This is a genomic window from Thalassotalea fusca (genome assembly GCF_053485835.1).
Genome location: NZ_JBQRUN010000013.1, coordinates 57,672 through 105,428, shown reverse-complemented (window position 1 = coordinate 105,428; position 47,757 = coordinate 57,672). Strand labels below are relative to the sequence as shown.

Genomic DNA, 47,757 nt, shown 5'->3' with positions numbered 1-47,757 from the left:
TTGGCATTTATACTGTGTTATCGCCTTACTGGAGGAGAATAACTACACGACGAAGGCTCTGCCTAGTCTAAATGCCAAACTGTCAGCTGCAAAAATGAACAGCAAAGGTCAACACGCTCTAATACCATAAAAAAATACAGAATGACTATATCGGTGTTTATTTGACTATGCTGGTAACACACTTGTAAACAAAACGAATAGAATTGATTAAAAAAAATGTCGACAAATTGCAGTTAACACTAGCAGTTTTGCACAAATTAGCTGAGAATAGGCCAGTATAAAAACAACAATCTTAGCGATCATTGAGGCTGAATTGTGAAATATCATGATTCCATAGAACAAGCAGATAAAAAATCGGCGCAGGCAATGAAACAATTGCAGCAATGGCACCTAGCTGCCACCCCGATTAACTATGCTGTGAGCTATGAGTATGTCAACAATAAGAATGCTAAACTTAAGAAGCTCATTGAGCAGCATTTAGCCTTGGGCAAGCGTCTTGATAACTTCTTATTTGAAGACATCTACCAACAGGTGATTCTCAAGCAAAATAGTTTTCGAGACGGTATTGTCAATGATATTGATCAACTGATTACGACCTCTAGCGAAAGCAATAAACACAGTCAATCATCGTTAAATTCGTTTGTTCAAACATTAGAGCGCGAAGCACCCGCCATTGCTTCAGCAGATCAAAAGCTCATTAGCAGAGCGGTTCAGGCCTTACAAAAGGCATCTCGTGTATTCAAAATTCAGCAACTGCAGATCAGTGAGCAACTCAAGCAATCGGTAGATAAAGCTAACGCTTTAAAAGCAGAACTCGATGTGCTCAAGAAGGAAATCTATCTTGATCCACTCACAGGGCTTTACAATCGCAAAGCCCTTGCCAAGCACGTTGAAGCTTGGATTGCTGAAGATCCGAGCAAGCAAATAGCCGCTATCGTTGTAAATGTTGATCAGCTTGGTGAAATTAACCAGCACTTTGGTGGATTAATTAGCGATGTACTGTTAAGCAAGATTGCGCAAAAAGTAAAAAGTTACGTGGGTGACAGTGGCTTACCGGTGCGGGCAGGTAATGAAGAATTTCTGATTTTATTACCTGACGTAGAACGTTCCATCGCAATGGAAATTGCTGAAAAAATAAGGCAAGGCGTAGAAAAACTCAGATTTGTCAGCAGTAAATCTGGCGTTAGGTTGCCTCAGATGACGGTATCACTTGGGGTCAACGACTTCACTCTATCGCAAAACTTTAAGCTGATCCTCAATAATACCCGCGCATTGGTGACTGAACTACAAAAGTCTGCGCATAACCAGGTGATGGTCGCAGGTTAGCGAAGAAAAACTGCTGCTTGTTCTAACTGGTTTTCATTAAATACCCTGATTCCATGTTGACGCAGTAACTGCGTGGTAACACCTTCACCAGATACAGTTCGATCTGAAAAGCTACCATCATAAACTTGCGAACTACCACAAGATGGGCTGGACTCTTTCAATATGGCCACTGAAATCTCATGCTGTTGACATAATTTAAGTGCTAACTGCGCACCAAGATTAAAAGCGCTAGTCACGTCCTCACCGCTGCAATCAATAACACGTGCTTCTATGATTTCTGCGGGCGGTCTTGGAATGGGCAATCCACCAGCAACTTCTGGGCATATTGCAACGATGCGTCCTTCACTTTGCCACTGACACAACAACGAGTGTTTGATTGCTTTATGATGACCGTCATAGCGCACCGCATCGCCCAGCAAACAACTACTCACCAAGATTTTTTTCATTTTCACTTTGAATCGCTAACCGCATTTGTAAGGCACAAATTATAATATGGTCGTTAATAATCGCCAGAGCTAATTAAAGCGTTTGGTTAATGCTGATATCAGGGTCAGCAACAATAGTGCAATCTCGCCCTTTCTCTTTGGCTCTGTACATTGCTTTATCCGCCAGCGCTATTAAGTCTTTCATATTGTTGCCATGGTTAGGGTAAATAGCAGCACCTATCGATATCGTAACCTGCTCATGGCAGGCTTCCTGATTGACAATGTCCAATCTAGCGACCCTAATTCGCAGTTTTTCAGCGAGCTTATATGCATCGGGAAGATTAGTATCTGGACAAACAATGCAAAACTCCTCACCACCATATCGACAAGCGATGTCTTCTAGACGAATGTTACTGCGAAGTAGTTCAGCTACCGATTTGAGAATTTCGTCTCCAACTTCATGACCATAGTTATCATTAAATCGCTTGAAATGATCGAGATCTAGCATTAACACAGCTAAATGTGTTTGATGCCGTTCCGCTCGGTTTAAAGATTGTTCAAATGATTCATACATGAATCGCCGGTTATACAAGTCAGTCAAAGGGTCACGTATTGCTTGATCTCGCAATTTACATTTCAGCTGCAAATTATGTAACGCCATACTTATTTGTTTTGCTAACTCAACAACCATATGGAGTAATGTTTCTTGATGACTTTCCTCAGGATTATACAATTGCAACCAGCCCAACTGTTTTTCCTGAAATGATAACCTGACGCTTATTAGGCGATTGTCTCGACTGTGTACTACATCGCGACTTGATTCTTTTAGTGATGAATTAAGCACGACGACATCTTCAGGCCAGTCTTTACCCCATTTAACCAAATTAACTTCTGCCTCACCTTCCTCTACTTGCATAACAACCGCACCACATAACTGCGGTAACAGTTTAGGCATAATCGAATAAAATACTTTGTTGGCATCATCAAATGTCACTGCACTGTTGAGCATACTTATCAGCGTCTGACACAAAGTGTGTTGCCTCGTATGTTCAATTAATTGTTTGTTTTGTTGCGCTCTTTGTTGCTCGCTATAAACATTGGATATGCGATTAGCGACGATGAAAATAACAACAATTGCCAATGCAGACATACCAATAATGATAAGTATCATTGAACGCATATTTTCAAATAAACTATCTTTGGTTCGGTCATGAATTGCCAGACGAGCAAACAATTGTTGTTCAGGTGAATAGCTCGCTACGTAGATCATTGATTGCTGCAGCGAGTCGCTATAACGTCGTGCTATGCTTGTCTTGTTTTTTTTCGCTTCAGCTACTTCCGGACGTGTGCCATGATTATCCAGTTGTGTAGTATCTTGTTCATTAAAAGCCGAATCCGCGTAAACAATGCCATAATTACTTATAAAACTAACACGCATATTATGCTGTTTAGCAATTTTATCGGCTAACTCGTCCAGTTGTTTCACATAATCAGGCTGTTGCTTTGCATTTAGATATGATGACGCTGTTAGCGCCAATTGTGACACAGTAGCCAAGCGATGTTCGAAGCGTTGATCTAGTACATCTTCCAGATAAAACTTCACAGCGACTAAGCTGGAAATGATCACCATGACCATCACAGCAGAAGAGAGTATGATAATTCTAGTTTGAACGTTCATTTACAACCATATAGCGCCAATTTTAATTGTGAAAATTTTCCTTAAACGTCTGCAATTGGTTTAACGAATTTGCCAATACCAGCGTAGCTAATAAATTGCTATATTAAAACGAAAACCAGTTTTTGATCTTTTTGATACCATCACCCAGTGCAGTGAATTTCCCCTTGCTTCAAGATATTTTGCTCCTGCCAATTGTGACTATGACTAACAGACACGGTCTGCCTCTGAGAACAAGCCCATTAGAATCAATTATAGGTCATCCGATAAAAAAACTGTGCTTTTTTTAACCACTCACAGTAATCAGGGTTTTAGATGAGGTGCAAGATTAGGTGTTGGCGAGGCTGTGGTTGATATAAAGATAGAGATCGGTCAAGTCTACTGCACTATCCGGTACCTCTACCGTGAAAGCCTCAATCCACACCGACTGGCTGTAGCTTTCAAAGTTCAATACATACTCTCGTGATTGCCATTCGAATCGCTCACTAACACGATCTGCACCTAAGATGTGCTCACGCGACACACATTGTGTAAAACGGGTGAAAAACCAATTAATCATGCCTGAAATTTCTTCATCTTGCCATTGCCGAACAGGTGTAAAAACAATGGCGCTTCTTTGGTTTTCTAATGATATTTTGATATTCAACAATAAAGTCTCTTAGTCGATTGATGTATATTGCAAAACGCATTTTCACAAAAATTCATTCATGGGTGTTTGAGCATACTTTACAATTTAGCTGAAAATACCCAAGTATTTTGTGGCATAAGTATAATTTACGCTCCTAATCGTACGGCTATCCGTTTGATGTTGTGTGAAAATATCTGGTTGCGTACGCGCTATATAATACAAAAAAAGCAACGACAGCTAAGATCTTTTTACATATAATCACATGTAGAGCATGTTAACCTTTGCTGTTCTTTTTTCAGCTAATTGGCTAACATTTACACTATGTGTGCCCGCAACGGTTTGTTTGAGTAATATTTGTACTTCAAAGTTCAACATGCTCTAGGGCTAATTCAAAATTCTAATCGTTAAGAGAGATATTATTATGAAAAAACTTACTTTAGCTATCGCAGCTACTGTATTGCTATCTTCTCCAGCATTTGCAGGTGATGTAGCAGCAGGTAAAGCTAAAGCGGCTACTTGTGCAGCTTGTCACGGTGCAGAGGGGGTTTCTGCAGTGCCAATGTACCCTAACTTAGCGGGTCAAAAAGAAGCATACATCGCTAAGCAACTAAAAGATTTCAAAGCGGGTACACGTAAAGACCCAGTAATGTCAGCGATGGCAATGCCATTATCAGACGAAGACATTGCAAACTTATCGGCATACTACGCTAGCTTAAAATAAGCTTTTTCAGATTATGAATTGAAAGCACCTACAAAGGTGCTTTTTTATAATCGTATGGTTTTCCATCACGCCTGATGCTCTTTAATCAATTCGATAAAACTCGTCCCGTAGCGCATTAATTTGGTGTCACCCACACCTGAGATGTTGAGAAATTCCTGAGCACTTTGCGGTTTAAGCGTTGCCATTTCAGAGAGCGATGCATCATTAAACACAATATACGGTGCAATATCTTCCGCGTCTGCAATAGTTTTCCTAAGCTCTCGTAATTTGGCAAAAAGTTTTCGATCATATCGCGCAGTTTGCTTATTGCTTTGCCAATAGCTCGCTTGCTGAAGCCTTGGACGCGCTAGCATGATAGGTTGGTTTGATTTCAAAAACTCAGCCGCAGCTTGTGTTAACTTGAGTACAGATTGTTGGGTAATGTCCTGTTGCAGTAACCCCAGATGTATCAATTGTCGAATAATGGCGTACCAATAACTAGTCGACTTTCCTTTGCCGATGCCAAACGTCGACGTTTGATCATGTCTATACTTCAAGACTTTAGCGCTCGATTCCCCTTGCAGTACTTGGATTACATGTTCAATAGTACCTATTTGCTGGATACGATAAACACACGACAATACTTTTTGTACGGCTTCGGTACCATCAAATTGGCTCGGTGGATCTAAGCAAATGTCGCAATTGCCGCACGCTTTTTGGGTATACTCAGCAAAATAATTGAGTACCAATTGACGTCGGCAAGTTTGTGCTTCAACGAAGCCTTGAATTGCGTGAAATCGCTGGCTTTCTACGGCTGCTCGCGCTGGGTCATCATTATCCAAAATTCGCTTGGCAATTTTTTCTACGTCTTTTTCATCATAAAGAAACAAGGCCTCAGCATCCAAGCCATCCCGACCTGCACGACCTATTTCCTGATAGTAAGCTTCTATCGTTCTTGGTGGTTCGTAATGGATTACATAACGAATATTCGATTTATTAATCCCCAACCCAAAGGCAACTGTCGCGACAACAACTTGAATGTTGTCTCTAGCAAACCCATCTTGAATGGTGTTGCGGATATCAATTTCCATACCTGCATGATACGCAGCGCAATTTATGCCCGCCTCTGCCAAGTATTTACTGAGATTTTCAACCTGCCATCGGCTACTACAATATACAACACCCGACTCTTCTTTTCGTTTGGCGATGTAACGAGCGACTTGCTGCGCACCTTTATATTTTTCTGCCAATGTGAACCTAATATTGGGTCGATCAAAGCTATCAATCGAAATATAGGGTGCTTGCAGTTGTAGTTGATTGAGAATATCACTGCGCGTGGCAACATCGGCCGTCGCCGTTAACGCCATAATTGGTATGGTTGGAAAATATTGCTTTAGACAACCAAGTTGCGTGTAAGCAGGTCTAAAGTCATGTCCCCACTGTGAAATACAGTGTGCTTCATCGATAGCAAAAAACGATAGTGGTAGCTGACTTATCCCTTCTAAAAAATAGTGATTCTTCAAGCGTTCTGGTGCTACATAGAGGAGCTTTATTTCTCCTTGTCCAACACGCTTAAATATTTGATTTATTTCGGACTGTGTCAAGCTAGAGTTGACAAAAGCAGCACTGATCCCCTGTTGCACTAAGGCATCTACTTGATCTTTCATTAAGGCAATCAGTGGTGAAACAACTATAGTCACCCCCGGCAGCATGGTTGCGGGCAATTGATAACAAAGCGACTTGCCGCCGCCAGTTGGCATCAACACCAAGGCATCTTTCCCTTGTAGCACATGCTGAATAACTTCAACCTGACCAGGACGAAAGGTTGAGTAGCCAAAGTGATGTTTAAGGGCATTTTCCAATGCTTCTGTGGTGTACTGCGTAGACAAGGAGGAGTTCAGTCAATCATTATTATCAAGTGGCGCTATTCTACCTGACTATTCGCCTTGGTTAGATAACTTTTTTCAATTAAGTTGACGATTTGAGATAGCGTTTGAATTTTAGCGGTTAACACTGTTCAGGAAATACGAACCGTATACATTTGATGGATACAATGCTTTACAGTTCTAATTGATTATTGACCATTATGAATATTACTAATCACGCTTGAATAAAACACCAACCACATAGCCATGTTACAATTGCGGCCGTTCTTTTTCCTTTTCACGCTCTAATATGAATACTTCAAATGTAAGAGTAGGCGTACTTTTCGCTATAGCTGCCTATTTTTTGTGGGGATTTGCCCCTATTTATTTCAAATTGATTGATTCGGTAAGTGCCGATGAAATTATGGTGCACCGCGTAATATGGTCAACATTGTTACTGGCTGTGATTGTCTTAGTATTTGGCAAATATCATGAATTTACCAAAGCGTTAACGAACAAGCATGCGGCGCAACGATTGTTCTTAACAGCGGCAATTTTGGGAACCAATTGGTTTTTGTTTATTTGGGCGGTAAATAATGATCACTTACTAGATGCGAGCTTAGGATACTACATTAATCCACTATTTAGTGTGGCGTTAGGCGTCATATTTCTACATGAGCGTTTAAGCAAATGGCAATTATGCGCAGTACTGCTTGCAGTGATTGGCGTGTTAATCCAGTTAATTATGCTCGGCACTTTACCGGTGATTTCGCTCGCACTAGCCGGTACTTTTGGCATCTATGGCTTATTACGCAAAAAGCTGCCGATTAACTCACTCGTAGGCTTACTCATTGAGTCTTTATTCATGTTGCCTATCGCACTGATTTATTGGGCAATGTTTGTTTCAAGTGATACTAGCAATTTATTCGCTAATAGCATTTCGCTCAACCTGTTACTTGCTTGTGCAGGCATTGTAACCACAGCACCGCTGCTGTGCTTCACGGCTGCTGCCAAACGCTTAACTTTGTCTTCACTAGGATTTTTCCAGTACATAGGCCCAAGCATCATGTTTGTGCTAGCGACTTTTTATTATCAGGAGCCGTATCAAGAAGAAAAGTTAATCACCTTTGGTTTTATTTGGATGGCGTTGATTATTTATAGCTTAGACTCGGTACGCCAGCATAACCTTAAGCGCAAAGAACAGAAGGCAAATGCTTAGAAATTTAAATGACTAAATTTTGAAAGGTAGCATCACGGTGAAGCACGAACCTTGATCCACTTCACTAGTCACCTTGATGTTACCCTTTAGTTTTTGGCTAACAATATTGTAAACAATGTTCATCCCTAAACCTGTGCCACCTGAATTTCTTTTAGTGGTAAAAAAAGGCTCAAAGATATTCTGTAAAACCTCACTTGTCATACCCACACCATCGTCCTGGTATTTAATGACAACATGTTCGTCATGCTGAGCAATGTCGACCGAAATATTGCCAGATGTGCGCCCATCAAAGCCATGTTTTAGTGAATTAGTCACTAAATTCGTCACCACTTGTGCAAGAGCCCCCGGCATAGTGGTTACCTCAACCTTTTCAATACCGGAGTATTGATACGCGACACGATGACGTTTCATTTCTGCAGATAGGGTTTGCATTACTTCATTGACATAACTCACCACATCGATCGTGCGAATCTCACCCACCACCTGATCTGCAGCGACTTGCTTGAAGTTATTCAGCAACTCGATAACGCGTTCAAGCGAAGAAGTATTCAGACTTGCTGCTTCTTCCATTGATTGGAAATAGCGACGCATGCTAGATTTTGTCAGATTATTTTCTTCGAAATCCTGCCTAATCGCTCGTGTACTCTCCAAAGCTGAGCTGGTAGAAGTGACCGCTATGCCCAACGGTGTATTAATTTCGTGCGCAACACCAGCGGTTAACTTTCCTAATGACGCCATTTTTTCAGATTGAATTAGCTGATCCTGTGTCGTCTTGAGATTGCGTAACGTATTATTAAGCTGCGCATTAGTACGCTTATTCTTAACGAATAGTAACACCAACAGCACCAGAAAAAACAACGCTAAGCTGATCAGCACAGCCATTACCCGTAAGTAATAACGCTGTTGTTCGATCAACTCTTTGCGCTCAGCAAGTTCTTCATTTTTTTGTGTGATTTGTACACCCTGCTCGCTAATTTGTACGCGTTGTTGCCCAAGTTGTTTGTTTTGCTGATCGAGTATCAATTTGTTCTCGGCGATTTGTTTCGCCATGTCGCTATACTCTTGTTCTTTTAATCGCACTTCTTCTTGTTGGAGCGCAAGCTGTTCTTTTGCTGAATCAAGCTGTTGAGCGACACGTGTTAATTGGGCTTCCTTATCACTAAAAGCTGATTTTTGGCTGTCAATGTCTTCCTGTAAACGCAGCAATTCTGTTTGCCGAAGCGCCGCTTGTTTAGTACTTCGCTGAAGATTACGGTCAAGTTGTTGTAGGTGTTTTGATGTTTCGTCCAGCAATACTTGTTGTTTCGCTATTTCTTTGTTCAAGCCAGCTTCTCGCTGTCTCATGCGTTGCATTGCCAATTCCGTTTCGCGATAGAGTTGTGCTACATCCAACTCTGTGCCACCTAATAGCAATAATTCAGGCGACACTGTTAAATTTTCAAAAATGATATTCGATTTATTTACTTCAAATGAAATAGCGGAAGTTGATTGATTAAAGACTAAATTAATCATCACATTATGTTTATCAACGCTATTATCAGTCACCAGCAAGGTTTCGGTTTGTCTTAGTTGAGCGGCAAGTTCGGCGAGATCTATGGTAGATAGTGAAGGAACAAAAACTAAGTCAGCGTGTCTTGCTTCTTCCGGAGAGTTTACTGAAATAAAGCGAATAGGTTTGTTTTTGACTTGGCGGTTGCTAAAAGTTGGTACCATCAATCGATAGAGACGTAAGTCACGATAAATCGCGATAGTAAACTCGTCTTTTTGTGCCTCATCTGGCCACACCACATGCTTGATGAAATTGTAAAGATATGCCGCCTTAATTTGATCTTCACTTAACTGTTGCGCTGATATTACCATTGAAAAACAATACAAGGCCATACAAATGAGCAATCTCATTGGAGTGTTCTTTGTATGCTTCATTAACATGTACTAACGCCTTAATTCCTTCAACTTGCTGAGACACTTTACTTTCTTTCAAGAAAGAAAGCACGAATAATTGACCAATTCACTTCGCTAAGTTACCCTCCATTCACACATAAGAATAAAAAAATTAACATTTATGCCAACTTTTGGCTCAATTGGCAAATGCATAGTTGCCACTTTATATTTGAGTTTAATCGCCAATACGCAAGCGAACAATTCTTCCAGCGATTTTTTACAGCTTTCGCTCGCTGAGTTAGTCGATACAAAAGTATCAGTGGCCTCATTAACACAGGAAAAAATCTCACAAACGCCTGTACCTATTTCTGTTATTACCTCACGTATGATCACACAAAGTGGCGCAACTTCGTTAAAGCAGTTGCTAGTCACTTATGTACCAGGGTTTACCAATGTAACCGATCAAAACGAGATTAATATTGCTGCTCGCGGTATTTTTACTTCCGCCCAACAAAAGATTCTTATTTTACTTAATGGCCATCGTTTAAATAGCCGCAGTTACTCAATGGCAGCGCCAGATCACAGCATTTCACTCGACAAAATCAAACAAATTGAAATACTTAGAGGGCCTGCATCTGCACTATATGGCAACGTTTCGCTGACGGCTACCATCAACATTATTCTAAAGAAACCTGACGAATTCTCTGGTATTAAAATCAGCGCTCTGACAGGGAATTATGGTCAACGAGGTATAAGTGTACTCTCCGGAGCAAACACAGAATACGGTCAAGCATTAGTATGGTTAAACAGTTACCACGCCGATGGCGAGAAAATTAACCTTGCCCCTCAAGACACCTATGCAAAGTCTCCGCAAGCAGAAAATCAGGCTATTCTGAACGGCATAAGAGACAAGTCTCCGTACGATATAGGCTTCCAGTTCACGTCTCCTAACGTAAAAATGCTCTTTAATGCACGTCGCGCTCATTCAATCGAACCATACACGGCAGGTGGTTTAAGTGGAGAGCCCTATCAATACGAACAATTCGACAAAATTGGTGGTTATGGACCAGGATTAGGCTACGAGACATTGCACTTTAATGTCGCCAGAGAAGATCAATTTAATGATTGGCAAACTCATACCGCGCTTTATTGGGATAAGATGGCGTTAAAATCGGGGCTTGTTATTGATCCTGTAGCTCCAGTGTTTGGCGGCCCGACTTGGCAAGATAACAACGTAGGTTTGCTCTCAACACTACGTTATTCAACAGCTGACCGCCAAATCCTGTTCGGGACACAATTAGAATATTACAAAGTATATGGCGCCAAATTTCCGATTGGCGTCAATAGCCAGTCAGTTAATAGCAGCATTGATGATATGTTACCTAGTGGGAGTGAATCGACCTATTCGTTGTTTACGCAGATAAACCAAAAATTGAGTGAGCATTGGCACGCTAATCTGGGATTTAGATACGATTACAAGAATCGTAGGCAAACCAACAACATTAATGAACTCAGTCCAAGACTTGGTGTGGTTTATAACAAAAACAACGCCAGTGTTAAGCTCTCTTACTCAGAATCATTTGTTGATGCGACTTACTGGAATCGCTTTTCCACTTTACCGTCATTTAAAGGCGCTACAGATTTAAAGCCCGAACGATTGCGCTCATTACAACTGTCTCCTTCCTGGACTTTCCCCGAGTGGCACATGCAACTCACTACGAACATCTTTTATGACCAATCTATTGACGTTATATACCGAAACAATGCTGCCAGCAATGACAACTATAGTAATGCAGGTAAGCTTTATACGTGGGGAATTGAACAGGAATTTAGTTTTGTTAAGGATGACTGGCAAATCCGTGCTAACGCCACCTATCGCGCAGCGGTGCAAAGTGAGCTTATTGCCACAGACAACCACTACATCAATAATGTGCCATTAGTAACAGCAAATTTGATTGTCGATAAAAAGCTTTCCACCAATCATGCGTTGCACGTCGCGGTTAGGTACATAGGTCGCCAGTTTTCACCTATAGTCATCCAGCAAGATGGCCAGCACGTCGAAGACCCATTTCCGAACCAAGGCGTCAACTACAATGCCCCTACGCATTATGTGAGCGACGCTGTCGTCGTCAATACCAATTGGCAATGGCATGTGACACCTAAGCTATCAGTTAACTTTCAAGTGGAAAATGTCTTCGATGAAAAGTACTACCAGGGCGGTAGTACTTTGCACCCTTATCAACAAACAGGTCGTTGGTTTTACTTACGTGCGAGCTATCGTTTCTAAAAAACGACGTTAGCCTCACTCGTCTTCTTGACCCGCTATAATTGCTTGATTACGCCCATTCTCTTTCGCGTAATACAATGCGCTGTCGGCATCACTGAGGTTTTTAGCGAGATCATCGCAACACTCAAATTTAATACCAATACTTACGGTAAACGAGATATGTTGATCTCCAAAAGCGATTTGCGTGACTGCAAGTTCACGGCGAAAATCATCTAAGCGATTATAAAGTTGATCTTCATCTTTACCCGCCAACAAAATGGCAAACTCTTCTCCGCCTAAGCGCCCTAACATTGCATTGCCAAAGTGTTTTCGCATGTATAGCGCAACTACTTTCAAAATATGATCGCCCGCTTCATGGCCATAATTATCATTTATCTTTTTGAAATGATCGATATCAAGCATCGCGAGGCCAAAAGGAATATTGTTCGACAGATACTGATGAATACGAGCTTCAGATTCTCTAAAAAACGCACGGCGGTTGGGGAGCTCAGTAAGGTAATCTGTGTTCGCTGCCTTTTGGATTTGTTCAATGTTCTTCAAACTTTCGATATTTTGTGTCATTCGGCAATAAAATTCTTCTGGGCAGAACGGCTTGCGCAAGAAGTCATCTGCACCATTCTTAATAAATCGAGCAGAATGAACACCATTGTTTGCACCAGAAATGCCAATGATCGCGAGTTTTTCACGACTATATAGCTTTCGAATTTCATTGGTAAGTACTATACCGTCCATCTCCGGCATTTCGAGATCAGTAATCACCATGCGAATATCGTTATTCTCTTTCAGTACTTCTAGCGCACGCACACCGTTTTCAGCAACGTATACTTTAAAGTTTCTACGCTTAAGCAGTTCTACCACGTGGTTACGTGCAGATAACGAATCATCTACCACTAACACACCATTTTCATAGTTGGTCATTTGCCATTGCATGATGCGCCTTAGGTACATAAACGCTTGGCTATTTTCTTTCGGTATGTAATCAATAACGGGCTGCGCAAGTATCTTCTGTCGCGTGTTTTCATCCATTTTACCCGTCATAACAACGGCTTGAATACCACGTGAAAGTACGCACTCAATTGCCTCCCCATGCGGTGCATCAGGTAGGGCATAATCAACTGTCGCCATAAAATATTGGGTATCACCTTGTAGCAACCTTTCTACTTCAGCGAGGCTAGTTGCCACCGTTACTTCAAAATTCAATGACTCGGCCATCTGAGAGATAACTTTCGCAATGGCTTTACTATCTTCTACTACCAACAACTTTTGTGACATACTACAACCTTAAAGTTAAAGCGCTTGTAAATTAGCATAGGCGACTACCAGCCATTTGCTACCTGCTTGGGCAAAATTAACTTGCACGCGACTCTGCGCACCATTGCCCTCATAATTCAATACTACACCTTCACCAAACTTTTGATGAAACACAGATTGCCCAAGTGAAAACCCTGAATTTTCAAAAGTTTGTGTAGTGAGCGTTGACGAAAAACGACCACTGGTGGCGGGCCTAGACACTTGATTTTGCATGCGTATTGCTTCAACGCACTCTGTGGGAAGCTCTCTTAAGAAGCGACTTGGATTATGATATTTCTCTTGTCCATACAATCGACGACTTTCTGCATGACACAAATAGAGCTTTTCCTTAGCGCGTGTCATGCCGACATAGCACAAACGACGCTCTTCCTCGAGCCGCCCTATTTCTTCAACCGATTGTTGTGATGGGAACATCCCTTCTTCTAAACCTGCAATAAATACTAATGGAAATTCTAAACCTTTCGCAGAGTGCATCGTCATTAGCTGTACTGCGGGTTCATACTCATCGGCCTGACTTTCACCAGACTCCAGAGCAGCATGCGTTAAAAAGCCCGTCAATGGCGTTTGTTCATCTTCGAGTTCAGGGTCGAGTTCAAAGGTTTGACATGCCGTAACCAGTTCGTTTAAGTTCTCGATTCTCGCTTGCGCCTTTTCCCCTTTCTCCGCCTGATACATAGCCTTTAAACCGCTATGCTGGATCACATGGTTGGCTTGTTGATCAAGATTAAGGTGACTTGAGTCATCTTCGAGTTGATCAATCAGGTTGACAAAGTGCTGTATCACTTTCGCGCTACGTCCTTTTAGCTCTTGATTTTGCAACATGATTGTACAGGCTTGCCACAATGTGGTTTCCATGCTTCTGGCCGCATCACGAACAAGGCTGATGGTCTGATTACCAATTCCACGAGTAGGCGTATTAATAACTCGCTCAAACGCTGCGTCATCATCTCGATTATTGATTAATCGTAAATAAGCCAATGCATCTTTAATTTCTTGACGTTCGAAGAACCGAAGACCGCCATAAATGCGATACGGTAACTGTGCTTGAATTAATGCTTCTTCCAGAATACGAGACTGTGCATTACTGCGATACAATATGGCAACATCATCTAACGAACCATTGTCTTCTCGCCATTGCTTGATTCGTCCACTAACGAACCGAGCTTCGTCGATTTCGTTGAAAGCCGTATATATCGCAATTTTGTCGCCAGCATCACCATCGGTCCATAGATCTTTACCTAAACGATTCTGATTATTAGCGATCAGTTGGTTAGCCGCTTTAAGAATATTGCCCGTTGAACGATAGTTTTGTTCCAAGCGAATAGTACTCGTATTGTCAAAGGTCTTGAGAAATCGTTCAATGTTTTCAATTCGAGCACCACGCCAACCATAAATTGATTGATCATCGTCCCCGACTATCATCACTTTGCTACGCGCTTGCCCAAGCATTTGCAACCAAGCGTATTGAATAGAGTTGGTATCTTGGAATTCATCCACCAGAATATGCTTAAAACGTGCTTGGTAATGCTCTAACAATAATGGACGGTTTAGCCAAAGTTCGTGGGCGCGAAGTAATAACTCAGCAAAATCAACCAAACCCGCTAAGTCGCATGCCTGTTGGTAAGCCTGATAAATGCGAACAAAGGTTTCTTCTGTGGCATCGTCATGTGTTTCAATGTGGCGAGGTCGCAAGCCTTCATCTTTTTTACCATTGATATACCACTGAGATTGTTTCGCCGGCCAACGTTTCTCGTCTAAATCGAGTGTTCGGGTTATTCGCTTAACTAACCTTAATTGATCATCAGAATCGAGTACCTGAAAGCTCTGCGGCAAATTTGCTTCATGGTAGTGCATCCGCAACAAACGATGTGCCAAGCCATGAAACGTACCAATCCACATACCGGGTACATTACCACCAACAATTTGCTCTACCCGTGCACGCATTTCGGCTGCCGCTTTGTTCGTGAACGTCACCGCTAAAATACTGTGCGGTGAGGCTTGCTCAACTCTCATCAGCCAAGCGATACGTTGTACCAATACGCGTGTTTTGCCACTGCCTGCCCCTGCGAGCACTAACATATTGCTAAGCGGTGCTGCGACTGCATCACGCTGTCGGTCATTCAAACCATCAAGAAGTTCTGAAACATCCATAAAAATTCACTTTTTATCTTTGTAACTCGTTGACTAAATGCCAGCGAATACCGCCAACTCAGTTACATCATTTAATTCAATATCGGGGAGTACGCATATTGGCTTACCAACATCATACGTTGACACCCAAGCACTTTGACACCCTGCTGCCATTGCACCATATATGTCACTATGGCCACAATCGCCAACATGTAAAATGTGATGCGTCGCTACGCCTAATGCACAACTGGCGTTTTCAAACATATCTGGGCGTGGTTTTTGTGCCTGGGTCAAATTGGCGTGATAAGTATGAGAAAAATACTGATTTATGCCTATTTTGCGTGTATCTACATTGCCATTGCTTATCGCGACCAATGGCCATTTTTCTGCCAGTTTTTTAAGTAAGTGGTGCACTGGCTCTGCAACGGTAAAATCACATCGATGATGCATGAAGTACTGATAAGCATCATCAGCAAGTGATTTAGCCTTTTCACTTGTTAATCCTAGATCAACAAGCCCTGAAAAATAGGTTTGCCGACGTAATTCACCCACATCATGCTGCAGCGCTGTTTGTGCACGTAACACACGTGAACGAATCTTAAACCAGAACACATAATTTAAAGGCTGCTTTACGCTGAATGGTTCATTGACATGTTCAGCGAAATATTTTGTCATCGCGCTTTCAGTGGCATGCATGATGGGACGATTACTATATAACGTATCGTCCAAATCAAAACTTATCGCTCTAAATGGGCGCAATCGACGGTTAAATCGCATTATTACCAGCTTACTTGACTAAATACTTGGCCAAAAGTTTAGCAACTAATTTTTTGAACTGCCCAAGTAATAAGGTATCCATGCGAGGATCGAAGTGTTCAGCATCGTGGCTGCGAATCGCCAAAAAGCCTAACACTTCACTTTGATGCTCCAATTTGATCATCACTACTGAACCTTCAATTTCTTGGTCGAATAGCATGTTTTGCTCGCTTTGCTGAATACGACCAAAGTAATAATCGTGTTCATGAAGGCGCGTCGCTAAAACTTCTTTAGCATCGCTTTGAATAATGCACGAGTGCGATAATTCATTATTATCGACTAGATAAAGTTTCAGATCGGCTAACGACAACAACTCGGTAGTTGCACGATACAAGCAATCAAGTAGCTCTTGGGCTGACTGGCAATCTAGCAGGCGTAAGTACAAATCACTGTACAAACCAAATAGCTGTTCGTTTTGATTAGCGATTGCCATTAACTGCGTAATTTCTTCTTCTAATCCATGAATTTTTTGGCGCAACAACTGTTGTTGGCGCTCAATCAACGATACCGTACCTCTTTGGTGATCATTGATTCGCAAATCTAATACTAACTCTGGATGCAGATTAAAAAATTCCGGATTATCTTCAAGGTAACTCACAATAATATCAGGTGATAACATGATCTCTTCAGTTTGCCCTGCTTCCGATAATTCTTGGGTCATTTCTTTGCTCATATATTTAGTTGTCCATCAAACACGTGTGTAGCTGGGCCTGTCATTTTGACGGGATTCCCTTTGCCCTTCCAGAAAATCGATAACTGACCACCTGGCAACTCTACTGTCACTTGTTTTGCTAATTTATTCTGTAATTGTCCGACGACCACGGCTGCACATGCGCCACTGCCGCAGGCTAGTGTTTCCCCTACACCTCGCTCATAAACACGAAGCTTAATTCGATCAGGGGCAATAACTTCCATAAAACCGATATTAGCACCTTTAGGAAAACGTTCATGTGCAGATAACGCCGCGCCTAATGTATCGACAGGCGCTTCTTCAACATTATCAACGGTAACAACGCAATGTGGATTGCCCATCGATACAACACCACACAATACGGTTTCTTCCTCACTACGCAAAATGTATGTGCCCTCGGCTTTTTGCGCAGTGAAAGGGATTTTGTTTGGGTCAAGCGCAGGGATCGGCATGTTCACGGTTACATTGCCGTCTTTTTCAACATACAAGGTCATTTTACCCGCATGGGTCGACACTTTAATCTTGTTGCGATTGGTTAACCCTTTCATGCGCACAAATCGGGCAAAGCACCTTGCGCCATTGCCACATTGACTAACTTCACTGCCATCAGCGTTGAAAATGCGATAATGAAAATCAAGATCGGGATCGTATGGAGGCTCAACGACTAATAGTTGATCAAAACCAACACCAAAATGTCGATCAGCTAAACGCCTCACCTGATCATTGGGTAAGTAGACATTTTGTGTGACGTTATCCAGCACAAGGAAATCGTTTCCTAAACCGTGCATTTTTGAGAAATTAACTATCATTTATTGCGATTCTCTCACTATCTCCAAACAAGCTATAGGCTGCTATGCTGGCAGTAGCGTTTCTCCCTGCCAAAGCGATTGTATTGTTTCACGCTCGCGCACGAGGTGGTGATTTTCACCATCTACCATCACCTCAGCGGCTCTCGGCCGACTATTATAATTTGAACTCATGGTAAAACCATATGCTCCCGCTGAGCGTACCGCGAGTAAATCACCAGCGCCAATGGCTAGTTGACGCTCTTTTCCTAAGAAGTCCCCTGTTTCACAAACAGGGCCAACAATGTCATAAATTTTAGTGGGTAAATCCGTACGTTCTACCACGGGAATGATGTTTTGCCATGCCTGGTAAAGCGATGGCCTGATAAGGTCGTTCATAGCGCCATCAACAATTGCAAAATCGCGTCCTTGATTGTGCTTGAGCAATTCTACTTCGGTCACCAAAATGCCCGCATTTGCCATAATCGCGCGACCGGGCTCATAAATCAATGTTAAGTCTCGGCCAATCATTTTTTCTGCGATAGCTTTTGCATATTCTTTCGGGTGTGGTGGCGTTTCCTGATCGTAACATACGCCCAAGCCACCACCCACGTCTAAATGACTTAGATGAATGCCCAAATCAGCTAATTTATCGACCAAAACCAATACACGATCAAGCGCATCAAGAAATGGCGAAAGCTCGGTTAATTGGGAGCCAATATGACAATCTATGCCTTTGATAGCAAGATGCGACATAGTTGCAGCACGTTGATACAACCCCAATGCATCATCAATGCTAATACCAAATTTATTTTCTTTTAAGCCAGTTGAAATATAAGGATGTGTGCCAGCATCTACATCGGGGTTCACGCGTAATGAAATCGGCGCGACCTTCCCCATTGACTCGGCCACTTGCTGAATGCGTTCCAGTTCCGCAGCAGACTCTACATTAAAACAATAAATATCCTGCGCTAAAGCAAATTCAATTTCGTCTTTCTTTTTGCCTACACCTGAAAACACTACCTTTTGAGGTGAACCACCAGCTTCAATCACACGCGCCAACTCGCCTTTTGAAACGATGTCAAAGCCTGAGCCTAGGCGTGCCATTACATTCAATACCGCTAGATTGCTATTGGCTTTTACCGCATAGCAAATAAGATGGTCGACATTGCCTGCCGCTTGATCAAACGCATGCCAATGACGCTCTATCGTTGCGCGAGAATATACATAGAGTGGTGTACCGTAATGTTGCGCCAGTTGTTGTACACTGCATTGCTCTGCGAATAAAGTATCGCCTTGACGATTGAAGTAATCCACCGTTAATCCTTTTTGCTAGCCGATTCTGTTTTCAATGCTTCTACTTGTTGTTTTTGCTCAGGTGTTGGTGGCGTTTCATACAATGGACCTTTAGTACCACAGCCAGAAAAAAGCAAAAGTGCGACAAAAGAAGTGAGTAGATAATAAAATTGTTTACGCATTATTTGATTAATTCGATTTTTTTCCCATGATAGACGTTTTATAATCCCATGACTATTAAATGCAAGCGAAACTAAGTTAATTCCCCAGTTTTTCTGATAAGGATGAATAAATGAACGACACACAATACAATTTATTGGCCGACGAACTTCTACTAGCGGTTGAAGATGCTATCGAAGATTGTGGCGTTGATATTGATTATGAGGGTGCAGGGGGCTTGCTAACACTGGCATTTAAAAATGGCAGTAAAATTATCATCAATAAACAAGCGCCTTTACATGAAATTTGGGTCGCAACAAAGTTCAACGGCCATCACTTCCAATGTCAAGACGAGCAATGGATTGATAAGCGCGGTGGTGATGAATTTTGGCAATTCCTTTCAGCCGCAGTAACCAAGCAAGCTGAACAAGACGTAACCTTAGCCGCCGAATAACCAATCAGGATCACAACATGACCACACCGACAGTGCGCATCGCTACACGAAAAAGTGCCTTAGCCTTATGGCAAGCCGAATACGTAAAGGCTCAGCTAGAACATTTTCATCCAAATATTGAAGTGACTCTCGTCCCAATGACCACCAAAGGAGACGTTATTCTTGATACACCGCTGGCTAAAGTAGGTGGTAAGGGCTTGTTTGTTAAAGAGCTCGAAGTGGCAATGTTAGAAGGGCGTGCCGATATCGCAGTTCACTCAATGAAAGACGTGCCCGTTGAGTTTCCTGACGGCTTAGGCCTTGAAGTGATTTGCCCGCGTGAAGACCCTCGCGATGCCTTTGTCTCTAATACCATTGGTAGCTTGGCCGATTTGCCGCACGGTGCCATAGTAGGTACGTCAAGCTTACGTAGACAATGCCAGATCAAAGCAATGCGACCAGATCTCGATGTACGAGATTTGCGTGGTAACGTTAACACGCGCTTGAAGAAGCTTGATGACGGTCTGTATGACGCCATTATTTTGGCTGCGGCAGGTCTCATTCGTTTAGAAATGCCAGAGCGTATTAAAGAATTTATTGCACCTGAAACTATGTTGCCAGCCAACGGGCAGGGCGCAGTAGGTATTGAATGCCGTACCAATGACGAAACTATCAAGTCGTTACTTGCGCCATTAGCCTGTGAACAAACCCGCATCAGAGTATTGGCTGAGCGAGCAATGAACCGAGCACTGGAAGGTGGTTGTCAGGTGCCGATTGGTAGCTATGCCACCATTGAAAGCGAAAACGAACAACAGCCTCAAATTTATCTGCGCGGTTTAGTAGGTGCCACCGATGGCAGCAAGTTACTTACCGATGAAATTCGCGGCTCAGTTGATCATGTAGAAGAATTAGGCCAACAACTCGCCCAAAAATTATTAGACAAAGGCGCTGACCAAATTTTACAGCAAGTATATGGCGAAAAATAAACTCACAGCGCTAATCACACGGCCGCACCCATACGACCAACGATTAGCGCAGCAGTTGAATCAGGCAAATGTTAATACCATTTGCCAGCCCGTATTTTGCTATCAGGCATCTAATGCATCACTGTCACGCGAGTTGGCAGAATATGACGTCGTCGTTTTTATAAGCGCGGCAGCAGTAAATTACTGTGCTGCCGCTGGCAAATTCACCTCACTTACCAATAACAAGCGCCACACGCTTGTGTTAGCGGTTGGCAATGCAACGCGGCAGGCATTAGCAGAGCAGGGAATTGAAGCCATCAGTCCCGAACGCCACGATACCGAAGGGTTACTCGCACTAACGTGCTTGCAGGCAACGAATATTATCAACAAAGAAGTGCTTATTGTGCGCGGAGATGGCGGCAGAGAATGTTTGGCAACTCAATTGAAAACCCAAGGCGCTCAGGTGACTTATTGGGAAAGTTACCAACGCGTTTGGCTAGATTTACCACACGATATTGCACACACTTGGCAACAAAGTGGCGTGAATTGCTTCATAATCACCAGTAACAACATATTGAAATATGTTGTAAACTTGCTTAAACGTGCCGATAATTACTGGGAAAACAACGCCATGTTAGTGGTGGCGAGTGAACGTATTGCTCACACGGCGAAGACGCTCGGGTTCCACCAAATCATTAATGCACAAGGTGCCAGTGACGAAGCGATTATATCGGCCATTCGCAAAATTGGATTAAACACATGACAGAAGAAAAAAACACGGATATCTCCTCAGACGCTTCACCAGTTGAATCAACTTCTGATGCAACACCGACTTCAGCGAAGCCATCCGTAGCCTCACAATCTGATACCCGCAAGAAAACATCACGCACCTCGCGTTCAACAGCACAACCAGCACCAGCTAAATCTGGCAGACTGTTAGCAGGTTTTGCTATTTTTATATCATTGGTGGCTGTAGGTGGTTCAGGCGCACATTACTGGTGGCAGATGCAACAACAAGCACAGCAAACGCAACGTGCTAATCAGCAAATAGTCTCTCAAGTCAACAGTGCCATGGCGCAATTAACGCGTCAACTCAATGAGCAAACGACAAGTGTTAATCAACAACTACTCGCTAGCACTGAACTCAATGCGCAACTTGAAGAGTCCCAGATACAACTAGCACAAACCATCGAACAGCTTACCCAGAAAATTGCCCGACTTGAAAGCCGTAAGCCTGGCGAATGGATTATTCAGGAAGCTGAATATTTAATACGAGTTGCAGGGCGCGCCATGTGGTTAGAGCAAGACACACGAGCGGCCATTGCACTGCTAAAAGACGCTAACCAAAGACTGCAAGAACTCAATGATCCGCAATATTTAGCCGTGCGTAAACTCATTCATCAAGATATTGAAGCGCTTTCGTTGGTACCACAATTAAGTACCGAAGATACGGTGCTTTCAGTGATGGCGCTAGCTCAACAAGTACCTCTGCTGCCTATTAGCATGGCGAAAATTCCTGAAAGTGCAGAACCTGAAGTTTCCTTAGAACTATCAGAAGATATCGCTGACTGGCGCGAAAACTTAGCTAAAACGTGGGAAAAAGTTAAAGAGCACTTTATTACGGTGAGACGCAGAACCGGTACCGTTGAGCCGCTGATGTCGCCACAATTTCAGCAAAACTTAAAAGAGAATCTGGCGCTTAAATTACAACAAGTACAATTTGCTTTGGCTAAGCAACATAGCGCTTTGTATCAAGCGAGTTTGCGCGATATTAACGACTGGCTCCATGAATATTTTGACCTAGAGTCACCACAAGTTAACGCGTTTCTAGCCCGTATTGCACAACTACAACAAGTCACCATTACTGTCGATTTGCCGAGCGAGCTAAAATCACTCGACGCTATTCGAGCACTTAGTCAGGCAAATTCAACTTATGACACGAGCGCCCCGTCAGATTCACCTGCAGCGATAGAGTTACCACAAGGTAAGGCTGAACAAGATATACCTGCTGATGCTGAACCTAAAGGCGAAATAGAGAGCGAAGTGAATCCGCCAATTGATGAGCAATCGCTTCCCAACAATGAACAACAGCAATCTCAAGAAGCTTCTTCAGCAAGCGATGCACAAACAACGACAGATTCCGACAACAATCCGGATGGAGCACAAGCATGAAAAGGTTAGTGCTGTTATTCATCATCTTTTTAATCGCTGTCGCTGTCGCACCGTTACTGATTAACGAAAAAGGCTATGTTCTCATTGCCATGGGCAACACCACCGTTGAATCTACTGTTGTCACCGCAATCATTGGTTTAATCGTGCTGTTTTTAGGGCTACTGATATCGCTTCGCATCATTGGCGGAGGTATGCGCTTTGGCAAAGGCACTTGGCATAAAGTGGTGTTTGCTGGACGCAGAAAAGCACAACGTGACTTTAATAAAGGCGTTGCCGCATATGTATTGAACGACTACAAACAAGCGGAGCACTTGCTAGTAAAAGCAGCAGGGCATCAAGAACTTAGCCAAGCAAGCTATTTACTTGCGGCTAGTGCATGTAACCAACTGGCATTGCCTGAAAACATCAAACACTACCTAAGTGAACTTGCGCTGGAAACGACCGAGAAAAAAGCCCTAAGCATCGACACCATCGTTGTAGCCATTACCTTATATTTTCAACAACAAGATTATATTGCCGCCCGTAAATTGCTGGATGACTATCACAAACACATCGGTCATGACGCTCGTTTACTACGCTTAGAAATTGCATTGAGTCTTAAAGAAAATCGCTATTTACACGCAGTAGAAATGCTTAATCTTGCACGAAAAAATAAAGAGATAGCCGACCAACAGATCACTGTTTGGGAAAAAGACGCATTTTACGGTGCTTTCACGCAACAATTGAAAGAACACGACAGCAAGCAGTTGCACCAGTATTGGAATAATTTAGCACGCAAGATTAAACAACGCGACGAAGTAGCATACGCTTACATGTTAGTACTGGCAGAAAACAATTTATCCTCCGAGCTTGAAGACCTGATTGCGCCATTACTGAAAAAAGATACCGAAGACGGATTATTAAAGCGCTTACGTCATTTACCTATTTCGCACACCAATAAGCTGCTGCCTTTAGTACAAAAGCACTTACAAAAACAACCACAAAGTGCGAAGTGGTTAAGCTTCCTGGCACATTTGGCCTACAACAGTCAGCAATGGGACATGGCTGAAAAAGCGTTCAACAGCTTAATGAAGTTACCAGAACAAGCCTATGACGAAGCTGATATTTGCGCGTTTGCTCAAGTACTCACACAACTCAATAAGCACGAGCACGCCAATCAAATTTGGTTAACACATTATCGTGAACAACACCTCGCCCAATAAGGTGCCTGACCCAGATAACCATACAATTATCATCAGGGCGCGTACCAGCTATCATGCCAATGTGACCATTCTCATTGGCGTTACTTTGTTATCAATTAGCACTTGGCTAGCGAGTATTTACTGGCAACAAGCCCATTTGGTCATGATATTCATCATCATGGTCAGCATTGTCACAATATTTATTGGGCTAATGAAAAAGCTAGAACCTAAAGAAAGCTTAACACTTACGCCTGCCACCATCTACTACCATCACCGTTACGGCCACTGGCAACTTCCTTGGAGCGCTATTAGAAGAACCGATAGAATTCGCGTGTTACAAGGATTAGACCATCGAGAATTTCCGTACTTCGGCATACAACTAAATGACCTTGATGAACTCATCAACACTATATCACTGCGTCTCGCCAACCGTTTGATTCATGAACAACGTGGGCTGTTAATTGCCGCAGTGCAATCAGGCTTAATGACCATGGAACAAGCCACCATTAATTTCGAACCTTACCAATTCAAAGGACAAACAATTAAAGGCCCTAAAGCCGCATTCTTATACCAAGTCGACGCGCTAAAACAAGCCTACGGTTACCACCTATTTATTCCATTCAACAGCGTGCATTTGACGCCAGATGAATTCACCAAACTACTGGCTGCGTGCCACCGCGCCAGTTTGAAATACCAAGCATAGTACGATGGTTAAAACGTCAAAAGCACAGTGATTTAATAGAGAACGATTTAAGGTTGGATTATTGTGTATCTGACCCTGTTTAAATTGTGGAATACAAAATAATTTTCTTTTTGTGTAATAAATTAATGAAGTTGCTGACTAGTTAGTAAAATCTCTTGAAAGGAAATTCATTATGAAACAATTATTTTCTACTTGGTGGTCAACAAAATCGGCACAAGAACAAGCAGACTTGGAGTCATCATTTTCAATATTTCTGGATGGTTTTACATTTTTACCTGCGCTATTAATTGTGTGTCTTTTATAAAAATTACAGACATTGCAACACACTTTTTCTATCATAGACAGCTTCAAAATTTAATATAAATATAGGGAGATAATAATGGATGCTAGTGATTTAATTGTCTGGGCGATTTTTATCGGTTTGGCACTTAATATTTTATTTTCAATGACTGGCCTTGACGACCTACTCGCCAACATATTTGGTCAATCCAAAACCAATGAGCTTGAATTAAGAGTGATTGAACTTGAAGAGCGTTTAAGCACGCTAGAGTCTAAATCTAATTAGTGTGTAACACTGACTGCAATTATATCAATATCCGTCCATTCCTGATGGTATTGTGTTGATTGCAGGTTACGTTTTTACTCACGCTGCATTGAGTGTTTCAGATGTGGAGTAAGGCGACTTACTTATTCCATTTGTGGTCGCACAACCCAAAGCAAATGGACAAGAGGTAATTTGGTTTGAGGCCGAAGCTATATCCAATGCTAAAAATGCATTACAACATTTACAAAAACGTGTAGAAATATATGGATTTGCGCGTGAAGGAAAAACTTATCTCCCAGAAGGCAATAAATCTGCTAAATGGGTTGAGTAATCATTAGGAAATAGCCATGCTGAAAAAAATAATCCTGATTTCGCTAATCAGCTTAAATATTCACGCAAGTAATATTGCACAAGAAAAGAATTTTATGGCTCAGCGCGAAAGATGGGGAATCATTGAATATCAAAGAGGCAATTATAAGGAAGCATTCGAAAAGCTGAGTGAATTGGCTGCATGGGGATATAAAGAATCACAGTACGCACTAGCGTTTATGTTCCTAAAGGGTCAGCATGTCAAACAGTCTACTTTGATTGGGATGGGATGGCTAGGTGTTGCAGCGGAGTCTGGCCATATAAAATGGGTAGATCTGTACAATAAACTATATAATGCAGCGTCAAAGGAAGAGCAGCTTCGATTTGATAAAATCGTCGCCATCTACAAATCAAAATTTGGTATGAAAGCGCAAAATGTAACATGTAGAAATCGGGTTAAGCCTCCTTCACAAAAAGTAGTTTTAGATTGTCTTAAAGACGACAATTACGCGACAGCGCATAGCATAGATTTGGTAGAACCAGAGTTGTAAACCAGCTATGTTAATGTGTCTGCCCGTATTTATTTTGACCCTATTTATTTTTATCCTCATTCGTTAAAGGACTATCAATGAAATATCTTGGATTACTTTCGATTGCATTATTAGCAGGTTGTCAATCAACTCCGACATTCTGTGAAAGAGAACCTGATTCAAATTTATGCAACCAAAAGACATATCACCATCAAACCGATTTAGCGCTTAAAGAGTTTGAAACGAGAAAAAACAACAAGTCATTTGCCCTCGGGCAATCTACCGATGGCAGGGAGTTTTATGGCTACTCTGAAGGGTATAGTTCCAAGCGCAGAGCCAATAAAAGCGCACTGGAAGAATGTCAAAAAAACATAGATAAGCACGGTAAAGGCGGTAAATGTGAGTTGATTAGATAACAGGAAGCTAAACAAAAAAGGCAGTCCAAGACTGCCTAATCTATTAAACCGATAAAAACTTAAATATAAGCAAACGCATCGGCAAACATGCGGTCAACATCAGCACCTTTTTCAACAAAGTCATCGCGTACAGCACCAATCATGTCGAAACGACCAGCTAAATAGATATCGTACGGTGATAGGTCGTCAATATCGGCCATCACCACCTGATGTACCATGCCAGTTTTGCCGTGCCATTGCTCATCAGGAAACTCGACAACTGGGTGAAAACTACCACTACTTAATAAGCCAATCGTTTTAGTCGTTTTATCAATTTCATAACACGCTTGTGGCTCTCTAAGTCCCCAATATACAGTTACAGGACGTTGAGATTGGGTGTTTACTAAGTGTTCAAAAATAGATTTGATGTAAGAAAAGCCTGTGCCACCAGCAACGAGTAATAATGGGCGATCGCTGTCTTCTCTTAACTGTGCCAGACCAAACGCCATTTCAACCTGCACCGTATCACTACTCTTAATTTTATCAATTACTTGCATTGCATAGCTGTCTTCACCAAAAGCGCCAATTTGCAATTCAATCAAATCACTTTGTGGTGCGCTGGCAATAGAAAACGGGCGCTTATCTTCATCGCTCATGATGAAATTAAGATACTGTCCAGGTAAAAAATCCACCTTTACGTCTGGCGAAAGTAAAATCTTATAAACAAACGCGGTTAGTTTCTCAATCGATTTTACCTGACAATTCACTACACTCATTACTTTGTTAAACCTGCTAGTTAATATTTTTCATCGCCAAGTAACCACTTAGCGATATGTTATTGGAGTTATTTAAGAATGTTTAGTTCATCCCAAATAGCGTCTACTTCATCTATCACCGCTTGATCCATTACAATGGGCACTCCCCATTCGCGATCCGTTTCGCCCGGCCATTTGTTGGTGGCGTCCATTCCCATTTTAGAGCCTAACCCTGATACTGGCGAGGCAAAATCAAGATAATCGATTGGCGTGTTTTCGATCATGGTTGTATCGCGGCTTGGATCCATACGTGTGGTCATCGCCCAAATGACATCCTGCCAATCTCGCGCGTTTACGTCATCATCACACACGATCACAAACTTGGTATACATGAACTGACGCAAGAAAGACCATACGCCCAACATCACACGTTTTGCATGACCCGGATATTGTTTCTTGATGGTCACTACGGCCAATCGATACGAACACCCTTCAGGCGGCAAATAAAAGTCCTGAATCTCGGGGAATTGCTTTTGCAAAATCGGTACAAACACTTCATTCAATGCCACACCGAGAATTGCGGGTTCATCTGGTGGACGACCAGTGTACGTGCTATGGTAAATCGGCTTATCACGCATGGTCATATGCGTTACGGTAAATACAGGAAAATCATCGACTTCATTGTAATAACCCGTATGATCACCATAAGGCCCTTCTGGTGCCATTTCTTCAGGGTCAATATAGCCTTCTAATACGATTTCAGCGGAAGCGGGGACAGTTAAGTCATTGCTTAAACAATTAACCACTTCCGTTTTACTGCCGCGTAGCAGTCCGGCAAAGGCATATTCAGACAAAGTATCTGGTACAGGTGTAACTGCCCCTAGAATAGTCGCAGGATCAGCACCTAAAGCAACCGATACCGGGAATTTTTCACCCGGATGCGCTTTTTTCCACTCGAGAAAATCCAGTGCACCACCTCGATGAGACAACCAGCGCATGATCACTTTATTTGGACCAAGTAACTGCTGGCGGTAAATACCCAAATTCTGACGTTCTTTATGTGGTCCTTTGGTAACCGTTAACCCCCACGTAATTAATGGCGCTACGTCACCCGGCCAGCATTTTTGAATCGGTAATTTTGTTAGGTCAACTTCATCACCCGTCAATACTTTTTGTTGGCAGGCCGCTTTTTTGACAACTTTCGCTGGCATGTTTAGCACTTGCTTAAATACCGGCAATTTATCCAATGCGTCTTTAAAACCTTTTGGTGGTTCAGGCTCTTTCAACATCGCCAGAAGCTTACCGACGTCTCTAAGCGCATTTACATCGGTTTGTCCCATGGCCAGCGCCACGCGCTTTGGTGTACCAAATAAATTGGTTAACACAGGAATATCATAGCCAACAGGGTTTTCGAACAATAACGCTGGCCCTTTGGCACGCAAGGTACGATCACTGATCTCTGTCATCATCAGATCGGTTGATATCGGCTGGCTAATGCGTTTGAGCTCACCTTCTTTTTCAAGCTGTTCGAGAAAGTCCCGTAAGTCGCTATATTTCATAGAGAAACAATTAAATTCCTGTGCGTATTAAATAGTTTAATGGCGCATTAAACATTGCCACTTAGCTATTCGTAAAAGATCTGGGGCGAGATGGTACTATAAAATAGCCAGATTGTCGTTATACTCGACTAGGTAAATAATAAAAATTGAACACAATCTCACATTGCTAATAACAAATAACAGAACAAGGAGATCAGCGTGTACTATCAATTAATATTTGGCGTATTACTACTAGTAACAAGCCATGTAGCACAAGCAAGCTGTGATACGGCCCCTTATCGGGCTTTTGATTTTTGGCTGGGCGAGTGGCAAGTAACCACTTCAACTGACGATATTGTTCGACACAATAAAATTTCAAGTATCAACAACGGTTGTACTGTTCTTGAAGAATATTCAACGCCATCGGGTTATCTCGGCAAGAGCCTGAATATATATGATCGGACAACAAATCAGTGGCATCAATCGTGGACAGACAGCCAAGGCAATTTACTGCAATTGCAAGGTAACCTTGTGGGTCATCAAATGATACTACAGGGTAAGGGCGCCAATAATACACTCAACCGCATCACATGGACCCCCAACAAAGATGGCACCGTTCGCCAGTTCTGGCAATCCAGCAAAGACAATGGCAAGACATGGAGTACGGTGTTTGATGGCGTGTATAAGAAAGTGTAATAGGCTAATTATCGAATGATTAACTTGCGTTTCTTATGAAACTTGAGAAGGAGTTGCGCGGCGATTTATCTCAATGATCGCCATTATTACCAGTGCAGCTCCACCAACTCCAAACGCGATGAGCGGAAAATTGATGAACTGTCCACGTGCGATTGCTATAAATCCACCGACTACAAATATTGTGAACAAAGGGGTTCCAATCACCGCCAGTAAAGTTCCTGCGTATTGGCGTTCTTTAATAATCAAGGGGACAGAAGGGACTACCAGTAATGTACCTACAACCGCTAACAGTAGATTTATTGAGGCAAATGCTTCTGTTAACGGGCTATCAGGAAATCGTAATGTTTCATTAATGACAGCAATAGTCGTTATTACCAAACAGAGAAATAACCAGCCATAATTCATGACAAATGAGATGTACGCTGATTCACTGGGTGCATTTTGAATATCTACCAATGCAACTTCAAACGTTGCAGCAAGGCATACAGCTGTCGCCATTGACGCAATACCTTCTGCTTCAACACGCTGGATTGTTCTAACACTCAATCCTGAAGCTATGGCTACCTGCTCTTGTGACCATCCGCGTTCCGATCGTAATCGCCTAACTGTAGCTGCTGATATTTTCATTTCATATTCCATCATTTTGCGCAATAAATAGTTATCTATTCAGAGAATACTATCTATTGACGTTTATTGTTACGACAATAACCCGCCAAATGCCGACGAAAACCCGAAAGTACCGTTCAAATTAATGGCAAGAGAGTTCTCAAGCTATAATTTTTTTATAGCGTGTGGAGTAATATTAACTTCTACCTTCATAACGGAACCAATACGTCGTTAACAAAAAACGCTGACCAAGGTCAGCGTTTTTTAAATTAATTATTCAACTATATAGCGGCTTATTTACGCTTCATTGAGTCGAAAAATTCATCATTGGTTTTGGTCATAGCCAGTTTGTCGATCATGAATTCCATTGCATCGATTTCACCCATTTCATGGACAATTTTGCGTAGAATCCACATTTTCTGTAGTTCGTCTGCCTTAGTCAGCAATTCTTCACGACGCGTGCCACTGCGGTTAAAGTGAATAGCAGGGAATACGCGTTTTTCAGCAATCTTACGAGACAGGTGTAATTCCATGTTACCTGTACCTTTAAATTCTTCGTAGATAACTTCATCCATCTTCGAGCCGGTTTCAATCAACGCGGTTGCGATAATGGTTAAGCTGCCACCTTCTTCGATGTTACGTGCTGCACCAAAGAAACGCTTTGGACGGTGAAGGGCATTAGCGTCGACACCACCAGTAAGGATTTTACCCGATGAAGGGATAACGGTGTTGTACGCGCGCGCTAAACGGGTGATTGAGTCGAGTAAAATCACCACATCTTTCTTGTGCTCTACTAAACGCTTCGCTTTTTCAATAACCATTTCAGCTACTTGTACGTGACGGTTAGCTGGTTCATCAAACGTTGAAGCAACTACTTCACCTTTAACTAAGCGCTGCATTTCCGTAACTTCTTCTGGACGTTCGTCGATAAGCAATACCATCAACTCACACTCAGGATGGTTATGAGCAATACTTTGCGCAATGTTTTGTAGTAAAAGTGTTTTACCCGCTTTTGGTGGCGCAACAATCAAACCACGCTGGCCTTTACCAATAGGTGAAGCTAAATCGAGTACACGTGCCGTAATGTCTTCGGTTGAGCCGTTACCACGTTCCATCGTCACACGCTCATTGGCGTGAATCGGTGTTAAGTTCTCAAATAAGATCTTGTTACGTGAATTTTCAGGCTTGTCGGAGTTAACTTCATTCACTTTTAACAGCGCAAAATAACGTTCGCCGTCTTTAGGAGGACGAATCTTACCTTGGATCGTATCACCAGTTCGTAAGCTAAAACGTCTAATTTGACTCGGCGATACATAAATATCATCTGGACCAGCTAAGTATGAAGAGTCTGCTGAACGTAAGAAGCCAAAACCGTCTTGTAGGATTTCGAGTACACCACCGCCAAATATATCTTCACCACTTTTAGCATGTGCTTTTAAGATTGCGAAAATAATGTCTTGTTTACGGTTTCGAGCCAAATGCTCTAGTTTCATTGATTCTGCGAGTTTAATTAGCTCGCTAATAGATTTTTCTTTAAGTTCAGTAAGATTCATAGTGAAGGTTCTTAAACTATTTTACGTTGTTTTGAGTGCCTAAATGGCAATGTTGAACGATTAGAGTGTGGTTTTTGAAATGTTTATTTTTCGATTGAGTTTTAAACTTAGCATTTAATTTTCCATACGTAAAGCCGGCGTATAGAAACAATCTAAAAAATAAGGGTTCAACACTTGTGAACCCTTATTCTTTTTATAAATTGTTATCTAGGAACTCTTTCAATTGAGTTTTAGATAATGCACCAACTTTAGTATCAACTACGTTGCCGTCTTTGAATAATAATAAAGTCGGGATACCACGAATTCCGTATTTAGGAGGCGTGCCATCATTTTGATCTATGTTAAGTTTTGCAACAGTGACTTGGCCTGCATATTCTTCAGCAATATCACTTAATAGCGGCGCAATCATTTTACATGGACCACACCATTCAGCCCAAAAGTCGACCAATACTAAGCCTGATGCATTAATTACATCAGCTTCAAAGCTGTCGTCTGTTAACTGAACAATTTTATCGCTCATTTCTTTCTCCGTTATTTATGGCTATTTGCCAAACTAGTTCTGATTATACCCACAACAAATGGAATTACCAATATTAGTTATATAACGATATCTGCACTGATATAGAAAGATTGCCTAGCAATTCCACAAAATTCGTTTAAATTTTACCTACCACAAAAAGCGCTTAGTGTTTTTGCACTGTAGAGGCAATGAAAAACACAAAACATAACAAATAGTTAATTAATAAATCGCCAATATAAAGAGGCAAATAATGGACGCATAATGCCAGCAAATATGGTTGATAACAGTAGGCAATTGCATGACAAGATTGATATTATGCCAATTATCCGATGTTTATTAGCGGTAGAAACTGTTAAGCTTAGCCGTATGAAAAAAACACATTTAACAGATATTAAGTTCAAAGATCTTAATCTGGCTCCACAAGTCGTCGCAGGGCTTGATAACATGGGGTTCCATAACTGCACGAATATTCAAGCGAAGTCACTTCCCGTTTTACTCCAAGGCAAAGACATCGCAGGTCAGGCGCAAACCGGTGAGGGTAAAACCATCGCCTTTTTGGCCGCAACATTTCATCATTTATTGCAAAAAGAAACGTCTTCTCACAACCAGCCGCGTGCCATCATTATGGCGCCAACTCGTGAGCTAGCAATTCAAATTCACCGCGACGCTGCAGCAATGGCTAAATCAACCGGACTACGATTAGGCGTAGTTTATGGTGGCGAAGGCTATGAATCGCAAAGAGAAGAGCTCGCTAATGGCGTTGACATTCTTATCGGTACGTGTGGACGACTCATCGACTATTATAAGCAAGGTGTCTACACGCTTAACGAGATTGAAGTGGTTGTATTAGACGAAGCCGATCGCATGTTTGATCTTGGCTTTATCAAAGATATCCGCTACATGTTCAGACGCATGCCGGAACCAAAAGCACGGTTAAATATGCTGTTCTCAGCCACACTCTCTTTCCGAGTGAAAGAGTTAGCCTTTGAGCACATGAACGAGCCTGAAAACGTTGAAGTTGAACCAGAACAAAAAACCAATGTTCGTATTAGTGAAGAGTTATTCTATCCGTCTAACGAAGACAAAATGACGTTGCTACAAACGCTCATCGAAGAAGAGTGGCCTGATAAAGCCATTGTTTTCGCCAATACTAAGCACAGCTGCGAGAACATTTATGCGCATTTAGAGGCAGACAAAATTCGTGTTGGTCTACTAACGGGCGACGTGCCACAGAAAAAACGCCTGCGTATTTTGGAACAGTTTACCAGTGGCCAACTAGATATCTTAGTAGCAACCGATGTCGCAGCCCGTGGCTTGCATATTCCATTAGTTACGCATGTGTTTAACTATGACTTACCCGATGATTGTGAAGATTACGTGCATCGTATTGGCCGCACTGGCCGCGCTGGAGCCACTGGACACGCAATTAGTTTAGCTTGTGAAGAGTATGTCTTTAACTTGCCCGCTATTGAGGAATACATCGAACATACTTTACCTGTAAGTAACTATGACCACGACGCGCTACTCACAGATTTACCGAAACCTAAACCCAAACAGCGACGTCATCGCCCTCACAATCGCGGACAGAATCGCAGTAAGTCTGGTGGAAATCGTCACCCGCGAAGTTAAGTAAATCATGACTAGTTACACTGAATGCGCAAACTCGCCGTTGTATGCTGTTATTGACTTAGGCTCTAATAGCTTTCATATGTTGATTACTCGTCAGTTGGCGGACAGTGTACAGGTTGTTGATAAGGTTAAGCGCAAGGTCAGGCTTGCGTCCGGCTTAGATGAGCATAATCGATTGAGCGAGCAGGCAATTGCGCGGGGGTTAGAGTGTCTGAGCTTTTTTGCTGAGCGCTTACAGGATATTCCCCGCCAAAATATTCGTATCGTCGCTACCGCCACGGTACGATTGGCCACTAATCGCGATGACTTTTTGGCACAGGCTAACCAAGTATTAGGACATTCCATTAATGTACTCAGTGGTGAAGATGAAGCTAGAAATATTTACTTAGGTGTGGCACATACCAATTGCAGCCATAAAGACCGTCTGGTATTAGACATAGGTGGTGCAAGTACAGAGATGATAGTAGGCAGTGACTATCACATCCATGTCGTGAATAGTCTCAATATCGGTTGTGTCACGTTTAATAACCGTTTCTTTCGCAATGGTACAATCAGCCAGCTAGCTTTTGAACAAGCGTTAGCGGCGGCTAAGAGTGAAATCATGCCATTGGTTAGTAGTTACCAATCCTTTGGCTGGAAATCTGTGCTTGGTGGTTCTGGTACCATGCAAGCGCTGGCGGAATTACTCATGTATCAAGGCAAGCCGCTCGTAATAAGCAGCGAATTTCTTGACGAAACATGTCAGCAAGTACTTGCATTCGCTAATTTTGATGACATCCAAATCGCCGGATTAGGCAGTGAACGCCTCCCAGTTTTAGTCAGTGGCTTAGCCATTCTCAAGGCGTTATTTGAGTGTTTCGCCATTGAGCAACTGCAGCTATCGAGCGGTGCGCTAAGAGAAGGCTTACTCTATGAAATGTTACCAGACAGCCATGAATTAGCTATTCGCTCTCGAACAATAAACGGTTTGATACGCAAATTTCATATCGACACGCTTCATGCAGAGCGCGTATTAGATCAAGTAACGAGCATCTATCAGCAGGCGAAAAAACCCTGGGCTATTGACCAGCGTGATTTTGAATTACTGAAAGCGGCCACTCAATTATGTGAAGTCGGTTTATTACTTGAATTTAAGCATCACCAGAAACACGGTGCATACATATTTCAACATGCGGATTTGCCCGGCTTTGATCAAGCTGACAGACAATTATTGATTGCTTTAGTATCACTTTATAAAGGCGACATTGCGCCAAAACTGTTGGCACAACAGAGCGCAACAACACAAAAAAGTGCTGAACGCCTTCTGGTTATTTTACGGTTAGCAGTGATCTTGTGCCGCCGACGTAAAGATGATGTCTTGCCGTCATACTCTGTCACTGTTAAAGGCGATAACATTACCATCACGCTACCAGACGCCTGGTTGCAAGCACACCCGCTAATTACTGACGAATTACACCAAGAGAGTCGATTTTTAGTCGCTATCGGGCAAACATTAACGATCAGTTCAGCTGCTTGATGGGTTTAAGCGCCCAAATATTAGCGAGTATCACTAAGACACCACCTAGAACCATAAGTACCGTAATCCGTTCGTCAAGTAAGATAATCGCTGCCAAAATGCCGTAGATGGGCTCTAGCGATACTGCAATGCTTGCCATGTGCGCAGTGATTGATTTCAGCGCATAATTAAACAGCGAATGGGATAATGCGGTAAAAACAATACCAAGAATCGCTAGATAAGTGAGTTGCTCGGCAGAAATTTCCACAGGAAACAGCACAACGAACGGCATCAACCACAATGCCGCAAATCCATTTTGCCACCCTGCAATCGCATGAGCACTATGCTGATTAACTAAATAGCGATTGACGATGGTTAACAACGCAAAGGTAAGTGCAGACAATAATCCTGTTGCCAACCCTAGCTGATAGCCAGAAGGTACATCGGTTGTCGGCATGACTAACGCAATACCAAAAAGCACCAGAATGGCTTGCGCGATCATTTGCCAGCGAAAACGCTCCTTTAACAACCAAGGTTCAATGAGGCTCACCATCAAGGGAAAGCAGGCAAAAGTAATCAAACCTATCGTGACTGTTGACACTTGAATGGCGTAAAAAAAACTCGTCCAGTGTGCCGCGAGTAAGGCACCTGTCAGCGCAAACGCCCCATATTGCTTAGCGGAATAGTTGAACCTGAGTTGACGAGTAAGTTTCAACAGCACCAAAATAACGACCGCAGCAAAGCACGCTCGCCCCGCAACGATATAAAATGCGGGTAATGTTAGCCATTTACCGAACAAACCCGATAGGGCAAAAAGTAAAACAGCGCTATGTAGCGCTGCCATGTCTTTCGTTGCTAAATGACGCATTTAGCCTTCCTTCATCCACCGTGCCGCTTGCTTAGCAAAATACGTTAAAATGCCATCAGCGCCTGCACGTTTAAACGCGAGTAACCCTTCCATAATACATGGCTGTTCAGCTAGCCAGCCATTTTGAATCGCGGCCATGTGCATCGCATACTCACCGCTGACCTGATAAGCAAACGTTGGTACTTCAAAATTGTCTTTAACTCGGCGTACAATATCTAAATACGGCATGCCCGGTTTCACCATCACCATATCAGCCCCTTCATGAATGTCTTGTGCAATTTCATGGAGCGCCTCATCGCTATTCGCTGGATCCATTTGATACGAATATTTGTTACCTCCTTTGATATTGCTGGCCGAGCCAACAGCATCTCTGAAAGGACCGTAATAATTAGAAGCATACTTGGCTGAATAAGCCATGATACGAGTATTCACATTACCATGTTGCTCCAATGCTTCACGAATAGCGCCAACGCGACCATCCATCATATCCGACGGGGCGACTACATCAGCGCCAGCAGCGGCATGTGACAAGGCTTGTTTAACCAGAATGTCTTTAGTGATGTCATTCAAAACATAGCCTTCATCTTTTCCTTCTTCACCGATAATGCCGTCCTGACCATGTGTTGTAAATGGGTCTAAAGCTACATCAGTAATAACGCCAAGATCTGGGAATTTCGCTTTAAGAGCTCGCACAGTACGTTGTGCCAAACCGTCTGGATTATAAGCTTCTTCGGCCATCAAGGATTTTTTAGCTTCGGGGGTCACTGGAAAAATCGCAATGGCAGGTATCCCTAAAGCAACGAGTTCTTCAGCTTCGTCTAACAATAAATCGATGCTCTTACGTTCCACACCTGGCATAGAAGCAACAGCTTCTCGTTGATTCTCGCCTTCGAGTACAAACACAGGGTAAATAAGATCATTTACTGTTAATTGATTTTCTGCCATCAGTGCGCGGGAAAATGTGTCACGGCGCATGCGGCGCATACGTCTTGCGGGAAACTGGCCAAATTTACTCGTCATTGCCTATTGCTCCTTCTCTGTTAACTCTTGATATATAACTTGATTTCTACCATTTGCCTTGGCTTGATAGAGTGCCTTATCTGCTGCGGCAAACAAAACACTTGGCTCATTATCTGTATAATGTAAACACGTAGTGATGCCGCAACTGATCGTAAAAGGAATCTTCTGTTCATGCACCACTAAGGCCTGATCTGCCACGGCAAGACGTAACTCTTCAGCCAGCGCAACAGCACCTTCAGGCTCTGTTTCAGGCAATATTAGGCAAAACTCTTCACCACCATAGCGACAGCCAATATCGCTACTACGGCGAATACATTGTTTAATCATTGTGGCTAACTGCACCAAGCATGCATCGCCTACTTGATGGCCAAAATTATCATTGATCGATTTAAAATAATCGACATCAATTACAATAAGGCTCAATGGTGTACGGTTGCGACGGCTACGACGAAATTCAGCGATTAATTTCTGATCATAGTAACGACGATTGTATAAACCCGTAAGCGCATCCAAGGTATTCTTTTTCTGCAACTCTCGGTTGGCTTCTTCCAGCTCTTGCAAAGCAATATTGAGCTCTATCGTACGTTCCTGGACACTACTGGCCAATTGGTCCTGTGTTTCCTGTTGTAATGCGAGAAGTTCATCTTGTGCTTTTCTCGTCAGGCGCTCGTTCTCTAGCGCCAGTTTTTGTGCGGCATGTTTGTCTTGTATTTGAAAGTTATACTGTCGACTCAATAAGAAGGTTATCAAGAAAGCATTCAACCAGTAGGCAGCGGTATAGACATTGGCATTAAATTCATACCAAGTACTTGTTGCAATAATCAGCACGTTAAATACAAACTGTAAACCAATGACTACCGCAAACAAATTCGCCAGCCTATGTTTGGCCTGTACCAAGAGATAAGCCAAAAAGACCAGTACGCCCCCCGTTGCTATAATGACCGCTTTGACGATAATGAGATTAGTATCTAGCGGCAATAACATGCTGATGGGCAAATAAATTAAACATACCCAACTGATCGATTTGAATATCTGATGCAGTCGCGGCATATTATTGCGTGTTTTGAATAACACACTGCAAAACCACATCAGCAAGACCGCGGATAATGAGACCAATATCGGTACTTCGATACCCTGAAGTCCGGGTAGATTAGGAAACCAGTAGTACAGATTAAACCCTAACAACACTGACAATAAACATGCTCTGGCGAACAAATACCCCACCAGCAACAAGATAATGCGGTTACCGTTAGCTACATAGACACAAAACATAGTGACTGCTAATGCAACTAAGCCACCAATGGCAAATCCCCGCTCTAACTGCAAACGACTTAATGATTTCAATAACGATTCATTAGACAATAAATGCGCACTAACTCGGGTACGCCCCTTCGATTGAATTTCCACGACAAAAGCGTTTTCGTCTCGATATTTATCTTTAAGATGAAAGACAGACTGGCCATTAATATCGAGTGCTGCCACAGCGGTTAAGCTGTCCTTTGCTGGCAAATACACTTTCATCCATTGGATATGGATCGACTTTCTGATCAGCAGGTTATCCGGCGACTCCGCGTAAACCACTTTCAGCCAGTTCTTGCCTTCTACGATATCAAATTGATTGGCGCTCAGCGGTTGCCAGTCTTTAGATGTGAAAGCTGGCAAGAATGCTTCCGTGTGCTTATCGTCACTTGTTAAGACCCAAAACGTCGCATTTGAATAATCGCCCGTTTCCTGACGATGATCGAATGAAAGTAGGGCATAGGAAATCAGCGAGATCAGTACAATACTTAGTATCGAAGTGAGTGCAACGCGTGTTTTATTCATGCCCGCTGTCCAGACCAAACACGCGACGGCTATTCGCGACGGAATGTTGGGTAATTTCTGCAACACTATGTCCAGCATGCTGGGCAATCACGTCCACTATATGAGGCAAATAGCTGGGTTCGTTGCGACTGCTTTTAGGTTTTGGTCGCAAAGTTTTCGGTGTTAGGTAGGGTGCGTCTGTTTCTACCATCAGTCGATCAAGCGGAAGGTATCGAACAATATCCTGAAGTTCCTGACCTCGCTTGTTGTCACAAATCCAACCGGTTATTCCGATATACATTCCCGCATCTAAACACTGTTTGAGCTGTGATAAATTGGCAGTAAAGCAGTGAGAAACCATTGCCGGTACTTTATCGATATGAGGGGTTAGCATGGCAAGCCACGTATCAAATGCATCTCGCTGGTGGAGAAACAATGGCATGTTTAAGCGACTGGCCAAAGCTATCTGTGCTTCAAATACTTTTTTCTGCTGTTCTGGTGCTGAAAAGTTACGATTAAAATCGAGGCCACATTCACCAATGGCCTTAACACAATCAAGCTTCGCGAGTGATTCGATTTCCGACAAATAATTGGTGCTTACATGATCGGCGTCATGTGGGTGTACGCCCGCAGTAGAATACAAGAATTGCGGATCGGTCTGGCACAATTTAGCCGCTTTCTCGCTTTCCGAAATATTCGTACCAGTAACCAGCAAGGCACTGAGACCTGCTTGCTTTGCTCTGTCTATAACCTCGTTTCGATCCTTATCAAAGCGACTGTTAGTCAGATTAACACCAATGTCTATCAAGTCGCTCTCTACTTTACTCGTCTAACTTTTATTTTTCGACTAGCGTCAGTTTTCTTTAAATATATTACACTGAATGCTCCCACTTGGAGCTCGACTTGCGTTCCTGGCCTCAGTGTTAGTCTTTCATTGTCTGTTTGTCGCCATTGTTGTCCGTTTTCAAAAGTAATAATCAATTGTTTATGAGCATTTTTCTCGACAGTTTTTACCGTAAATATAACCGTCTGTTGCTCTTCTTCGCGCTGTTGTTTCGTTTTTGCTAAGTGTTCTTCGCCAAAGCTGTCTTTGCGCGCTTGCTCTTGCACTGGTTGCTTCGCCTCAGTGCTTTTTGGTGCTAGTGTGACGGCCGTATCGATCTTTTTATCGTCTGTCGTTCTTGCCGTTCGTTGCTGAGCAACTGCTTCAACTTTTTTGACTTTCGGCTTGAATGCTTGAGTTAAATTGTCAAAACACGCAAGGCGTTCACGATCCTCAACTAGCGTGGCACAATTCTTCAGTTTTTCAGTTAGGCTCGCCACATCACTTGCCATGGCATTGCTTGTCATGACCAACAACGAACATATTATAAATTTAAGCTTCATTAATTAGCATCCTCAGAATCGATATTTTCTTGCTTTTGTTTTACATACATCGAGGAGATCATCACTCCAAGTTCAAATAGTATCAGCATAGGTAGGGCGAGCAAAGTTTGCGAAATGACATCGGGTGGAGTCAAAAGCATGCCGACAACAAATGCGCCCACAATGATATAGGGCCTTTTTTGTCTTAAACTTGCAGGCGTCGTCATTCCTGTCCAGCACATTAATATAATAGCTATGGGGATTTCAAATGCAGCGCCAAAGGCAAAAAACAATTTTAAGACAAAATTGAGGTAACTGCTGATATCTGTCGCAATTGTAACGCCTTCAGGGGCAACCGAATTGAAAAACGCAAATGCCAGCGGAAATACAACAAAATACGCGAAGGCAATGCCCCCGTAAAAAAGTATTGTACTTCCAGCCATCAGTGGCGCAACTAGGCGCTTTTCATTTTGATACAAACCCGGTGCAATGAATGCCCAGATCTGAAATAAGATAAATGGCATCGCAAGGAAAATCGACAGCACCATAGTCAACTTAAAAGGCGCAAAAAAAGGTGATGCAACATCAGTTGCGATCATTTGCGTTCCTTCAGGCATGGTGGCAAGTAACGGCTGAGCCAAGTACTGGTATATGTCTTGCGCAAAATAAATTAACGAACAGAATATGATGAGTACGGCTAATACCGCACGCAATATTCTCGATCGTAATTCTAACAGGTGGTCAAATAGCGATTGCTGAGGCAATGAATTACTCGTCATGGCTTAGGTTGATCGGATGAGTCAGAAGGAAGTGACTCATGCTGAGTTGATGGTGATTGATCTGTCGATTGTTTATAAGGCTGATTAACCATTTGTGCGGCATCTTTTAGTTGTTGAACAGAATCAGCAACCTCAGGTGACAAATTCTTCATATCGGCCTGTTCCGCTTTACGTAAGTTATTATGTAGCTCTTGGATGCGTAACTCCTCTGATAACTCAGATTTAACGCCTTCACTGAATCGCTTCACGTTGTTCACCCAGCGCCTAACTGTTCGAATCGCCACAGGTAAACGCTCAGGGCCTAAAACCACCAAGCCTATTACACCGATAAGCAATAATTCCCAAAAGCCAATATCAAACATAAATTAGCCCTTGGTCGAATCGCTCTCTTTCGCTTTGGTTGATTCGGCCTGATTGTTTTCACTTTTATCAGCTAAGCTTTTATCATTGGCATCTTCTTCGGAAACAGCTTTTTTAAATCCTTTTACCGCCGAGCCTAAGTCACTGCCCATGTTACGTAATTTTTTTGTGCCAAATAGCAAGACCACGATAACGGCAATGATAACTAATTGCCAAATACTTATTCCACCCATCAAAAAACTCCTATAATCTAAGAGAATTCATTATAAAGTTTTCACAGGAAAAAGCACCTGTGCCAGATCAAAAAAGAGGTAATTTCTCATTTGACGTCGTATGTAAGAACTATCAATTGCTGTTTACTTTTCGTCGGCGCGTTTTGTTCGTCGCTTGCACACTGCTACCAAGAGCAAAAGCAAGATATTGAGCAGGTAGAACGCCAGTCACGGAAAAACACTGACCAACAAGAACCAGCTGAAATAAAAGTATTTGACGAAGATAGTTGGATGCAAGCACTGCACGAAACTGTATCAGATTCAGTATTTCAGTCGGCAGTTTGGTTTGACAGCTTTTTTACTGATGAAACCAACCCCAAAGTGCAACCCAAAGCCAGCGCTAGAATTAGGTTAGGCTGGCGTCCCAAAGCACGTGATTGGAACGATTTTGATACCCGATTTCGGGTCAAAGTAAGGCTACCTTATTTTCAAAATAAAGTTGATGTAATCTTATCAGATGACGACGATTTAAATCAGGAAAACCTCCCTTTAGAATCCATCTCCAAAGAAACACAGGATAATAGCTTTTCTGCGGCCATTCGCTATGTACATCGCCAAGAAGAAGGCATTTATACCGGAACACGGATAGGTTTGTCTGGCGGCGATCTATTTGTACGCGGACGCCATAAACGACGTTACTCTTGGTTAGAAAACCATGGGTTTACCTTTGAGCCCTCTATTTACTATTTTCTTGGTGATGGATTAGGTGCAAAGTTGCTGCTCGAGTACGACTATCAGTTGTCGGAATCCACGCAATTTCGTATTAACTATAGTGTGCGCGGGTCTGAATCTTTTAGCGGCCTCAGATGGAAACACGGCTTTTACCACCTTAACCAAATAGATAATAAAACAGCCGCTATTTGGACTTTTCAGGTGCAAGGTGAGCGCAATGGTGACCGTGGTTTTATAGTCGATGAATACTTACTGAGTTACCGCTACCGCTTTAACGCGGTCAAAGAGTGGTTATTTTTTGAAATAGAACCATTTTTAGAGTTTCCCGAAGAAGAAAACTACTCAACTACACCCGGTATTGCGCTGCGCGTCGAAGGGTTTTTCTATAAGAAAAATCGCTAAAGCGTGTAGTGCGCTATGCACTAGCTTGTGGTTTGATCATGACCACATTACTTTTTTCAAGCTTGCTGGGTTTGCTGATGTGGTAGCCTTGCCCAAATTCACAACCCACTGATTGCAACTTAGTAACCATTTCTTGTGATTCGATGCCTTCGGCAACCAAGCGATAACCAAATTTATCACCTAGTTCATGCAGTGCTTTGACCAGACTCAAGTTCTTTTCGTTGGTGTTAAGTGTGCGTACGAAACTACGATCCAACTTAATAAATTCAAATGGATACGAATGCAAAAAGTTGAACGATGAATGACCCGCGCCATAATCATCTAACGCCAGTTTGACGCCGAACTCTCGCAATTTCTTCAAGCCTTTCATAGCCAAATCTGTATGACTAGTAAATGCAGACTCGTTAAATTCTAAAATCAACCGTTCTGGCTCAATGGTGTTACGCTTAATCGACTGAATAAGCGAATTCAATTGATTCGCCTGTGTTAAATGGCGCCCTGACATATTAATCGCAATAAATGCGTGACAGTACTCAGAAGAGTTTTGCCAGTCTTTCAATTGTTGGCAAACTTCGGCAATTACCCAAGATTCTATTTCCAAGATCATGCCCGTTTCTTCTGCCATGTACAGGAATTCACTTGGTGTGAGCAGCCCTTTAGTTGGGTGTTGCCAACGCAGTAAGGCTTCAAACCCAATAGTATTGGTTAACTCCAGATCGGAAATTTGTTGATAGTACAGTTCAAATTGTTCTTGTTTAATGGCTGCACGCAACTCTTGCTCTAAGGTCATACTCGCAATGAGTTGATCTCGCATGCTTTCATCAAAAAATACATAACGGCCACGTCCCAGACTCTTCGCCTGATACATCGCCGCATCAGCGTCTCGCAGTAACTCATTAGCATTTTGATAGTGTTGACTACATTGCGCGATACCAATACTGGCATTGGAATATAAGCAATTGCCGTCTAGGTCGAACGGTTTTTCAACCGCGGCAATGATGCGTGCCGCGACTTCTTCGACATCATCTTGAGATTGCAAAGAATCTAATAAGATAACAAATTCATCTCCACCTAAGCGGGCCAAAATGTCATTTTCACGTACGCATTCCGACAAACGGTTGGCGATTTCAATTAGAAATAAGTCGCCAGCATGGTGACCCAACGTGTCGTTGATCATTTTGAAGCGATCTAAATCGATGAATAGCACGGCAAAGTTATTGTTAGGATGTCGTTTCAAGTGTCGCATGGCAAATGACAGTCGATCCAAAAACATTGCACGATTTGGCAATTTCGTTAACGCATCATGATGTGCATCGTGATATAGCTGAGCTTCAGCTTTGCGACGCTCTTCTATTTGCATCCGTAAGTTCAGGTTCGTCGCCTGCAACTCACGTGTGCGCATGTTAACAATGCGCTCCAATTCTTCATTGCTACGATGTACTTCTGCCTGAGCTTTTTTACGGACAATCGCCGTTGCAATGTGTTGGCTAACAAAACGAATAATTTCCAGGTCAGATTGCGAGTAAGCATCAGCGTCCTGATAATGTTGGATAGCCAACACACCAAAGATGCGTCCTTGATCAACTAGCGGGGCAGCCAACCATGCGCGAGGAAGTAGGCTAGGTGGATGACGCAGGGCCAATGCCGTTTGTTTTATCTCGCCTTCGTCTGTCATCATTAAGATAACATCATCACTGATCAATAGTGGTTTACCCGCTTTGACTACCAGCTCCGATAGACCATCCGAATATTTTCTGGTGGCCGGTTTGGCTTGTTTTTCATCTTGATAATAGGGAAACGACAATGAATTGCTTGCTTCATCCAGCAAGGCAATATAAAAGTTTTTTGCCAGTAATACTTGATTGATTTCTTGATGAACTACTTGATAAAAGCGGTCAATATCTGTTGATGTAGCGGTCGCTTCAGAAATGTTTAACAGCGCTTTATGCATTTTAACCGCACGTTGTCGCTCGGCTATTTCTCGCTGTAATCGTTCATTGGTTTCTGTTAGTTTACGCGTCCGTTGTTGAATATTATGCTCTAACAGCTCACGGCTTCGTACTCTGTCGATTGCCGTCACTAAGTGTTCAGCGATAAATTCTAATAACTGACAATCTCGGTCATCAAAATAGAGTTTTTCGTCATAACTCTGTAACGCAATGACCCCAATGACTTGTCGCCCTCGGCGTAAAGGTACTCCTAACCAGTCGACACAAGCGGAACCGTATAATACTATTTTTCCTGCCTTTGCTAATGCCATGCGCTCTGCCGAACTACAATGCATAGGTTCGCCTTCATTAAATACGATGCCCGTTAAGGTGTTATCCCAACGGTTAAAATCGATGTGTTCCAAAAGGCGGTCTTGTTCAGGATTGTGACAATAGGCAAAAGACAACATTTGGGTCTTGCTATCAATTAATGCAATATGAAAGCTGTCCGTGATCAGCAGCGTTTTGATCACAGTCTCAAGTTCAGGATAAAACGCATCCATATCGTTCACTGTGCTTGCCAACTCAGATAGTTGTAGCAAACCAGATTGCATGGTTTTAACTTGACGATATTTTTTGAGCAAAGACTTCAGCTTAGGTATCTGACGTACAGCGTGAATGTCATCCTTCGCCTTGGGTTCCATTAAGGCAGTTCCAAATTCAATATTAGTATTATTATTAGGCAGCTAGTCTATCAAATATTTGTCGCTTTACTAGAGGGTTCGCTCAAAAAACACGCAAAAAAGTAAATTAATTAAAGAAATTGTCACTTTCGCCAGGATTGGTGATAAAAAAGGCGACCATGGCCGCCTTATGAATCTGCAAATGCTGTATTAAAATTTCACGGTTGTTCCAATGAAGAATGTACGGCCAATAACATCATATATACTTGGTACCGTATTCATGTCATTGCCGTCTGGCACATTTTCAGGCTCAGTATCGAATAGATTTTTTACCCCGCCTGTAAACATCACTTGATCATTCAAGTGATATGCAGCAGAAAGGTTATGATAGACTACATCATCGGTTTCATAGACTTCACCTGATTCAGCGCCTTGCATGCCTTGAATATACTGTGCGGTATACAGTAGATTTAAATCTTCTGTAATATCAGTGCTTACCGTTAAATTTGATTTCAACTGAGAATAACCGCCCATGTTGCCGTTTATCGTACCCTCATAGCTCACATCATCTTGGTCGAAATTAATCAGATACGTTGTGTCTAAGTTCACTTTAAAGTAATCATGACTGTACGAAACATTCCAATCGACCCCCGATGTTTCTTGATAACCAATGTTGGTTAACGCAGAAGTCATTTCAGACAAGTCACCATTTGGCGTAATATTGATGGTAGTACATGCAGTTAAATCCCCCTCATAACACTTGTTCATCTCATTTTGTACGTCCACGCGACTTATCGCGTTGGTGATGTCAAAAGCCCAGTAGTCTACTGTAGTTGATAGGCCGTCAGAGATTTCCCACACCGCCCCCAACGTGAAGGACTCACTTTCTTCTGGTTTTAGGTTTTCATCACTGGTGTAGTTCACTAAAATCTGCGAATCTTGCGCGTTACCCCACGGATCTTCCAAATAGTCATACGAGCCGGTATTACCGCCATACAATTCTGATACATTCGGCGCTCTAAATCCTGTCGCTGCCACAGAGCGCAACATAAAGGTATCGGTAAAGCGGTATGTTGCCCCTAACTTCCAAGTTGTTGCTCCACCAAATGTCGAGTAATAGTCATAACGTGTCGCTGCATCTACGGTAAATTTCTCAGTTACAGGGACTGAAAGCTCACCATAAATTGACTGCACAGCATAGTTACCATCGGTTGGGTCTTGTTGTGCGGCGGTACTTTCTCCTGCTTGCGTAATAAGATCTGGCGTGTAGTAACCAGCTTCATAACGGCTTTCAATTCCCACCGCATAACCTATATCGCTTTCTGTAACGCCGCTCAAACCCGCTGCCAGAATGAATTGCTCATTTCCACCTTCATTCTGTTCGGTATATAAAATGCCTTCCGATTCTAGAAATGCTTTATCAATCGGTTCGCCACTTAACCAAAGCTCCTGATGATCATAAATACTCTGCTCCATATTACCCGCATGTATTGAGTTAAACACTCGATCTTTCGACTCGTTACGGCCGTATGTTGCTGATATATCCCATGTCATGTCGTTGTCTAAATAGCCTTTAATACCAACAGATGCTCGGTAAGTATCTGTTTCCTGTTCATAGATACGAGGACCTGCATCCGTCATCCGACGACGATATTCTACCTCGTCCGGCATATCACCACTGGCAATACCTGTAGTTACCCCACCGCCATCTGCTAGCTCAGACGTATCTAGCATAATAGACGCGGGTTGTGGTGCCATTTGTTGATTGGATTCTCTACGGGTATACATAAAATCAGCGCTTAACTCAGTATCTGTTGCAATCTCTTTATTGAAACTCGTGAAAAAGCTATACAGATCGTTTGGCGTTTGCGCATAACTATCATCGGTATAGTCGTAGCAGGTATCACGCGGTTTAAAGCCACCTTCACCGTCTGGCATCATGCCTCCGATAGTGCCGCCCGGAATAAATGATGAGCAGCCAGGTTCGACAAAATCTCGATCTGATTGAATTACTTCGCCGCGTGACGAATACTGAACCCCTAACACTAAATTACCATCGGCAAATTCAGTACCATGTAACAAGCTAATCCCACCACTAGTGCCATCGCCTTTATCCGTTTGGCTGCCTTCCACGCTCATTTCCGTACCAACAAAGTCTTTCTTGGTAATGATGTTTACCACACCGGCAATCGCATCTGAGCCATAAACCGCCGATGCGCCATCTTTTAGTATTTCAATTGATTTGATCATCGCAACTGGTATGGTGTTTAAATCGACCGATGAATCGGCACCAGTGCCTGACGCCACCATGCGACGGCCATTCAACAACACCAACGTACGTTGCGTACCCATACCACGTAGATTCACCGTGGCAGAACCACCAGAGC

The 47,757-nt window shown here is 42.6% G+C and carries 45 protein-coding genes (1 of these 45 cut by a window edge); 18 read left to right on the top strand and 27 right to left on the bottom strand.

Annotation, left to right across the window (positions count from 1 at the left end):
- Positions 1 to 315: 315 nt before the first annotated feature.
- Entirely contained in the window at positions 316 to 1,326 is a 1,011-nt protein-coding gene (locus tag ACSLUK_RS15160; RefSeq protein ID WP_448549514.1) for a GGDEF domain-containing protein, read from the top strand.
- On the opposite strand, the gene ACSLUK_RS15155 is transcribed toward ACSLUK_RS15160, so the two are convergent.
- From ACSLUK_RS15155 to ACSLUK_RS15145, 3 genes are all read right to left on the bottom strand, one after another.
- On the bottom strand, positions 1,323 to 1,772 hold the full coding sequence (locus ACSLUK_RS15155; protein ID WP_448549517.1) for a 2-thiouracil desulfurase family protein: 450 nt from the start codon (positions 1,770 to 1,772) through the stop codon (positions 1,323 to 1,325). The two genes, ACSLUK_RS15160 and ACSLUK_RS15155, sit on opposite strands and share 4 nt — an antisense overlap.
- Before the next feature lie 73 nt (positions 1,773 to 1,845).
- Positions 1,846 to 3,429 (bottom strand): GGDEF domain-containing protein, encoded by a 1,584-nt coding sequence (locus ACSLUK_RS15150; protein ID WP_448549513.1) that lies wholly within the window; start codon positions 3,427 to 3,429, stop codon positions 1,846 to 1,848.
- 325 nt (positions 3,430 to 3,754) lie between these two features.
- On the bottom strand, positions 3,755 to 4,075 hold the full coding sequence (locus ACSLUK_RS15145) for a DUF3630 family protein (protein ID WP_448549512.1): 321 nt from the start codon (positions 4,073 to 4,075) through the stop codon (positions 3,755 to 3,757).
- 400 nt (positions 4,076 to 4,475) lie between these two features.
- Here ACSLUK_RS15145 and ACSLUK_RS15140 point away from each other — a divergent pair, with 400 nt between their 5' ends.
- Positions 4,476 to 4,775, top strand: a complete 300-nt coding sequence (locus tag ACSLUK_RS15140) for a c-type cytochrome (RefSeq protein WP_448549511.1) — start codon at positions 4,476 to 4,478, stop codon at positions 4,773 to 4,775.
- A gap of 65 nt (positions 4,776 to 4,840) precedes the next feature.
- On the opposite strand, the gene recQ is transcribed toward ACSLUK_RS15140, so the two are convergent.
- Complete coding sequence (recQ, locus tag ACSLUK_RS15135; protein ID WP_448549510.1) at positions 4,841 to 6,643, bottom strand: DNA helicase RecQ; 1,803 nt, start codon at positions 6,641 to 6,643, stop codon at positions 4,841 to 4,843.
- 286 nt (positions 6,644 to 6,929) lie between these two features.
- Here recQ and rarD point away from each other — a divergent pair, with 286 nt between their 5' ends.
- Positions 6,930 to 7,838 carry an EamA family transporter RarD gene (gene rarD, locus ACSLUK_RS15130; protein WP_448549509.1) on the top strand — a complete coding sequence of 303 codons (909 nt, stop codon included), beginning with the start codon at positions 6,930 to 6,932 and terminating at the stop codon, positions 7,836 to 7,838.
- A gap of 12 nt (positions 7,839 to 7,850) precedes the next feature.
- Here rarD and ACSLUK_RS15125 read toward each other — a convergent pair whose 3' ends face one another.
- The gene (locus ACSLUK_RS15125; protein ID WP_448549508.1) at positions 7,851 to 9,761 is read right to left on the bottom strand and encodes a YfiR/HmsC family protein; all 1,911 of its coding nucleotides are present in this window, start codon (positions 9,759 to 9,761) and stop codon (positions 7,851 to 7,853) included.
- Between the two features lie 139 nt (positions 9,762 to 9,900).
- On the opposite strand from ACSLUK_RS15125, the gene ACSLUK_RS15120 reads away from it, so the two are divergent.
- Entirely contained in the window at positions 9,901 to 12,006 is a 2,106-nt protein-coding gene (locus ACSLUK_RS15120) for a TonB-dependent receptor plug domain-containing protein (RefSeq protein ID WP_448549507.1), read from the top strand.
- Between the two features lie 15 nt (positions 12,007 to 12,021).
- Here the strand turns inward: ACSLUK_RS15120 and ACSLUK_RS15115 are convergent, their stop codons facing one another.
- The 7 genes from ACSLUK_RS15115 to lptM are packed head-to-tail and all read right to left on the bottom strand — an operon-like array spanning position 12,022 to position 19,217.
- Complete coding sequence (locus ACSLUK_RS15115) at positions 12,022 to 13,278, bottom strand: diguanylate cyclase (RefSeq protein WP_448549506.1); 1,257 nt, start codon at positions 13,276 to 13,278, stop codon at positions 12,022 to 12,024.
- 15 nt (positions 13,279 to 13,293) lie between these two features.
- Positions 13,294 to 15,468, bottom strand: coding sequence for a DNA helicase II (gene uvrD, locus ACSLUK_RS15110; RefSeq protein WP_448549505.1), 2,175 nt, complete (start codon positions 15,466 to 15,468; stop codon positions 13,294 to 13,296).
- Between the two features lie 33 nt (positions 15,469 to 15,501).
- The gene (locus ACSLUK_RS15105) at positions 15,502 to 16,224 is read right to left on the bottom strand and encodes an HAD-IA family hydrolase (protein ID WP_448549504.1); all 723 of its coding nucleotides are present in this window, start codon (positions 16,222 to 16,224) and stop codon (positions 15,502 to 15,504) included.
- Between the two features lie 10 nt (positions 16,225 to 16,234).
- Positions 16,235 to 16,936 (bottom strand): DUF484 family protein, encoded by a 702-nt coding sequence (locus ACSLUK_RS15100; RefSeq protein ID WP_448549503.1) that lies wholly within the window; start codon positions 16,934 to 16,936, stop codon positions 16,235 to 16,237.
- Positions 16,933 to 17,763, bottom strand: coding sequence for a diaminopimelate epimerase (gene dapF / locus ACSLUK_RS15095; RefSeq protein WP_448549502.1), 831 nt, complete (start codon positions 17,761 to 17,763; stop codon positions 16,933 to 16,935). The genes ACSLUK_RS15100 and dapF overlap by 4 nt, the downstream gene beginning before the upstream one ends.
- Positions 17,764 to 17,805: 42 nt before the next feature.
- Positions 17,806 to 19,056, bottom strand: a complete 1,251-nt coding sequence (gene lysA / locus ACSLUK_RS15090; protein ID WP_448549501.1) for a diaminopimelate decarboxylase — start codon at positions 19,054 to 19,056, stop codon at positions 17,806 to 17,808.
- Between the two features lie 2 nt (positions 19,057 to 19,058).
- The gene (gene lptM, locus ACSLUK_RS15085; RefSeq protein ID WP_448549500.1) at positions 19,059 to 19,217 is read right to left on the bottom strand and encodes an LPS translocon maturation chaperone LptM; all 159 of its coding nucleotides are present in this window, start codon (positions 19,215 to 19,217) and stop codon (positions 19,059 to 19,061) included.
- 110 nt (positions 19,218 to 19,327) lie between these two features.
- Between lptM and cyaY the strand changes: the two genes are divergently transcribed.
- From cyaY to ACSLUK_RS15035, 10 genes are all read left to right on the top strand, one after another.
- Positions 19,328 to 19,648 (top strand): iron donor protein CyaY, encoded by a 321-nt coding sequence (gene cyaY / locus ACSLUK_RS15080; protein WP_448549499.1) that lies wholly within the window; start codon positions 19,328 to 19,330, stop codon positions 19,646 to 19,648.
- Positions 19,649 to 19,665: 17 nt separating this feature from the next.
- Positions 19,666 to 20,613 carry a hydroxymethylbilane synthase gene (gene hemC, locus ACSLUK_RS15075; RefSeq protein ID WP_448549498.1) on the top strand — a complete coding sequence of 316 codons (948 nt, stop codon included), beginning with the start codon at positions 19,666 to 19,668 and terminating at the stop codon, positions 20,611 to 20,613.
- On the top strand, positions 20,600 to 21,355 hold the full coding sequence (locus tag ACSLUK_RS15070) for a uroporphyrinogen-III synthase (RefSeq protein WP_448549497.1): 756 nt from the start codon (positions 20,600 to 20,602) through the stop codon (positions 21,353 to 21,355). Before hemC ends, ACSLUK_RS15070 begins: the two co-directional genes overlap by 14 nt.
- Positions 21,352 to 22,764, top strand: a complete 1,413-nt coding sequence (locus tag ACSLUK_RS15065; RefSeq protein ID WP_448549496.1) for a uroporphyrinogen-III C-methyltransferase — start codon at positions 21,352 to 21,354, stop codon at positions 22,762 to 22,764. The genes ACSLUK_RS15070 and ACSLUK_RS15065 overlap by 4 nt, the downstream gene beginning before the upstream one ends.
- Complete coding sequence (locus ACSLUK_RS15060; protein WP_448549495.1) at positions 22,761 to 23,966, top strand: heme biosynthesis HemY N-terminal domain-containing protein; 1,206 nt, start codon at positions 22,761 to 22,763, stop codon at positions 23,964 to 23,966. Before ACSLUK_RS15065 ends, ACSLUK_RS15060 begins: the two co-directional genes overlap by 4 nt.
- Complete coding sequence (locus ACSLUK_RS15055) at positions 23,944 to 24,648, top strand: DUF2982 domain-containing protein (protein ID WP_448549494.1); 705 nt, start codon at positions 23,944 to 23,946, stop codon at positions 24,646 to 24,648. Before ACSLUK_RS15060 ends, ACSLUK_RS15055 begins: the two co-directional genes overlap by 23 nt.
- Before the next feature lie 172 nt (positions 24,649 to 24,820).
- Positions 24,821 to 24,952: a hypothetical protein gene (locus ACSLUK_RS15050; RefSeq protein ID WP_448549493.1), complete on the top strand. Its 132-nt coding sequence runs from the start codon at positions 24,821 to 24,823 to the stop codon at positions 24,950 to 24,952.
- A gap of 75 nt (positions 24,953 to 25,027) precedes the next feature.
- On the top strand, positions 25,028 to 25,213 hold the full coding sequence (locus tag ACSLUK_RS15045; protein WP_448549492.1) for a hypothetical protein: 186 nt from the start codon (positions 25,028 to 25,030) through the stop codon (positions 25,211 to 25,213).
- 326 nt (positions 25,214 to 25,539) lie between these two features.
- Positions 25,540 to 26,052, top strand: coding sequence for an SEL1-like repeat protein (locus ACSLUK_RS15040; RefSeq protein WP_448549491.1), 513 nt, complete (start codon positions 25,540 to 25,542; stop codon positions 26,050 to 26,052).
- A 77-nt stretch (positions 26,053 to 26,129) separates the two neighbouring features.
- Complete coding sequence (locus ACSLUK_RS15035; RefSeq protein WP_448549490.1) at positions 26,130 to 26,447, top strand: hypothetical protein; 318 nt, start codon at positions 26,130 to 26,132, stop codon at positions 26,445 to 26,447.
- A gap of 59 nt (positions 26,448 to 26,506) precedes the next feature.
- On the opposite strand, the gene fre is transcribed toward ACSLUK_RS15035, so the two are convergent.
- Both fre and ubiD read right to left on the bottom strand, forming a co-directional pair.
- Positions 26,507 to 27,202, bottom strand: coding sequence for an NAD(P)H-flavin reductase (gene fre / locus ACSLUK_RS15030; RefSeq protein ID WP_448549489.1), 696 nt, complete (start codon positions 27,200 to 27,202; stop codon positions 26,507 to 26,509).
- 68 nt (positions 27,203 to 27,270) lie between these two features.
- Complete coding sequence (gene ubiD, locus ACSLUK_RS15025) at positions 27,271 to 28,740, bottom strand: 4-hydroxy-3-polyprenylbenzoate decarboxylase (RefSeq protein ID WP_448549488.1); 1,470 nt, start codon at positions 28,738 to 28,740, stop codon at positions 27,271 to 27,273.
- Between the two features lie 198 nt (positions 28,741 to 28,938).
- On the opposite strand from ubiD, the gene ACSLUK_RS15020 reads away from it, so the two are divergent.
- Positions 28,939 to 29,415, top strand: coding sequence for a hypothetical protein (locus ACSLUK_RS15020; RefSeq protein ID WP_448549487.1), 477 nt, complete (start codon positions 28,939 to 28,941; stop codon positions 29,413 to 29,415).
- Positions 29,416 to 29,448: 33 nt separating this feature from the next.
- Here ACSLUK_RS15020 and ACSLUK_RS15015 read toward each other — a convergent pair whose 3' ends face one another.
- The 3 genes from ACSLUK_RS15015 to trxA all read right to left on the bottom strand — a co-directional run bounded on the left by ACSLUK_RS15015 (position 29,449) and on the right by trxA (position 32,094).
- Positions 29,449 to 30,042, bottom strand: coding sequence for a helix-turn-helix transcriptional regulator (locus ACSLUK_RS15015; protein ID WP_448549486.1), 594 nt, complete (start codon positions 30,040 to 30,042; stop codon positions 29,449 to 29,451).
- A 272-nt stretch (positions 30,043 to 30,314) separates the two neighbouring features.
- Positions 30,315 to 31,574: a transcription termination factor Rho gene (gene rho, locus ACSLUK_RS15010; RefSeq protein WP_448549485.1), complete on the bottom strand. Its 1,260-nt coding sequence runs from the start codon at positions 31,572 to 31,574 to the stop codon at positions 30,315 to 30,317.
- 193 nt (positions 31,575 to 31,767) lie between these two features.
- Positions 31,768 to 32,094 carry a thioredoxin TrxA gene (gene trxA, locus ACSLUK_RS15005; RefSeq protein WP_448549484.1) on the bottom strand — a complete coding sequence of 109 codons (327 nt, stop codon included), beginning with the start codon at positions 32,092 to 32,094 and terminating at the stop codon, positions 31,768 to 31,770.
- A gap of 366 nt (positions 32,095 to 32,460) precedes the next feature.
- Between trxA and rhlB the strand changes: the two genes are divergently transcribed.
- Positions 32,461 to 33,723, top strand: a complete 1,263-nt coding sequence (gene rhlB / locus ACSLUK_RS15000) for an ATP-dependent RNA helicase RhlB (RefSeq protein ID WP_448549516.1) — start codon at positions 32,461 to 32,463, stop codon at positions 33,721 to 33,723.
- 7 nt (positions 33,724 to 33,730) lie between these two features.
- The gene (locus tag ACSLUK_RS14995) at positions 33,731 to 35,239 is read left to right on the top strand and encodes a Ppx/GppA phosphatase family protein (protein WP_448549483.1); all 1,509 of its coding nucleotides are present in this window, start codon (positions 33,731 to 33,733) and stop codon (positions 35,237 to 35,239) included.
- Here ACSLUK_RS14995 and ACSLUK_RS14990 read toward each other — a convergent pair.
- Genes ACSLUK_RS14990 through tatA form a run of 8 tightly spaced genes read right to left on the bottom strand, consistent with a single transcriptional unit; the run spans position 35,223 to position 41,646 of the window.
- Positions 35,223 to 36,086 (bottom strand): DMT family transporter, encoded by an 864-nt coding sequence (locus ACSLUK_RS14990; RefSeq protein ID WP_448549482.1) that lies wholly within the window; start codon positions 36,084 to 36,086, stop codon positions 35,223 to 35,225. The genes ACSLUK_RS14995 and ACSLUK_RS14990 overlap by 17 nt on opposite strands.
- Entirely contained in the window at positions 36,087 to 37,106 is a 1,020-nt protein-coding gene (gene hemB / locus ACSLUK_RS14985; protein ID WP_448549481.1) for a porphobilinogen synthase, read from the bottom strand.
- 3 nt (positions 37,107 to 37,109) lie between these two features.
- Positions 37,110 to 38,930 carry a sensor domain-containing diguanylate cyclase gene (locus ACSLUK_RS14980; protein ID WP_448549480.1) on the bottom strand — a complete coding sequence of 607 codons (1,821 nt, stop codon included), beginning with the start codon at positions 38,928 to 38,930 and terminating at the stop codon, positions 37,110 to 37,112.
- Positions 38,923 to 39,717 carry a TatD family hydrolase gene (locus tag ACSLUK_RS14975; RefSeq protein WP_448549479.1) on the bottom strand — a complete coding sequence of 265 codons (795 nt, stop codon included), beginning with the start codon at positions 39,715 to 39,717 and terminating at the stop codon, positions 38,923 to 38,925. Before ACSLUK_RS14975 ends, ACSLUK_RS14980 begins: the two co-directional genes overlap by 8 nt.
- An 8-nt stretch (positions 39,718 to 39,725) precedes the next feature.
- Positions 39,726 to 40,295 carry a hypothetical protein gene (locus ACSLUK_RS14970; RefSeq protein ID WP_448549478.1) on the bottom strand — a complete coding sequence of 190 codons (570 nt, stop codon included), beginning with the start codon at positions 40,293 to 40,295 and terminating at the stop codon, positions 39,726 to 39,728.
- Entirely contained in the window at positions 40,295 to 41,053 is a 759-nt protein-coding gene (gene tatC / locus ACSLUK_RS14965; RefSeq protein WP_448549477.1) for a twin-arginine translocase subunit TatC, read from the bottom strand. Before tatC ends, ACSLUK_RS14970 begins: the two co-directional genes overlap by 1 nt.
- Positions 41,050 to 41,415, bottom strand: coding sequence for a Sec-independent protein translocase protein TatB (tatB, locus tag ACSLUK_RS14960; protein ID WP_448549476.1), 366 nt, complete (start codon positions 41,413 to 41,415; stop codon positions 41,050 to 41,052). Before tatB ends, tatC begins: the two co-directional genes overlap by 4 nt.
- A 3-nt stretch (positions 41,416 to 41,418) precedes the next feature.
- Complete coding sequence (gene tatA, locus ACSLUK_RS14955; protein ID WP_448549475.1) at positions 41,419 to 41,646, bottom strand: Sec-independent protein translocase subunit TatA; 228 nt, start codon at positions 41,644 to 41,646, stop codon at positions 41,419 to 41,421.
- A 90-nt stretch (positions 41,647 to 41,736) separates the two neighbouring features.
- Here tatA and ACSLUK_RS14950 point away from each other — a divergent pair, with 90 nt between their 5' ends.
- Positions 41,737 to 42,759 (top strand): hypothetical protein, encoded by a 1,023-nt coding sequence (locus tag ACSLUK_RS14950; RefSeq protein WP_448549474.1) that lies wholly within the window; start codon positions 41,737 to 41,739, stop codon positions 42,757 to 42,759.
- A 13-nt stretch (positions 42,760 to 42,772) separates the two neighbouring features.
- On the opposite strand, the gene ACSLUK_RS14945 is transcribed toward ACSLUK_RS14950, so the two are convergent.
- Both ACSLUK_RS14945 and ACSLUK_RS14940 read right to left on the bottom strand, forming a co-directional pair.
- Positions 42,773 to 45,391 (bottom strand): EAL domain-containing protein, encoded by a 2,619-nt coding sequence (locus ACSLUK_RS14945; protein WP_448549473.1) that lies wholly within the window; start codon positions 45,389 to 45,391, stop codon positions 42,773 to 42,775.
- Positions 45,392 to 45,580: 189 nt separating this feature from the next.
- On the bottom strand, positions 45,581 to 47,757 hold the 3' portion of the coding sequence (locus ACSLUK_RS14940) for a TonB-dependent receptor plug domain-containing protein (protein ID WP_448549515.1). 244 nt of this gene lie beyond the right edge of the window; only the last 2,177 of its 2,421 coding nucleotides appear in the window; the start codon falls outside the window, past its right edge; it ends in the stop codon at positions 45,581 to 45,583.

Excerpts from the sequence above, each read along its gene's own strand:
- rho (WP_448549485.1), bottom strand. The coding sequence starts at position 31,574 with ATGAATCTTACTGAACTTAAAGAAAAATCTATTAGCGAGCTAATTAAA.
- rarD (WP_448549509.1), top strand. The coding sequence starts at position 6,930 with ATGAATACTTCAAATGTAAGAGTAGGCGTACTTTTCGCTATAGCTGCC.
- ACSLUK_RS15155 (WP_448549517.1), bottom strand. The coding sequence starts at position 1,772 with ATGAAAAAAATCTTGGTGAGTAGTTGTTTGCTGGGCGATGCGGTGCGC.
- ACSLUK_RS15100 (WP_448549503.1), bottom strand. The coding sequence starts at position 16,936 with ATGAGCAAAGAAATGACCCAAGAATTATCGGAAGCAGGGCAAACTGAA.
- trxA (WP_448549484.1), bottom strand. The coding sequence starts at position 32,094 with ATGAGCGATAAAATTGTTCAGTTAACAGACGACAGCTTTGAAGCTGAT.
- tatA (WP_448549475.1), bottom strand. The coding sequence starts at position 41,646 with ATGGGTGGAATAAGTATTTGGCAATTAGTTATCATTGCCGTTATCGTG.
- fre (WP_448549489.1), bottom strand. The coding sequence starts at position 27,202 with ATGAGTGTAGTGAATTGTCAGGTAAAATCGATTGAGAAACTAACCGCG.
- ACSLUK_RS15150 (WP_448549513.1), bottom strand. The coding sequence starts at position 3,429 with ATGAACGTTCAAACTAGAATTATCATACTCTCTTCTGCTGTGATGGTC.
- ACSLUK_RS15115 (WP_448549506.1), bottom strand. The coding sequence starts at position 13,278 with ATGTCACAAAAGTTGTTGGTAGTAGAAGATAGTAAAGCCATTGCGAAA.
- tatC (WP_448549477.1), bottom strand. The coding sequence starts at position 41,053 with ATGACGAGTAATTCATTGCCTCAGCAATCGCTATTTGACCACCTGTTA.
- ACSLUK_RS15105 (WP_448549504.1), bottom strand. The coding sequence starts at position 16,224 with ATGCGATTTAACCGTCGATTGCGCCCATTTAGAGCGATAAGTTTTGAT.
- cyaY (WP_448549499.1), top strand. The coding sequence starts at position 19,328 with ATGAACGACACACAATACAATTTATTGGCCGACGAACTTCTACTAGCG.
- ACSLUK_RS14980 (WP_448549480.1), bottom strand. The coding sequence starts at position 38,930 with ATGAATAAAACACGCGTTGCACTCACTTCGATACTAAGTATTGTACTG.
- lptM (WP_448549500.1), bottom strand. The coding sequence starts at position 19,217 with ATGCGTAAACAATTTTATTATCTACTCACTTCTTTTGTCGCACTTTTG.
- ACSLUK_RS15065 (WP_448549496.1), top strand. The coding sequence starts at position 21,352 with ATGACAGAAGAAAAAAACACGGATATCTCCTCAGACGCTTCACCAGTT.
- ACSLUK_RS14945 (WP_448549473.1), bottom strand. The coding sequence starts at position 45,391 with ATGGAACCCAAGGCGAAGGATGACATTCACGCTGTACGTCAGATACCT.
- ACSLUK_RS14990 (WP_448549482.1), bottom strand. The coding sequence starts at position 36,086 with ATGCGTCATTTAGCAACGAAAGACATGGCAGCGCTACATAGCGCTGTT.
- ACSLUK_RS15040 (WP_448549491.1), top strand. The coding sequence starts at position 25,540 with ATGCTGAAAAAAATAATCCTGATTTCGCTAATCAGCTTAAATATTCAC.
- dapF (WP_448549502.1), bottom strand. The coding sequence starts at position 17,763 with ATGATAGTTAATTTCTCAAAAATGCACGGTTTAGGAAACGATTTCCTT.
- ACSLUK_RS15140 (WP_448549511.1), top strand. The coding sequence starts at position 4,476 with ATGAAAAAACTTACTTTAGCTATCGCAGCTACTGTATTGCTATCTTCT.
- ACSLUK_RS15060 (WP_448549495.1), top strand. The coding sequence starts at position 22,761 with ATGAAAAGGTTAGTGCTGTTATTCATCATCTTTTTAATCGCTGTCGCT.
- ACSLUK_RS14970 (WP_448549478.1), bottom strand. The coding sequence starts at position 40,295 with ATGAAGCTTAAATTTATAATATGTTCGTTGTTGGTCATGACAAGCAAT.
- ACSLUK_RS15125 (WP_448549508.1), bottom strand. The coding sequence starts at position 9,761 with ATGAAGCATACAAAGAACACTCCAATGAGATTGCTCATTTGTATGGCC.
- tatB (WP_448549476.1), bottom strand. The coding sequence starts at position 41,415 with ATGTTTGATATTGGCTTTTGGGAATTATTGCTTATCGGTGTAATAGGC.
- rhlB (WP_448549516.1), top strand. The coding sequence starts at position 32,461 with ATGAAAAAAACACATTTAACAGATATTAAGTTCAAAGATCTTAATCTG.
- ACSLUK_RS15015 (WP_448549486.1), bottom strand. The coding sequence starts at position 30,042 with ATGAAAATATCAGCAGCTACAGTTAGGCGATTACGATCGGAACGCGGA.
- ACSLUK_RS15035 (WP_448549490.1), top strand. The coding sequence starts at position 26,130 with ATGAAATATCTTGGATTACTTTCGATTGCATTATTAGCAGGTTGTCAA.
- hemC (WP_448549498.1), top strand. The coding sequence starts at position 19,666 with ATGACCACACCGACAGTGCGCATCGCTACACGAAAAAGTGCCTTAGCC.
- ubiD (WP_448549488.1), bottom strand. The coding sequence starts at position 28,740 with ATGAAATATAGCGACTTACGGGACTTTCTCGAACAGCTTGAAAAAGAA.
- ACSLUK_RS15050 (WP_448549493.1), top strand. The coding sequence starts at position 24,821 with ATGAAACAATTATTTTCTACTTGGTGGTCAACAAAATCGGCACAAGAA.
- hemB (WP_448549481.1), bottom strand. The coding sequence starts at position 37,106 with ATGACGAGTAAATTTGGCCAGTTTCCCGCAAGACGTATGCGCCGCATG.
- ACSLUK_RS14995 (WP_448549483.1), top strand. The coding sequence starts at position 33,731 with ATGACTAGTTACACTGAATGCGCAAACTCGCCGTTGTATGCTGTTATT.
- ACSLUK_RS15120 (WP_448549507.1), top strand. The coding sequence starts at position 9,901 with ATGCCAACTTTTGGCTCAATTGGCAAATGCATAGTTGCCACTTTATAT.
- ACSLUK_RS15045 (WP_448549492.1), top strand. The coding sequence starts at position 25,028 with ATGGATGCTAGTGATTTAATTGTCTGGGCGATTTTTATCGGTTTGGCA.
- uvrD (WP_448549505.1), bottom strand. The coding sequence starts at position 15,468 with ATGGATGTTTCAGAACTTCTTGATGGTTTGAATGACCGACAGCGTGAT.
- ACSLUK_RS15070 (WP_448549497.1), top strand. The coding sequence starts at position 20,600 with ATGGCGAAAAATAAACTCACAGCGCTAATCACACGGCCGCACCCATAC.